Origin of the sequence: Colwellia sp. BRX8-9, assembly GCF_014077245.1 — a bacterium.
Taxonomy (GTDB): Bacteria; Pseudomonadota; Gammaproteobacteria; order Enterobacterales; family Alteromonadaceae; genus Colwellia_A.
In genome coordinates, this window is sequence record NZ_JACGVN010000015.1 from 57672 (window position 1) to 115342 (window position 57671).

At 37.6% G+C, this 57671-nt stretch carries 47 protein-coding genes (1 of these 47 only partly in view); 20 read left to right on the forward strand and 27 right to left on the reverse strand.

Going from position 1 to position 57671, the window contains the following annotated elements; genetic code table 11:
• The 3 genes from H4J70_RS13455 to H4J70_RS13465 form a co-directional block, all read right to left on the reverse strand.
• Positions 1-32, reverse strand: the 5' end (the start) of a protein-coding gene (locus H4J70_RS13455) for an efflux RND transporter permease subunit (protein ID WP_182222142.1). Its footprint begins 3028 nt before the window's first position; the window shows 32 of its 3060 coding nt (coding positions 1-32); it begins with the start codon at positions 30-32; its stop codon lies off the left edge, out of view.
• Positions 33-68: 36 nt separating this feature from the next.
• Entirely contained in the window at positions 69-1172 is a 1104-nt protein-coding gene (locus H4J70_RS13460; RefSeq protein WP_157471051.1) for an efflux RND transporter periplasmic adaptor subunit, read from the reverse strand.
• 65 nt (positions 1173-1237) lie between these two features.
• Positions 1238-1819 (reverse strand): TetR/AcrR family transcriptional regulator, encoded by a 582-nt coding sequence (locus H4J70_RS13465; protein WP_070376693.1) that lies wholly within the window; start codon positions 1817-1819, stop codon positions 1238-1240.
• Between the two features lie 144 nt (positions 1820-1963).
• Here H4J70_RS13465 and H4J70_RS13470 point away from each other — a divergent pair, with 144 nt between their 5' ends.
• Positions 1964-3022 carry an alkene reductase gene (locus H4J70_RS13470; RefSeq protein ID WP_182251278.1) on the forward strand — a complete coding sequence of 353 codons (1059 nt, stop codon included), beginning with the start codon at positions 1964-1966 and terminating at the stop codon, positions 3020-3022.
• 56 nt (positions 3023-3078) lie between these two features.
• On the opposite strand, the gene H4J70_RS13475 is transcribed toward H4J70_RS13470, so the two are convergent.
• A complete protein-coding gene (locus H4J70_RS13475) occupies positions 3079-3372 on the reverse strand; it encodes a hypothetical protein (RefSeq protein WP_182222144.1) in 294 nt (97 codons plus the stop codon).
• Positions 3373-3481: 109 nt separating this feature from the next.
• Here H4J70_RS13475 and H4J70_RS13480 point away from each other — a divergent pair, with 109 nt between their 5' ends.
• Positions 3482-4237 carry an ElyC/SanA/YdcF family protein gene (locus H4J70_RS13480; protein ID WP_182222145.1) on the forward strand — a complete coding sequence of 252 codons (756 nt, stop codon included), beginning with the start codon at positions 3482-3484 and terminating at the stop codon, positions 4235-4237.
• Positions 4238-4870: 633 nt separating this feature from the next.
• Here H4J70_RS13480 and H4J70_RS13485 read toward each other — a convergent pair.
• Both H4J70_RS13485 and H4J70_RS13490 read right to left on the reverse strand, forming a co-directional pair.
• A complete protein-coding gene (locus tag H4J70_RS13485; protein ID WP_220470388.1) occupies positions 4871-5632 on the reverse strand; it encodes a Nif3-like dinuclear metal center hexameric protein in 762 nt (253 codons plus the stop codon).
• A gap of 31 nt (positions 5633-5663) precedes the next feature.
• On the reverse strand, positions 5664-6410 hold the full coding sequence (locus H4J70_RS13490; protein ID WP_182222146.1) for a class I SAM-dependent methyltransferase: 747 nt from the start codon (positions 6408-6410) through the stop codon (positions 5664-5666).
• A gap of 71 nt (positions 6411-6481) precedes the next feature.
• On the opposite strand from H4J70_RS13490, the gene gloB reads away from it, so the two are divergent.
• The 4 genes from gloB to H4J70_RS13510 all read left to right on the forward strand — a co-directional run bounded on the left by gloB (position 6482) and on the right by H4J70_RS13510 (position 11968).
• Entirely contained in the window at positions 6482-7312 is an 831-nt protein-coding gene (gloB, locus tag H4J70_RS13495) for a hydroxyacylglutathione hydrolase (protein ID WP_310733526.1), read from the forward strand.
• A gap of 92 nt (positions 7313-7404) precedes the next feature.
• Positions 7405-9123, forward strand: a complete 1719-nt coding sequence (locus H4J70_RS13500) for a LysM peptidoglycan-binding domain-containing protein (protein ID WP_182251279.1) — start codon at positions 7405-7407, stop codon at positions 9121-9123.
• A gap of 212 nt (positions 9124-9335) precedes the next feature.
• Positions 9336-11000, forward strand: a complete 1665-nt coding sequence (gene asnB / locus H4J70_RS13505) for an asparagine synthase B (RefSeq protein ID WP_182241826.1) — start codon at positions 9336-9338, stop codon at positions 10998-11000.
• A gap of 167 nt (positions 11001-11167) precedes the next feature.
• Positions 11168-11968 carry a hypothetical protein gene (locus tag H4J70_RS13510; protein ID WP_182251280.1) on the forward strand — a complete coding sequence of 267 codons (801 nt, stop codon included), beginning with the start codon at positions 11168-11170 and terminating at the stop codon, positions 11966-11968.
• Positions 11969-12036: 68 nt separating this feature from the next.
• On the opposite strand, the gene H4J70_RS20910 is transcribed toward H4J70_RS13510, so the two are convergent.
• From H4J70_RS20910 to H4J70_RS13530, 4 genes are all read right to left on the reverse strand, one after another.
• Positions 12037-15819, reverse strand: a complete 3783-nt coding sequence (locus H4J70_RS20910) for an AAA family ATPase (protein WP_182251281.1) — start codon at positions 15817-15819, stop codon at positions 12037-12039.
• Positions 15816-17126 carry an exonuclease subunit SbcD gene (sbcD, locus tag H4J70_RS13520; RefSeq protein ID WP_182251282.1) on the reverse strand — a complete coding sequence of 437 codons (1311 nt, stop codon included), beginning with the start codon at positions 17124-17126 and terminating at the stop codon, positions 15816-15818. Before sbcD ends, H4J70_RS20910 begins: the two co-directional genes overlap by 4 nt.
• A gap of 34 nt (positions 17127-17160) precedes the next feature.
• On the reverse strand, positions 17161-17682 hold the full coding sequence (locus tag H4J70_RS13525; RefSeq protein ID WP_182214319.1) for a shikimate kinase: 522 nt from the start codon (positions 17680-17682) through the stop codon (positions 17161-17163).
• Positions 17683-17956: 274 nt separating this feature from the next.
• A complete protein-coding gene (locus H4J70_RS13530) occupies positions 17957-21118 on the reverse strand; it encodes a TonB-dependent receptor domain-containing protein (protein WP_182214317.1) in 3162 nt (1053 codons plus the stop codon).
• Positions 21119-21583: 465 nt separating this feature from the next.
• Here H4J70_RS13530 and H4J70_RS13535 point away from each other — a divergent pair, with 465 nt between their 5' ends.
• Both H4J70_RS13535 and H4J70_RS13540 read left to right on the forward strand, forming a co-directional pair.
• A complete protein-coding gene (locus H4J70_RS13535) occupies positions 21584-23074 on the forward strand; it encodes a M28 family peptidase (RefSeq protein WP_182251283.1) in 1491 nt (496 codons plus the stop codon).
• 312 nt (positions 23075-23386) lie between these two features.
• A complete protein-coding gene (locus H4J70_RS13540; RefSeq protein ID WP_182214313.1) occupies positions 23387-23572 on the forward strand; it encodes a hypothetical protein in 186 nt (61 codons plus the stop codon).
• Between the two features lie 68 nt (positions 23573-23640).
• On the opposite strand, the gene H4J70_RS13545 is transcribed toward H4J70_RS13540, so the two are convergent.
• From H4J70_RS13545 to H4J70_RS13560, 4 genes are read right to left on the reverse strand one after another with little or no spacing between them, the layout of a single operon-like run.
• Positions 23641-24114: a glycine zipper 2TM domain-containing protein gene (locus H4J70_RS13545; RefSeq protein WP_182214311.1), complete on the reverse strand. Its 474-nt coding sequence runs from the start codon at positions 24112-24114 to the stop codon at positions 23641-23643.
• A 30-nt stretch (positions 24115-24144) separates the two neighbouring features.
• Complete coding sequence (gene lpoB / locus H4J70_RS13550) at positions 24145-24747, reverse strand: penicillin-binding protein activator LpoB (protein ID WP_070376678.1); 603 nt, start codon at positions 24745-24747, stop codon at positions 24145-24147.
• A gap of 39 nt (positions 24748-24786) precedes the next feature.
• Positions 24787-25224, reverse strand: a complete 438-nt coding sequence (locus H4J70_RS13555) for a YcfL family protein (RefSeq protein ID WP_182203657.1) — start codon at positions 25222-25224, stop codon at positions 24787-24789.
• A 10-nt stretch (positions 25225-25234) separates the two neighbouring features.
• Positions 25235-26626, reverse strand: a complete 1392-nt coding sequence (locus tag H4J70_RS13560; RefSeq protein ID WP_220470389.1) for a COG3014 family protein — start codon at positions 26624-26626, stop codon at positions 25235-25237.
• 319 nt (positions 26627-26945) lie between these two features.
• Between H4J70_RS13560 and H4J70_RS13565 the strand changes: the two genes are divergently transcribed.
• From H4J70_RS13565 to H4J70_RS13580, 4 genes are all read left to right on the forward strand, one after another.
• A complete protein-coding gene (locus tag H4J70_RS13565; protein WP_182251284.1) occupies positions 26946-29153 on the forward strand; it encodes a marine proteobacterial sortase target protein in 2208 nt (735 codons plus the stop codon).
• Complete coding sequence (locus H4J70_RS13570) at positions 29150-29707, forward strand: class GN sortase (RefSeq protein ID WP_182214307.1); 558 nt, start codon at positions 29150-29152, stop codon at positions 29705-29707. The genes H4J70_RS13565 and H4J70_RS13570 overlap by 4 nt, the downstream gene beginning before the upstream one ends.
• A 163-nt stretch (positions 29708-29870) precedes the next feature.
• Entirely contained in the window at positions 29871-30671 is an 801-nt protein-coding gene (locus tag H4J70_RS13575) for an ABC transporter substrate-binding protein (protein ID WP_182214305.1), read from the forward strand.
• A gap of 107 nt (positions 30672-30778) precedes the next feature.
• Entirely contained in the window at positions 30779-31528 is a 750-nt protein-coding gene (locus H4J70_RS13580) for an ABC transporter substrate-binding protein (protein WP_182251285.1), read from the forward strand.
• An 81-nt stretch (positions 31529-31609) separates the two neighbouring features.
• On the opposite strand, the gene H4J70_RS13585 is transcribed toward H4J70_RS13580, so the two are convergent.
• Both H4J70_RS13585 and H4J70_RS13590 read right to left on the reverse strand, forming a co-directional pair.
• The gene (locus H4J70_RS13585) at positions 31610-32212 is read right to left on the reverse strand and encodes a DUF938 domain-containing protein (protein ID WP_182214302.1); all 603 of its coding nucleotides are present in this window, start codon (positions 32210-32212) and stop codon (positions 31610-31612) included.
• Between the two features lie 8 nt (positions 32213-32220).
• Positions 32221-33363: a GNAT family N-acetyltransferase gene (locus H4J70_RS13590; protein WP_182251286.1), complete on the reverse strand. Its 1143-nt coding sequence runs from the start codon at positions 33361-33363 to the stop codon at positions 32221-32223.
• A gap of 304 nt (positions 33364-33667) precedes the next feature.
• On the opposite strand from H4J70_RS13590, the gene H4J70_RS13595 reads away from it, so the two are divergent.
• The 3 genes from H4J70_RS13595 (at position 33668) to yghU (ending at position 36134) form a co-directional block, all read left to right on the forward strand.
• Positions 33668-33838 (forward strand): hypothetical protein, encoded by a 171-nt coding sequence (locus tag H4J70_RS13595; RefSeq protein WP_182214298.1) that lies wholly within the window; start codon positions 33668-33670, stop codon positions 33836-33838.
• A gap of 474 nt (positions 33839-34312) precedes the next feature.
• The gene (locus tag H4J70_RS13600; RefSeq protein ID WP_182251287.1) at positions 34313-35107 is read left to right on the forward strand and encodes an ABC transporter substrate-binding protein; all 795 of its coding nucleotides are present in this window, start codon (positions 34313-34315) and stop codon (positions 35105-35107) included.
• 154 nt (positions 35108-35261) lie between these two features.
• Positions 35262-36134: a glutathione-dependent disulfide-bond oxidoreductase gene (gene yghU / locus H4J70_RS13605; protein WP_182170274.1), complete on the forward strand. Its 873-nt coding sequence runs from the start codon at positions 35262-35264 to the stop codon at positions 36132-36134.
• A 374-nt stretch (positions 36135-36508) separates the two neighbouring features.
• Here yghU and H4J70_RS13610 read toward each other — a convergent pair whose 3' ends face one another.
• The 5 genes from H4J70_RS13610 to purE form a co-directional block, all read right to left on the reverse strand.
• The gene (locus H4J70_RS13610; protein WP_182170271.1) at positions 36509-36979 is read right to left on the reverse strand and encodes a phosphate-starvation-inducible PsiE family protein; all 471 of its coding nucleotides are present in this window, start codon (positions 36977-36979) and stop codon (positions 36509-36511) included.
• A 107-nt stretch (positions 36980-37086) separates the two neighbouring features.
• On the reverse strand, positions 37087-37530 hold the full coding sequence (locus H4J70_RS13615; protein ID WP_182251288.1) for a SirB2 family protein: 444 nt from the start codon (positions 37528-37530) through the stop codon (positions 37087-37089).
• Positions 37531-37704: 174 nt separating this feature from the next.
• Positions 37705-39327, reverse strand: a complete 1623-nt coding sequence (locus tag H4J70_RS13620; RefSeq protein WP_220465297.1) for a SulP family inorganic anion transporter — start codon at positions 39325-39327, stop codon at positions 37705-37707.
• A 118-nt stretch (positions 39328-39445) separates the two neighbouring features.
• Positions 39446-40558, reverse strand: a complete 1113-nt coding sequence (locus H4J70_RS13625) for a 5-(carboxyamino)imidazole ribonucleotide synthase (protein ID WP_182245082.1) — start codon at positions 40556-40558, stop codon at positions 39446-39448.
• Positions 40558-41037 carry a 5-(carboxyamino)imidazole ribonucleotide mutase gene (gene purE, locus H4J70_RS13630; protein ID WP_182245083.1) on the reverse strand — a complete coding sequence of 160 codons (480 nt, stop codon included), beginning with the start codon at positions 41035-41037 and terminating at the stop codon, positions 40558-40560. Before purE ends, H4J70_RS13625 begins: the two co-directional genes overlap by 1 nt.
• 163 nt (positions 41038-41200) lie before the next feature.
• Here purE and H4J70_RS13635 point away from each other — a divergent pair, with 163 nt between their 5' ends.
• From H4J70_RS13635 to H4J70_RS13645, 3 genes are all read left to right on the forward strand, one after another.
• Positions 41201-42151 (forward strand): LysR family transcriptional regulator, encoded by a 951-nt coding sequence (locus H4J70_RS13635; protein ID WP_182214287.1) that lies wholly within the window; start codon positions 41201-41203, stop codon positions 42149-42151.
• A gap of 495 nt (positions 42152-42646) precedes the next feature.
• On the forward strand, positions 42647-43033 hold the full coding sequence (locus H4J70_RS13640) for a hypothetical protein (RefSeq protein ID WP_182251289.1): 387 nt from the start codon (positions 42647-42649) through the stop codon (positions 43031-43033).
• 178 nt (positions 43034-43211) lie between these two features.
• Positions 43212-43847: an HPP family protein gene (locus H4J70_RS13645; protein WP_182222163.1), complete on the forward strand. Its 636-nt coding sequence runs from the start codon at positions 43212-43214 to the stop codon at positions 43845-43847.
• A gap of 84 nt (positions 43848-43931) precedes the next feature.
• Here H4J70_RS13645 and H4J70_RS13650 read toward each other — a convergent pair whose 3' ends face one another.
• Complete coding sequence (locus tag H4J70_RS13650; protein ID WP_182222164.1) at positions 43932-45011, reverse strand: site-2 protease family protein; 1080 nt, start codon at positions 45009-45011, stop codon at positions 43932-43934.
• 211 nt (positions 45012-45222) lie between these two features.
• The gene (locus H4J70_RS13655; RefSeq protein WP_182214281.1) at positions 45223-45720 is read right to left on the reverse strand and encodes a fasciclin domain-containing protein; all 498 of its coding nucleotides are present in this window, start codon (positions 45718-45720) and stop codon (positions 45223-45225) included.
• Positions 45721-46087: 367 nt separating this feature from the next.
• On the opposite strand from H4J70_RS13655, the gene H4J70_RS13660 reads away from it, so the two are divergent.
• Positions 46088-46978: a dienelactone hydrolase family protein gene (locus tag H4J70_RS13660; protein ID WP_182222165.1), complete on the forward strand. Its 891-nt coding sequence runs from the start codon at positions 46088-46090 to the stop codon at positions 46976-46978.
• A gap of 87 nt (positions 46979-47065) precedes the next feature.
• On the opposite strand, the gene H4J70_RS13665 is transcribed toward H4J70_RS13660, so the two are convergent.
• Together H4J70_RS13665 and H4J70_RS13670 are read right to left on the reverse strand one after the other, a co-directional pair.
• Positions 47066-48700 (reverse strand): M28 family metallopeptidase, encoded by a 1635-nt coding sequence (locus tag H4J70_RS13665; RefSeq protein WP_182251290.1) that lies wholly within the window; start codon positions 48698-48700, stop codon positions 47066-47068.
• Positions 48701-49519: 819 nt separating this feature from the next.
• Positions 49520-50980, reverse strand: coding sequence for an alpha/beta hydrolase (locus H4J70_RS13670; RefSeq protein WP_182251291.1), 1461 nt, complete (start codon positions 50978-50980; stop codon positions 49520-49522).
• Between the two features lie 166 nt (positions 50981-51146).
• Between H4J70_RS13670 and H4J70_RS13675 the strand changes: the two genes are divergently transcribed.
• On the forward strand, positions 51147-52682 hold the full coding sequence (locus H4J70_RS13675; RefSeq protein WP_182251292.1) for a LytTR family DNA-binding domain-containing protein: 1536 nt from the start codon (positions 51147-51149) through the stop codon (positions 52680-52682).
• Positions 52683-53269: 587 nt separating this feature from the next.
• Here H4J70_RS13675 and H4J70_RS13680 read toward each other — a convergent pair.
• Both H4J70_RS13680 and H4J70_RS13685 read right to left on the reverse strand, forming a co-directional pair.
• Entirely contained in the window at positions 53270-55282 is a 2013-nt protein-coding gene (locus H4J70_RS13680; protein WP_182214272.1) for a TonB-dependent siderophore receptor, read from the reverse strand.
• Between the two features lie 728 nt (positions 55283-56010).
• The gene (locus H4J70_RS13685; RefSeq protein WP_182251293.1) at positions 56011-57477 is read right to left on the reverse strand and encodes a serine hydrolase; all 1467 of its coding nucleotides are present in this window, start codon (positions 57475-57477) and stop codon (positions 56011-56013) included.
• Positions 57478-57671: the final 194 nt, after the last annotated feature.

Consider the following 57671-nt stretch of genomic DNA (forward strand, 5'->3'; position numbering starts at 1 on the left):
CGGTAGGTAAAAGCAATTTTAGTTAAATTCATAAAAGTCTCTAAATTTCAAGTTATACGGGAACGTGATTAATTAAAACGCTTTACATGCTTATCAAGCAACCGAACCGACTGGCCATCACGTAAAAACGAGACACCGGCAATCGCAATAATTTCTCCTGACGATAAGCCAGCAGAAACCAAGACTTCATTGTTTAAAATACTTTCTGTTTGCACCATACGTTTTTGTAAAATTTGTTGTTCAACGTTATAAACAAATACATACGACTTTTGTCCTTCATCTGCTGCCAGTGCTGCAATAGGGAGACGAAAAGCTTTACCTTGATAACCCGTTCGTCCAATACCTTGAAAGGTAAAGTCAACTTCGGCTGTCATGCCTGCTCGCAAATTTTTTGTTTCAGAATTAATAAGAATAGTCACCGGAAATGCATTAGCTGTAGCGGCGCGCGAACTAATTTCTGCGATTGTGCCTTTACTGTTTAAGCCGGGAAACGCGGGATAATGAATATCAATTTCGCTTCCTTTAGATAAATCTCTGATCATCGTTTCGGGGACCATGACTTGCACCTCTAAACCATCGTCACCTTCAATTTGAAAAATGGCTTGGCCCGGAGAAATTTGCATAGAAGGTTCGCTAAGACGTTTCGTTATTTTACCATTGTAAGGGGCCGTTAATATTGAATCACTTAAATCTTTATTGGCGATATCAAGTTGAGTTTTAGCAATGTTTACGGCACTGCTTGCTGACTCAAAAGCTGCTTTGGCATTATCAAAGCCAGACTTTGACACTAAACCTTTGGCTGATAACTCGGCGTAACGTTTATATTCATTTTCAGTTTCAGATAGTGCGGCATAGCTTTTTTGTAGGTTTGCTTGTGCTGATTGACGACTCAAATTAAAGTTTCGTTGGTCTAAACGCGCTAGGGCATCGCCTCGCTTAACTTCATCACCGAGTTTTACTTTTATCCATTGTATTTTTCCACCAACCTCAAAACTTAAATTAGCTTCTTCAACCGGGTAAATAGTGCCAGACAAACGACGCACTTGGTCAAATGAGGTTTGCTGAACTTCTTGCCATGCAATAGGACGAATAACTTCTTCAAAAGGCTGCTCTTCTTTACCACACCCTGAGAGTACCGTGATAATAGAAAAAGCTAATAAAAATAAACGCATACAAAACTCCATGAAAAAAACTGCAATAATAAGGCTATTATAGCGGCTTTACAGTTAACGACCGGTTAATTATCAATACTGTTAAATAATTGCTCTGCTAACGCTTTTAATGTCTCTGGATCTGGATTTGATTGAGCAAAAGTGCGTAAACCATAAATCCCCATGATTAAAAATTGCGCTAAGTGTTCACTCTTTTTATTTAATGATAATTCTTTCGCTGCTTGTGCTTGCAAAAACTTATCAGCTAGCGCTTGTTGCCATTGTAAAACATTGTCGGCAATAACGGCTTGTACTTCTTGATCTTCTTCTGTTGACTCGTAAAGGGTTTTAATAAATAAGCAGCCTTTCGCGGGATCACCGCTGACACATTCATTGACCATATGGTCTAAATATTTTTTTAATTGTGCAAGAATGGTTTCGTCACTTAAAAAAAACTGTGAAAATTCGGCATTACGGTCAGCTTTATACTGGGCGATAGCGGCTAACAGTAAACCGCGTTTATTCTCAAATGCACAATAAATTGAACCTGGATGTAAACCTGTCACTTTTTTTAAATCAGGCATACTTGTCTTGCTATAGCCTTTTTCCATAAATAAGCTCATCGCTGCTCTTAGCACTTTTTCTCGGTCGAACTCAGCATTTCTCATGATCACCACTTTTCATTTATCTACTAGATAACGACATGATACTTAATTTTGAACAATCATTCAAAAATAATACTTGAATGATTGTTCAAATAACGTTATCTTGAACGAATATTCAAGAAAGAAATCAATTAATAGAGATAATTAATGACTGATAATTTATTCCAACCTTATGCACTAAATGACACCATCACTTTAAATAACCGTATATTAATGGCGCCATTAACCCGCTGTATGGCCGATGATAACTTAGTGCCTACGGTAGCAATGGCCGAATATTATGGCCGCAGAGCAGAAGCCGGTTTAATCATTTCTGAAGCAACGATAATCCGTCCTGATGGTCAAGGTAATCCAAATACACCGGGCTTATTTACCCAAGAACAAGTCAATGCTTGGAAATTTGTCACCAAGACAGTTCACGATAAGGGCGGTAAAATATTTGCTCAACTTTGGCACACCGGCCGAGTTGCTCATCCTCACTTCTTTGAGCACAATAATAATGGCTCTAGTGACGTTTTAGCGCCATCGGCAGTAGGTGTTGAAGGCACAGTACCGAGAATGCGTGATTTAAACTATCAAGTGCCAAGAGCTGTTACTCATCAAGAGATTGAGCAGTTAATAGCAGACTTTGCTCAAGCGGCAAAAAATGCTATCGAAGCAGGTTTTGACGGTGTCGAGATTCATGGTGCTAACGGCTATTTAATTGACCAGTTCCTTCATTACGACAGCAACCGTCGCACCGATGAATACGGCGAAACACCAGAAAACATGACACGTTTTCCGTTAGCGGTTGTTGATGCGGTTATTGCCAGCATTGGTAAAGATAGAACGGCATTAAGAATAAGCCCAGGTGCCTATTTCTTCATGTCTGGGGATGCAAGAGACCGCCAAGTATTTGATCACTTACTGACTGAACTTGAACAGCGTGATCTGGCATTTTTACACTTAGGTATTTTTGATGATTCTATGGTCTTTGATTATTTAGATGGCCAAGCATCAAGTTATATCCGCGCCAACTACACTAAAACATTAGTGGGTGTAGGCAGTTATACTCCAGATACTGCCAGTGATGCCATTGCCGATAATAAGTTTGACTTAGTCGCAATCGGACGACCTTTTATTGCTAATGCTGATTACGTCGCTAAAGTGCGAGTGGGTGAAGATTTGGTTGAATATAATGCCGAAATGTTAACAAGCTTAATTTAAAGAATAGCTAAGCGAAGCATAACTTGCTTCGCTTTTTTTAGTCGCTTACCCTAAATTTAAATCGCTAAAAAATGTCCGTAATAAAGCCGTGCTCCAACCAGTGACTCTAGCTCTGCACTGCTAGGAAAAGTAGCCCACTTTTTAGCATTTTCTTCAACCGCTGCTTCATCTAACCAAACTAATTGCCAACAAATTTCTTCATCATTATCGGTCTTACTTAATATACGATGTGATATTAAGACGGCTCTTTCCTTGTTCATTTCTTCAAACAATAACTGACTTAATTCAATCACTCTTTGTTGATTTTCTTTACTAACAGAAAATACGGCAACCTCATAACAATATGACATGTAAACTCTCACTAGGTGATCAATCAATGACTTCACTTGGTATATCCATCAATGATGATTATAATCTCGAATAATTTTTCAAATATACAACGAGCTAAGATTAATTACTATGGATCTATTTTTACTTAAAAAAATTATTAGCGCGCTGATCATGCCGTTAAGTATCGTCATACTATTATTGGTATTAGCTATTATTTTTTATCAATATAAAAAGAGATTCAGTTATAGCTGCTTAATCTTGGCGACCTTATTATTAACGCTAGGTTCATTAGGTCCGGTTGCTAATCTAGTTATGGCGCCGCTAGAAAGCCAATACTCCGCGTTCACACGTTCAAGTAAACCTGTTGATTATATTATCATTTTAGGCTGCAAGCACACCACAGATGCTCAATTACCAGCGACTAGCGAATTAGGTGTTTGTTCGTTGCAACGACTCGTTGAAGCGATGCGTATCCTGCGTATTCACCCTGAAGCGCACTTAATTACCTCAGGTTATGCCGGCAATGACGAAACAAGTAATGCCGAGAAGGTTAAGCAAGCCGCGATGCTGTTGGGTGTTGCTGAGAGAAAAATAATTGTTGAGGGATTTGCGCAAGATACCGAAGAAGAAGCACAATTAATGGCGCCAAGGGTCAGTGGAAAAAACGTTGTCTTAGTAACTAATTCTGACCACATGCCGCGTGCAATTAAGTACTTCCAACTAGAAGGTATTAACCCCATCGCCGCCCCCGCAGGTAAATGGACCAAAGGAATGAATGACGAAAAATATTGGCAAGATTATATCCCTAAGCCAAAAAATTTAGAACAAACAACTCATGCCTGGTATGAGAGCATAGGCCGCGTGGTTCAGTGGTTAAAGAGCTAGTAGCGGCTTATATTGCTGTTATGCTGATACTGAAATACATTCAGCATGACGGTTTCTGTATCTGGTCTTTATGTTATGAACGACGAGATCCTGAAATAAATTCAGGATGACGGAAGGGGCTCATATGACCAATGGGGTGCATTCAGTATCTGGTCTTTGTGCCATGAAATACGAGATCCTGAAATAAATTCAGGATGACGGATGGGGGCTCATATGACGAATGGGGTGCATTCTGTATCTGGTCTTTGTGTTCTCCGCTGTCATACTGATACTGAAATAAATTCAGCATGACGGATGGGGGTTCATATGTCGAATGGGGTGCATTCAGTATCTGGTCTTTGTTCTATGAAATACGAGATCCTGAAATAAATTCAGGATGACGGATGGGGGCTCATATGACGCTTGAGGTGCATTCAGTATCTGGGCTTTATGTTCTTCGCCCGTCATGCTGAACTCGTTTCAGTATCTGGTCTTTGTATTCTCCGCCGCCATACTGATACTGAAATAAATTCAGGATGACGGAAGGGGGGTCATATGACGGATGGAGAGTCATATGACGTTCGGGGGTTCATATGTCGAATGGGGTGCATTCTGGATGACGTAGGGTTTAATCATTACGGCTGGGTATATTCTCTACGCAGGGTTATCAATATCAATAAAAACTGTCGGTATTGATAATTCTTTTTCAAGATGTTTTGCCAACGCTTTAGCGCCATAACGCTCGGTTGCATGATGGCCAGCAGCAAAAAAATGAATATCCATTTCTGTTGCAACATGGGTCGTTTGCTCTGAAATTTCGCCACTAATAAATGCGTCAATGCCCTGCTCTGCAGCAAGCTCGATATAATTTTGTCCGCCACCACTGCACCAAGCAACTGTTTTTATTTTTTTATTAGACGGTGGTGTAATATGCAAGCAATTTCTCGATAGTTGCTGGGAGATACGTGTACTCAGTTCATCACCTGAAATATGATGTGAGAACTCACCACGTACAGCGACACTTAAAGGATTGCCAACTTCTAGAGGTTGGACATTATTTATTTCAAATAATTGAGCAAGCTGAGTGTTATTTCCTAATACCGGATGAATATCAAGCGGCAAATGGTAGGCAAATAAACTTATATTGTGATCAAGCAGCGCCTTAATTCGTTGATATTTCATGCCACGAATAACATAAGATTCATTTTTCCAAAAAAAACCATGGTGTACCACTAAAGCATCTGCTTTTTCATCAATAGCTCTGGCAATTAACGCTTGTGTTGCGGTTACGCCCGTGACAATTTTATGGATTTGATCACTACCCTGAACTTGTAAACCATTAGGACAAAAGTCTTTAATTTGTTCAGGCTTTAGCAAGGCATTTAGGTGCTGCTCTAAATCATTACGATGGATCATTACTGTATTCTCTTTGTTAGGAACTTAAAAGTTAGTTAATTTTATGTGATGAATTCATACTAGGCACTTCTACCTGTTTAAACTTCGGCCTTATCGCCCATTTAGGCTTAATAGGTGTTAACGGGTGGACACGTTTTTTGGCCACTAAGACATAGATAGACCCTAAGTTAGGTAAGAAGTCACTGGCAATTTTTTGCCAAAGTTGAACAATTTTACCTTGGCTTAAACGTCCCGATAAAGAAGAATAAATAACTTTTTCATCAACTAATATTTCATAGCCCATTAAATGCAGCCAATCTTTCACTCGCATTGCCGAAAAAAAACGTTCGTTCCACGGAGTGTTATGTTTACGATAAGGAATAAATTTATTAAGTCCCGCTAAACTAAAAGGGTTAAAACCAGTAATAACTAAGTAACCATTAGGGATCAATACTCGGTTTGCTTCTCGCACTACATGGTGAGGGTCAAGTGAAAATTCTAAGGCGTGACTAAGTAAACAAACATCAATGCTATGTTCTAAAAAGGGTAAATCATCTACATCAGCAATAATATCGCCGGTTTGTTTTCGCTCGACTAAATTTATTTGATGTTTAATTGTACAGCCTGAGCTGTCAATATGACCACTGAGTGCACCAATTTTTAATAGATGATAACCAAAAAATTTTGGCCACCACGGCGCTAACACTTGTTCAATTTCTTTAACAATGACCTCGCCGTTTGGTAAAGCTTGCCAAGATTTTGGGTAATGGGGTTGTCGATAGCCCAAAGCAGGTTTCATCAGTTAGATACGCCTTTTTAGTTCGTTTACGGGTATACTACTTACTTTACCTTCATTGAGGACGATTTAACGTGCAAAGTCAAACACTAAAGCCAATTTTGATTACGGCAATCCCCGCTTTTACCGACAATTATTTTTGGGCAATAACCTCTCATGAAGTAAACGTGACCGATAATAAAACGCTAAAACCCGTTGCTCTGGTCGATCCCGGAGATGCTAAACCTTGCATTACTTATTTAGAGGAAAATAATTTACAGCTATGCGCTATTTTAATCACCCATCATCATGCTGATCATACCGGTGGTGTTGCTGAGTTAAAGAGCTACTGTAAAAATAAGAACTGGCCACTTACTGTTTACGCGCCTGAAAATGAAAAGATAACCAATGTTGATGTACGGGTAGTCGCTAAGCAAATAATCGAAATTCCTGCGCTTGAAACTTCTTTTGAAGTCATTGATCTCGCTGGGCACACCTTAGATCATATCGGTTATTACACTGGTGATGCTGTTTTTTGTGGTGATACTTTATTCTCAGGCGGCTGTGGGCGGATATTTGAAGGGTCACCAAAACAGATGTTGAGCGCTTTAACCCGTTTAACCGACTTACCCGATCGAACACATGTTTACTGCGCGCACGAATACACCTTAGCCAATTTAAAGTTTGCTTTAGCGGTTGAGCCAAATAACGCTGAACTCGTTCACTATTACAATCAAGTAGTAGAACGACGAGCAAAAAATATTCCCACCATCCCTAGTTCTATTTTACTTGAGAAAAAAATCAATCCTTTTTTACGTTGCCAACAACAAGAAATCATCGAAAGCGCTGTTGATTATAGTGGTAAAAACTCAATAAATACCTTAGCAACTTTCACCGTTATTAGGCAGTGGAAGAATGAATTCTAAGCCGAGAACACTTTGACTAATGTATTAGCCACGCTTGAATAAGCAGGCTAAATAAGTGAAACTAACCTTAAGTAAAATAATATAGTGCCTACATGAAATTTATCTTAAAAACATCAAACAAATCACCTGCTAAAAAATATACTTTTGCAAAAGCTCTACCGCTATCATTTTCTGTTGCTTTCTCGGTCATGCTAATGGGTTGTCAAGCGACGTCAGTGCAAAATAGTGATGGCGCTCAAGCAACAGATATTGGCCAACGGATGATCGCTAGCACTGCTGAAATTAATCAGGCGATATTAGCCGATGAAAACATTGACATTATTCATCCGGTTGCGGATGTAGAATTTACCTTAACTGACCCAGAAATTGTTGATGATATTTATGTATCCGATGATATCTGGCAACGTATTCGCACTAAATTTACCTTTGAAATTCCAGAAGATAAACGCCTTACGCAGCAACGCAATTGGTTTGTAAAACATCCTGAATATCTTGACCGCGTAGCAAAACGTGCTGAGCCCTTTATTTTTTATATTGTGCAAGAACTTGAAAAAAATGATATGCCGCTAGAAATAGCGCTTTTACCTATAGTTGAAAGTGCTTTTGATCCCTTTGCATACTCTCATGGTCGTGCTTCAGGTATGTGGCAATTTGTTCCAGGAACCGGCAAGCGATTCAATATGAAGCAAAACTGGTGGTATGACGGACGCCGTGATGTCATTGCATCAACACAAGGTGCGATTCAATATTTAAAATATTTAAACAAATTTTTTGATGGCGACTGGTTATTAGCACTCGCTGCGTATAATTCTGGTGAAGGTCGCGTAAAACGCGCAATGAAGAAAAATGCTCGTAAGAATTTACCAACAGATTTTTGGTCTTTAGATTTACCCAGAGAAACTAGAGCTTACGTACCAAAATTACTTGCGTTGGCCGATGTAATAAAACGTCCTGAAGATTTCAATATTAAACTTTACGAAATTGAAAACAAGAGTCAGATCACCAATATTGATATAGGATCGCAGTTAGATTTAGCAAAAGCGGCTAAGTTAGCTGATTTATCTTTGGCTGAACTACAGCGCTTAAACCCTGGATTTAATCGTTGGGCAACTGACCCTGATGGCCCTCACAGTTTATTGATACCAAACCATAAAGTCGCTAATTTTGTGAAGAAGCTTGCTGAACTTCCCCAAGAAGATCGTTTAGCATGGCAACGTTATAAAATTAAAGAAGGTGATAACTTAGGTGAAATTGCCCATAAATTTAATACTGATATCAAGTTAATTAAACAGGTTAATAATATTAGAGGCACACAAATTCGTGCGGGCAAACATTTATTAATTCCTGTAGCGACGCAGTCGCTCGACAGTTATGTTTTTTCTCAAAAGCAACGGACGGCGACAACTAAAAACCGTCAACGAAGTGGAGAGAAAACAACACACCTTGTCGTAGCAGGCGATACTTTATGGGATATAGGACAAACCTATAAGGTCAGTAGCCGAAGTATTGCAAAATGGAACGGTATGGCGCCACGCGATGTTTTAAAACTTGGCCAGAAACTGGTTATTTGGCAGAAAAGCGCTGTGGTTGAAGACAATTTAGCCAGCACAACGTCTTACCAGCCGCCAGAGCAGGCAATCATGCGAAATATCACCTACAAGGTAAGACGTGGTGATTCTTTCGCACGTATTGCCAATAAATTTAGGGTCTCAATTAGTGATATTGAACGCTGGAACAGTTTAAATCGCAAAAAATATTTACAACCTGGTCAAATGATAAAATTGTCGGTTGATGTGACTAACAATATTTAATCAATAACATTTGATGGTTAATAAAACGCTATTGACTGCAGTCTTTAGCGTTTTTTTTACATTAAAAACGGCTCTTTATAACCATATATAAGTTATTCAGCAAAATAGCACTTGATAATATTTTTATAGCTGTCACAGTGGCCCTATCGTATAAACGATTAATTTTATACGTACCTCACAATTTGTTAATAATTTAAAGGAGTAGCGCTTCAATGTGTTCGATCTTTGGTATATTAGATATAAAAACAGGTGCAGATGCACTTCGTCCGAAAGCCCTAGAATATTCTCGTTTATTACGTCACCGTGGTCCTGATTGGTCCGGTATTTACAGCAGCGAACATGCTATTTTAGTGCATGAACGTTTATCAATTGTTGATACTGAGCATGGTGCTCAACCATTATATAACGAAGACAAAACAAACATTCTCGCTGTAAATGGTGAAATTTATAACCATAAAGCCCTAGCAGCAAACTTAACGGTAGATTACCAATTTCAAACTGGCTCAGATTGTGAAATTATTCTGCCACTATATAAAGAATTTGGCGTCGAATTTATTGATAAACTTCAAGGCATGTTTGCTTTTTGTTTATACAACGAAACTGATAACTCTTACCTTATAGCACGCGATCATATCGGTATTATCCCACTTTACACTGGCTATGATGAAGACGGTAACTTTTATGTTGCCTCTGAAATGAAAGCATTGATGCCTATTTGTAAAACAGTGAGTGAGTTTCCTCCTGGCCATATTCTTGACAGTCGTGTTGGCAAGTTACAAAAGTATTATAAACGTAACTGGCAACAATATTCTGCGATTAAAGATAATACCACCAGTAAAACAAAAATTCGTGAAGCGCTAGAAGAGTCGGTTAAAAGTCATTTAATGACTGATGTACCTTATGGTGTTTTATTATCGGGTGGTTTAGATTCATCGCTAATATCGGCTATAACGCAAAAATTTGCCGCTCGCCGTATTGAAGATAATGACTTAGCTGAAGCTTGGTGGCCAAAGGTTCACTCCTTTGCTTGTGGTCTTGAAGGCTCACCAGATTTAATTGCCGCGAAAACAGTAGCAGACAGCATAGGCACTATTCATCACAGCGTGGTGTTTACTGAGCAAGAAGGTATAGATGCCTTACAAGAAGTTATCTATCACTTAGAGACTTATGACGTCACCACTATTCGAGCTTCTACCCCTATGTACTTAATGGCGCGTAAAATTAAAGCCATGGGTATAAAAATGGTACTTTCAGGTGAAGGCGCTGATGAAATTTTTGGTGGTTACTTATATTTCCATAAGGCGCCTAACGCACAAGAGTTTCATGAAGAACTTAACCGTAAGTTAGACAGATTACATAAGTTTGATTGCTTACGTGCCAATAAATCTATGTCAGCTTGGGGTATTGAAGCCCGAGTGCCATTTTTAGATAAAAACTTTATGGATGTTGCCATGCGCATCAACCCAGAAGATAAAATGTGTGGCAATGGAAAAATGGAAAAAGCGATTTTACGTGAGTCGTTTGAAGGTTATTTGCCTAAAGAGATCTTGTGGCGTCAAAAAGAGCAGTTTTCTGATGGCGTTGGTTATTCTTGGATTGACGGCTTAAAAGCGCATGTTGAGTCTCAAGTGACCGATCAGCAACTTGCAACGGCTAACTTTAAATTTCCAGTGAATACACCAGACAGTAAAGAAGCCTACTTTTATCGTACTGTTTTTGAAGATAAGTTTCCACTTTCCTCAGCAGCCGACTGTGTTATTGGTGGTAAATCTGTTGCCTGTAGTACTGAAGAAGCATTAGCATGGGATGAAAGTTTTCAAAATAATGCTGACCCTTCAGGTCGAGCGGTAATGAGTGTTCATAACGATAGTTACTAGCATTTATCCTTAAAATATTATAAAACCGATAAGTCTGACTTGTTGGTTTTTTTTTCAATTTTTTATCTCATTAAAATAATGATATTAATTTGAATACATAGAATTATAATTGTGTAGAATAACCAATAAGATAAAAATGATATAAATAGTACTAACAGGAAAATATTTTGACCAAGCAAATCGACCATAACATGCCGAGTATCACGCCTGATAAAGATCAGGTCGAGGCATTCAAAAATACTCGAACTTATTCTCCCGCTTCAGCTAATTCGGTTGATAATACATCACCTCAGCCTAAAATAGTAAAGCCACAAAAAACACCTAATTCGCCACCAATAAAAATAGCTAAAGCGGCTATTATTTTTATCTATTTATTTATTGCGGGTGCTGGCTATTGGCTTTATCAAGAAAATATTAAAACAAATGCCATTATAGCTTCAGCAGAGCAACGTATTGCCGACTTAGAGCACCAACTTTCCGCTACAGGCGAAGAAATGGGTGAATCTGCAGTAGAGATGAAAGTACGCATAGAAACACTCGGCAAGACCAGTGATAAACTGTGGGAAGAAATGGACAAGCTCTGGGCTTCTGCTTGGCGAAGAAACCAATCTGAAATTAAGACTTTACAAAAAGACAATAAATTATTGACTGATTTATCGGTAACTCAAGGTAAAACACTTGTGGCAACAAACGCCACAGTAAACGAGGTCAATAATAAGCAAGTAGCTACTGAGTTCTCAATAGACGCGCTAAAAGAAAAGTTGACTGAAAATATTAAAAATTTATCGCTGGAGTTATCCGCTATAGAGTCAAACTCTCAACGTCGTGATAAACAGCAAATAGCCCTGGCGAGTCGTGTCACTCAACTCAGTGAGCAGAATAAAAAATTATTATTAAAAGTTGAAAGTTTAGAAGCACTAAGCAACATACCTGCGAGAACAGCACCTCCTTTCGTTGAAGGTTCTTAGCACCGTAATAATAAGCAAGAGTAGGTTAATGACTATTTAATAACCTACTCTTACCTACCCCTTGTCGACTAAAATCTAAACTGACTCTCTAGCTCGCTTACACCTAAGCCACTGCATTTTTTAACTTTTATTTGCACAGGAATACGTTCTTTAAGCGTATCTACATGACTTATGACACCAATCATTTTGCCACTAGCATTTAAACTGTCTAACGCATCAAGTGCCACTTCGAGTGTATCGTTATCAAGTGTGCCAAAACCTTCATCAAGAAAAAGAGAGTCGATACTGGTTTTGGCGCTGACCAAATCAGACAAAGCTAACGCCAACGCCAAACTCACTAAAAAACTCTCACCGCCAGAAAGTGTTTTGGTGTCCCGTACGCTGTCTGCTTGCCATGTATCAAGGACTTCAAGGGTTAATGCCTCCGATTGTTGGCACTTAAGTTGATAACGAGCATGTAAGCGCTCGAGCTGTTGATTCGCTAAATAAACGAGATGAGCGAGCGTTAATCCTTGAGCAAACTTTCTAAATTTCGCGCCATCTGCCGAACCAATTAAGCCGTTTAAATGGGCTAAATCATCAACATCTGTTTGTAAAGCCGTTATTTTTTCAAGTAAACCTTGTTGTTGTTGGCGTTGAATGTCGTCTTGTTTTAATGTTTGCCCTAATTGTCCTAGTTGTATCTGCGCTTGTTTCAATTGCTCTTTACATGCTGCCAATTTTTCCGTGATCGCCAAGGTGCTAAAATCAGTAACACCTGCTTGTTGAATCGCAGCTTGCTCAATAGTCAATTGTTGAAGTTGTTGCTGATATTGTTCAAGTAGTGTTTGTGAACGCTGTTTTTCAAGGGTAATACTGTCTGACACTTGCTGAAACACATCTTGTTTATCAGGGGGTAATAACGCATTGATAAAATCAACTTCTTGCGAAAAATCACTTTTAGATAAGGCGTTTTGCCACACTGAAGTCAATAATTCAACTTCTTCATTAAGCTGTTTTAATTGCTGTTCAGCGCTTTTTAAAAGACCTTGTTGGTGTTGATGCGTTTGCATGCATTGCTGAAAAGTTTGTTGTAATTTATCAAGCTCATCAGCTACCGCATTACGCTTAGTGGTGATATCCGCTCTGACTTGGCTAATGGTTTTTTCTTCAAAAAGAGTAAAGCGTTGCTGTTGAGCTTGTTTAAGTTCACTAATCACTTGCCCGTGAGTTTGACTAACTTGCGCGTGGTCGTCATTGAGGCCATTGTGGTGTATTTGTGCAACAGCCAACTGTTGCTTTAACCCTGTAATGACCTGCAAGAACTGTTCTTGTTGTTGCAACGTCTGTTGATAGTGTTTTACTTGTTCGCTTATTTCAGTAAACCAAGTAGAAAAAATTTCATTACTGGTTAGCGTTTCAGTGTTTTCGTTAAACAACGCTGCAAATGATACGCTACTTTGCTCGGTATTTACCTGCTTGGCGATGGCGGTAATATCGGCTTTAAAAGCAGTAAGCCCTTCGGCCTTAATTTTTTGCTTTTGTGTGAGAAGAACCGTTAATTGTTGCAAACTTATTTGGACATTTTCTTGATTATTTATCAGCAGTAAAGCTTGGTTTTCAAGCGTTGATTTATCTTTTTCAGCAGCGACTAATTGCTGCTGGCACTGCTGTAAATGTTGTTCAGCCTTTTGAAGCCTAACGTTTGTGTTAACAAAATTTTCTAGCTTATTTTCTCGCTCGCCAATAAAAGACTCAATAAAGGCCAAATCTGCTATTGGACAATCTAGATCGAGTGGCTGTGCTTTTGAGTGCCATTGACTGAATAAAACTTGTTGCTCTGTTAATTTTTCTTCTTGTTGTTTATCGGCAACGCCAAGTTCCGCCTTAAGCTGAGCTTGTATTTCTGCTTGAGCCTTGCCTTGCTGCTCTAATTGTTTTAATTGTTGCGTTAACTGCTCAAACCTTTGCTGGTACTCAGACGATTCCCCCTCGGCTAATGATGAATATTCGTCAATAGCCGGATGCTCATTTGAACCACATAATGGACACGCTTGCTCGGGCTGAAGATTTTTACGATGTTCATTTAACGATAAAATAGTTTTTTGTTGATCGACAATAAGCATGACATCATCACGCCTTATCTGCACTTGTCGATATTGGTTTCTTAATTCAAGTACTTGTTCAGAAACGCGTTGATATTGCTGTTTTTTTTCTGCGTTATCGGCACTAGCATTAGCGACTTCGTTTGATAAAAAGTTAAAGCGACGAGCGCTTTCAAGGGCAGTTATTTGCTCAGCAATTTGCCCCTGTCGTTGTTGTATCTTGTTTTGTAAAGCTGATCGGTCATTCATCGACACTTGCGCTAGGACGTCGGTTATTTCTTGTTGATATTGTTCAAATCGCTCAATAAGACCATCTTGCACACTTTGCTGTTTATTGATCAAATTTTGCTGGGTTTCTTGTTGAACATTTAATTGTTGACGTTGTAAATGTAAGCTTTTTTGGTCACTCAGGATTTGCTGCACTTCATCTTCAGTGAGCGATAAATATTGATACTGACTTTGCCATAATGGCAGCTTCTCGGGCAAAAGTTTCAATATCTGATTATTGCTAATAAAGCCTTCATTTTTAATAAACTGTACTTGATGTTGTTCTTGCTCGTTAGCTAACTTGTCACAATTATTTTTTGATAATTGTTGAGCACTAGCTAACTCAACTAATTTATTGGCTGATTCTTCTTTTTGTTTAACCCAATGAAAGATTTTGTTATCCAGGGGGATCACTTCTTCAATGATCAGATTTTCAATGCGTTGATCGGCTAAATATTGAATGCCCTGCTCTTTCGTTAAGGCTTCATAGGCTTGCTGAGCGATAGTTGTTTGCTGTTCGATATTTTTACAACTATTTAAAAGTTCATTGTTACTGACCACTAATGATTTTTGTAATTGTATTTTTTGCTGATGTTGCTCGAAAACAGGTCGCAATTTCTCAGCCGGCTTAGCTAAAGCCAATAAGCGTAAGTCATCTTCGGCGTCGCGCTCTTTTTGTGCTACACACTCAAGTTGGTTGTTAACCACATTAATACTGTTATGGTTTTCAAGCGACTTTTGTTGCCAAAGATGTGCTTTTTGCCACAAATCATGTTCAGTGGTCACTCGTTGTTCATCATCACCAAGCGTTGCAAGTTGTTGAGTCAACGTGGTTAATTCTTCTGCCGATAATATAACGGTACCTTGACTCTGTGCTTGTAATATTTTTAAGTCGTTACTGGCATTTTTATGGTTCAGATAGACTTGCTGTGAAACCTGCCCATAAATTTCAGTACCGGTTAACTCTTCTAAAAGTTCAGCTCGTTCGTTGCTGGGGGCATTTAAAAAAGCGGCAAACTGTCCCTGTGAAAGCATCATAGATTTGGTAAAACGAGAAAAGTCTAAACCGGTTAAACTGGCTATTTCATTGCGCACTTGCGAGACTTTTGTTGCTATTATTTGATCATTATCTGCTGTCGACATTGAAATTTCAGCAAGTTCCGCAATCGGTTTCTGTAAATTCCCTTCAACACTATTTTTAGCGCGTCGTTGACTCCAAAAGGCTCGGTAAGCTTTACCTTTCACTTCAAATTCAACTTCAGCTAAACAACTCGCCGTATGGCGGGTCATTAATTGGTTTTGCTTATCTGAAATATTTAAACGGGGTGTTTGATGGTAGAGCGCCAAACAAATAGCATCTAATATGGTGGTTTTTCCAGCGCCTGTTGGTCCTGTAATGGCGAACAAGCCACTATTGTCAAAAGGTGCTTGGCTAAAATCAATTTTCCACGCACCTTTAAGTGAGTTGATATTTTCAAATCGTAAACTTAATATTCTCACTTAGTTTCACCTGCAACTTGAGATTTTTCACTGTGTTTTTCGCCTGTGGTATTTTGCTGTTGCACTTGCTCTAGCGTTTGCGCAAACATTTTTTCAAGTCGATTTTTTTGGTTTATCTCTGTGTCTGTTTGCCAATTTTCTTGCTGTAATCGCGTTGAGAACACCTCGGCTAAAGATAATTCATTTAAGGTAATTTTCTTTTGGCTTTCTGGCATCGACTGCCTAGATGTTTTACTGCGTCGCACCAACAAGACCTCTACCGGTAGTTCTTTGACAAGCGCTTCAATGCGAGGGGTTAAATCTTGTAAATATTCAGCACTGTTAATCTCAATATCAAGCCAAATTTTTTGTTCTTTCTCTAATGAGGTCTTAGAACTATTGAGCTCGCTAACCAGCTTATTGATATCTTCACTGAGCTGTTCTAATTTACTTTTTACCATCAATAAAGGTTGAAAACAGGGAATATCTTGTTCAATAACCTGACTCAGTTTTGCTTGTTCAAATTCTGCAATTAAGACTTTTTTAGTTTGACTTGCTTCATCAAAGCTTAAGGCTATTGGCGATCCGCAATAACGAATATGCTCAGATTTAGCAACCCGTTGACTGCGATGGATATGGCCAAGCGCTATGTAATCGGCTTGCGGAAAAGCATTGGCAGGGAAAGCTTCCAAGGTGCCAATATAAATATCGCGCACCGACTCACTACTGGTCACACCAACGGTGGTTAGATGCCCGGTGGCAATAACCGATAATTTTTTTTCATCATTTACTGAAGAAATAACTTCTGCTTGGGTAAATAGTGTTTGATAGTGTTCACTAATCGCTTGCTGCAATGACTGTTGTTTATCTTTAACAGATTGCCCCGCACTGCTGCTAATAATATCGCGCGGGCGGATAAAAGGAATAGCACACAATATCGCCCCTGGTTGACCTTGTTTATTGTTAAGCGTAATTACTTGCTGATTTATCTTATCGCTAACACTGGTGATCACCTGACATGATAGATGTGACAATAACTGCTTCGACTCACCAAGCATGGCAACAGAGTCATGGTTACCGGCCAGAATGATTAATTGGCAGTTTTTTTCATGCATATTAACAATAAAATCAAAATACATTTCTCGGGCATAGCTAGGTGGCGTGCCGGTATCAAAAATATCACCCGCAACAATCACTGCATCAATGTCATGTTCACTAACTTGTGTGAGTAACCAATTTAAAAATTTTTGATGCTCTGCAGCACGACTTTTACCGTAAAAATTTTGGCCTAGATGCCAGTCAGAAGTATGGAGAATACGAAATTTCATAAAGTTATCTTAAGGTTTTAAACCTAGGTGTGAGTTATTTTTCATGGGTTTTTATGGTTTTTTTCTTACCGACAAAGCGAGTATAAAGTTGCTGGTGAGCTAGCTTTGAAAAAGTATCGGTGCGTGTATCATAAGCCTTTATCCAATCGATTAGCATGGCTAAATTATCATCCTGAGCTTGCTTTGATGGATATTTATGCGCTTCCCACGGACGATTTTCAGCATGGGTAATGCATGTATTAATCGTTATATCTAAGTAGATAATTTCGTTAGCAAACGCTTTCTTGTTAACGTTGTCATGGTCTACTGCATTATTATTAATCAGTAGCTCTAGTAAGTCACTGTAGCATCCTTCTATTACCCAATTTTCATGTTGTTGAGTAAATGTGTCAATTGCAATGGCTGAATCTGACAGGCATTTTCTTTGCGGTGGAGATGTTGCCAGCCAGGCGAGCGTATCAAGATCTAAATGTGCTAAGCCTTGTTTTGCCGCTATTTTTTTAGCTAAAGTCGACTTACCTGCTGCAGCATTGCCAAAAATAAGGATTTTTTGCAAGTAGCTCACCTTTTGTCATATTATTATCAAAGGTAGTGTACCTGAACCGATGATAAAAAATTAGCGTTTTAATGCAAAAAAACAAGTTGATAGCGTTTATCCTTACTAACAACTAGCCATGATTTAAATGCGAATAAAGCTTAAGATTATAGGCTTAGGCAATAACAAAGGTTATCTGCTTAACTTGATTCGTAGCAAACAAGTGCCTGAATAAAAAGAGCGGTACTCTCGTATCGCCCTTTATCGACTTGCTTAAATATGACTACTTAAATGACTAAAAGCGATACGAAGCATTTAAGAAAAAGCTACGTCCATATAAATCATATCCCGATGAAGTCACCATGTTGCCACGGTTCGAGCCAGCAGTTAAATCAACTAACTCTGGCGCTTTATCAAAGACATTTTTCATACCTGCTGTCACTAAAAAGTCATCACCGGTATAAGTGACTGATGTATTAACATAAACCGCACTATCGGCAGAACAAACAGGCACCGTTTGTGGCTTACCAACTAAGTCTTCATTTTTAATAAAGACATCACATTTGGCCGTATCTCTGACATCATCAGCTGATTGAGTACCCGACATATAATTTGCCATGATCATCCAGTTCCATTCATCCATTGAAAAATTCAAGGTTGACACTAAACGATGCTCTGGCGTACCAAAATCTTCTAACAAGTCCTCAGATGATTCGCCTTTGAATATAGTGACTTCTCGTTCAGTTTGTAAGGTATATTGGTTGTCCCATGTCATTCTTACATTATCAAAGTTAGTCACGAACCGTGTATTAACATCAACACCTTTCGAGGTCTCTTCACCAATATTAATAAACGAGGTATCAATTAAATTTGGAAAATTAATCACGGGTGCATTACCACTGTTTCTTGAAATACGAGGGCAAAATGAGCTTTCCATATTAGGAGAATCAAAACAACGCTTTAAAATAGTCGCCGCACTAATTGTTCGAATAGTATCTTCAACCACTAAGCTGAAGTAAGTAACCCCAAAGTTAAACTCGTAATCCCCTTCAAACACCGGTGTCCACTTAAATGTTGCCGTAATATTTTCTGATGTTTCAGGTTTTAGGTCTTTAGCATTACCGCTTGAAGAGGTTGGGATACTGGGTACGCCACTCAAACCAATTTGAGTAAAGTCAGCACCTTGAGCACTACAGTTATCTAAAATTGTTTGTGAGCGATTTTCTTTAGAGGGATCATATTGGCTATTTGTCGTTAAAGATTCAGAGACCATACAAGGATCAGCACTACCACTTACACCTCCAAATTGGTTAGCAAGAAATTGCTCTCGTAAATTTGGTGCTCGAAAAGAGGTACCATACGAGGTGCTAAATAGTAAAGTTTCAGAAGGCTTGTAGGTAACACGTGCACGATTGGTTAATTCACTGCCAAAGTTAGACTCATCGGTATAACGAAGTGCCGCTTCAACTTCAAATAAATTTGCCCAGTTTTGATCGACCGCAATCGGTAATGATATCTCCGCAAAAACATCACTCACATCACGAGAGCCAACGGTTGCTCCTTCGGTTAAAGGATTCTCTGCCGCGACTAACCCTGTTGAACCTAGCATATCACCCGCAGAATCTATGCGATCTTTTCTGTACTCAAGTCCCATGGCAACGGTTGCAGCCGCACCTTTTTCAAAGTCAAAGACGTCACCGGTAACAAAACCTGAGAGCATTGATTGCTGAACAGTTGTTGTATTAATACGCGTACCGATTAAAAAGTCTTTTTCTGCTTGTGTAGCGAATGTACCACCACCGTAGCTACCGCCATTAAAGATAGATTCTGCAAAAAAGTCGACAGGAACACATTCATTGGCAGTAATAAAACCAATACCAGCTGGGGCATTAATTCCACAAATAGGGTTACCGGCATTGTCTAGACGCAATGTCCCTAAACTTAATGCTAGGTTAGTTTCATTCATTACGGGTTGAGTTTGATCACCAACACCGCGGTCGTATGAAACAAACACCTCATAACTCCAGCCCTTATTAGATAGCCAGTCACTGGTAAAGTCACCACGTAAACCAGTAACAAAGCGGAAGTGATTTAATTCAACCTCTCGTTTTTGTGGTAAGTCTTCTAAAGTCATGATGTGAGAAACATCATAATCTGGAAATGGGTTTAGTGGGTTATCAACTAAATTCAATGAGCCATCGGGGTTAGTGACTAAATTACCATTAGCATCTTCATGGGGGATATTAGCAGCTATTGTTGGATAAATTTGTTCAGTAGAAGCTAAGCTGGTTAGGTTACGATGGAAATAATAGCCTTCGTAAAATATTTCTTCATCACCACCAAAAAAATCAGGTGAGTAGCTACCATTTACCGCCAGAGTAAAACGAGTTACTGGTTGAATTAAATCGGCTTCCATACGGTCAACAGCATCAGAATGTGCCGGTGAGTATATACGGCGGTTAAATTGATCTGAACTGGTAATATCAATGTTAGGATCATTTGGAATGGGTAAACCAAAAGCCGAACTAAAACCCGGAATGCCAACATCAGATGAGCCAGGGGTGGTAAAAAAACCAATACCTGATGGATGCGGATAGGTCATCACTGGCGCGTTTGGATCATCCGCATTGTAACCGGTAATATCTAAGATAGAATTATCCCAAAAGCGGCTTGAGCACACCGAGGTTCTTTTGCCGTTGTCGTCTTCAAATATTTTACGAATACAATCGGTACGGTCTTTTACGGCGATGCGATCGCGCTCATAATAAGATGCAGAGAGGGTGAATTTTGATTTTTTACCTTCAAAACCAGTAATAAATGAGAAATCTTTTGTAGCGCCCCCACCGTGTTGCGTATCAGAAATATTTGCTGAAACTTCAAAACCATCAAAACTTTCTTTGAGAATAATATTAATAACCCCCGCAACAGCATCGGCGCCGTAGATAGATGAAGCTCCTTCGGTGATCACTTCAATACGCTGCACCATATTAACCGGGATCAAACTTAAATCAGGTTGTGATGGAGCACCTCGCACACCTGATGAGCCCAATCGTCGACCATTAATAAGAATAAGAGTTCGCTCTGGGCCTAAACCACGTAAACCAACATTAGATGAACCGACACCACCACTTGGCGGTGCCTCTGATGCATTAGAGCCACCAGAGTTAGAGTTATATGAACCATCAAATTGTTGACCATTTGCCATTGATGTATTTTGTAATAAATCAGCGACTGTTCTAACGCCAGCTTTCATTGCATCTTCAGCCGTGATGACATGGATAGGTGAAGCATTTGAAAATTCTGCTTTTTTTAAGCGTGAACCCGTAACGGAAATTCGTTCAACTTCTTTTTCTGCGCCAACTTCTTCAGCAAAAACAGGCATTGATAACATTGAAGTAGATACACCAGCAAGCAGTGCGTATTTGATAGCTTTCGCTATTGGGGATGCTTTTGTCATAATATTATCCTTTAGTTAATTATATTTATTTTTATAATTATTCAGCTAATTCCTTAACACTGATCACTCAAGTACAACTTCGTAATATCCTTAACTAAACGTAACTTAAGTTAAACTGAACAAACTAACATTAGCCTAAACGTATAGAATTCATACCAAAAATAGTAAACAAATTTAAAAGGTTTACTTTTTCTGTAAACTTTTAGCAACACATTGATAAATAAAGTCACTCTAAAAATGAGTTGTAATTTAATTGATAGCTTCACCACTGATTTATATTAAAAATTCACGGGTAAAGTTTTAATAAATCATTAAAGAAATTCTTATATCTAACTGATCTCTATCTGGTTACTTTAAGATGTTAACTTTTTATTTTTTCTCTTAATAATATTTTATTGAAAACAAACTTGACTGATTATTCCCCAAGCGTTATGTATAGTTAAAACAATAAAAGAAAATAATATAATGAAAATTATTCCTTTGCTACTTATGCCAGCTTTTTTAATCAATTGTGCTTACGCGACCTCTATTTTTAATAGCGACATTGAAAACTTAATTGCCACATTAAAGGCGCCCACCCCAGTTATTTCAGACTTGAAGCAACTAACGGATGAAATAGGCGCTCGCTTAACAGGTACTCAGGCAAATAAAAAATCGGTTAACTGGGCGCTGAAAAAATTTCATGAAGCGGGTGTTACCGCTAAAAAAGAAAGTTTTACTATGCCAAGAGCTTGGTCTGAGAAAACGATTAGCGCTAAAGTCTTTAATAGCCAAATAAATTTTTCACCTCGTATTGTTGCTATGCCTTTTACTAAAAAAACCCATTATCGAGGCCTGAGCGCTAAAATCGTCAATCTGAATAAAGGTAGCGTGGCAGATTTTGAAAAAATGAATATTGACCATTACTTAGCAGATAAGTGGTTACTTATTGAAACCGATATTTTGGATGATGAACGCGGCATCTCAGGCCTTTTTCAAGAGTATAACAATGCGGTCATCATCGAAGAACAAGCGTTAGCGGTCAAAGCCACAGGTATTATTTATATGTCTTCTCGGCCAAAAAACCTCTTGTACCGCCACTTACCTAGCTCAGGGGTTGATAATAAATTAGCCATTGTTGTTATGGAAAGGGAAAGTGCCCTTCGCACTCAACGCCTACTGAACTCAGGTGAATCACTAAAATTAACAGCGAAAATAAATATATTAGGTGAAAAGCCTTATCAAGCTAATAATGTTGTTGCTGAAATAAAAGGTGACACCTATCCCGATGAGATTGTCTTAATTGGTGCTCATATTGATTCTTTTGATTTGGGTACTGGCGCTCTTGATAATGGCGCTAATGTTAGTCTAGTGATAGATCTTGCTCGTCAAATCACTAAGCTTGCTATAACACCTAAGCGTACTATTCGCTTTGTACTCTTTAACGGCGAAGAACAAGGTATGTACGGTTCTTGGGGGTACACTCAAACACATAGAGACGAGTTAGATAATCATGTCTTAGCCGCAACCATAGACATTGGCACCGGTGCTATTACTGGTTTTTTTATTAATGGTCGTGAAGAAATTAGAGCAACCATCGACAGTGTTTTGCATCCCGACACTGAATTGGGTTCATTTAGCCAAATAATCGATCCGGTTGTTGGCACTGACAATTATGACTTTATGATGCAAGGTATCGCAAACCTTGTGGCTAACCAAGCAGACGCTAACTATGCATCTAATTATCATGCTCAATCAGACACCTTTGAAAAAGTAGACCAACAACAATTAAAATTGAACGCCGCTATTATGGGGGCAACTATTTTAGGTATTGCTAACCTTGACCAGATCCCTTGGCAACGTCAAACCTCAGAGCAAGTGGTAAAAATGGTTGAGAAATATAACCTTGAACAAGCGATGAAAACCTTTGGTTTACAACAAAGCTGGCAAGAAAACAAACGTGGTATTCAACACTAAAAGCTCGTCAACTTGTTTTAAATACTTTTCGCCGCTCGATAGCAATATCTAGCGGTTTTTTGTTGATAGAGGAAAAAAACTCATTCTACGACAGTAGAAAGCGGCTATATCGATGATATTGTCTCTTATCAAGGAAGGGGATAAATACTCATCTATTTAGTTATTAACTTGATAAGTGGCCAAGTACTTTACTACAAGCTAAAACTTCTTTATCTACTCTAGCGTGCTTTAAGCGCCTTTTTCTAAAATAAAGGTCGTTTTTTTATTAATATTATCTATACTCCATCAAAATGTTATTAATGGAGTAATAATATGAAAAGAATGCCAACTGCTCTGGTAAAAACTTGGTTATTTCTGCTTAAAAGTAAAGACCCCAAACTCGCAAGACAAAAATTCATTGCTTATCAAAAAATCAAAAAATCATTCGGCAGTGCTGACCTAGCACAGTTATATCTTGAACAAGATAGGGATAATGACATCGAAGTCGTTATTATTTAAACAAAAAAAATGAGCATGTGCTAACACCAACTCACTTTTTATCAAGCCTGATATATTTATTTGAATATTTACATTTGTTTATCAAGCCGTACAGAGCCATTTTCCAAATAAATGAGGCGGATAGCGTCATTACGTTGAAAAATCATTCTTGAGTCTAAGTATTGTATGACCATAAACTCCTTACCCTGGTCAGTTTTTATCATTAATTCAACTAAATGAAGCGTCTTACGGTGGTATTGTGGGTTTTTATTATTGGCCATAGAACCGCCTAATAAAGCACCAAGGACAGTAGCAACATCTCGGCCACTACCACTACCAAATTGATTGCCAACCGCACCACCAATAAGCGCACCACCAAAAACTTTCCAGCCTTTGTCTTTATCTTCGATAAGTTCTACTTCAGTAATATTTCTAACCGATTGTACTTTTCCAAAGAGAACTTTTTCGACAGGTACGGCTTTGTTTCTGTCATATTGCGCATTCACTATTGGACTTAATAAAATCGTTAATAGGCACAAACAAGAAAATAGCTTTGTTTTCATGATCTCCCCCTAAATATTGAATATCAGCTCTTACCAACCCACTGATGCTTTAACTTTAGTTTTGCGAATTTCAGTTTCGTCAGCCCATTCAACTAAGCCACTTTCTAAATCCATTAAACGTAGTGTAAATTTATAATAGACATCAGACTTGTCTTTGTTAGATTTTACAATACTTGATAAGTTCCCATAAAGCATATACTCAGCGCCAACTTGCTTACCAAATTGCACAGCTTTATTGGTGTCAACCATACCACTGTCTTGTTGAAATTTTATTTGTTCACGAGCCGCTTCTACTCGCGCCATATCAACAAAGCGAAACTTGCCTGAACGTAGTAACTTTGTGGAAATTGAATCAGTAATTGATTCAGTATCAATATGTTCGCTGGTTTTATTTTTTAGGCGCTCAACGAACATGATCGGACGTTTATTTTGCGTTAACGTACCTACAACTGGCGACAATAATAGCGAGTCAGTCATTTCTCCAGCAACTTTTTGTAAGTCAGTAGAGCCAAAGTTAATATCGGTCGTCTCAACCGCTGTCGCATCACCGTAGCGAACAACTGACTTTTGTGCACAACCCGCCACAAGGGTAATAGCTAAACCAACAGTAGTAGCAATCATTAATTTTTTCATAAGTACTTCCTTAATATATAACGTAATAAATTTTAATATTTAATATCTATAAGCTTTTTCTGGGATTTCTCTCACATAAACAGTGAACGAAGCAACCTGTTCATTCGGTGCGAGTCCACTTAAGCTTGTTGACTGAAAACCATGTAATTCAAGTGGCTTCCAGGGTGTTTTTCGTGATTCAATCACAAATCCTTGCGCATCAAACCAGTTAAAGTGGTATTGCAATTTCAATGACTTTTTATAGGTACTGTTAAGCTGTAGGTTTATTTCTAGTAAACCATTGGTTTTTCTTGATTTTACATCAATAATTTTTAGCTGTTGTGCTAATTTAGGGTTATGGACCTCTAAATGCTTCGAAAACTCATCACCTTGTGTCATCGCACTGGTGCCGATACCCGAGGTTATTGGCGCAGCGCAACCCAGAAAAAATATTGAGCTGAACACGGTAATAGCTGAAATTCTTATAAAATAATGCATATTTTTATCCTTACAAATTTATAGTTTGATAACCGGTAAAGTTACCCAGAGCGGTAAAATTAATGAGCGTTGTTCTATTTTCTGCTACGTCAATGTCAACGACCTGCTGTTTACCAGCATATGAAATCATCAATTTTTTCTGACCTACCACAACATTATCCAACCTCATTATTTGCACATTATCGGGCAAACTTGACCAACTGCGAGTATCGGCTTTTTCTGAAGCAATATTATAAAGGCTGGCTAAAATATTACCGACATCGCCACCCGACTTGCTCAAATTCTGACGTATCTGCTCTTTGGCGACTAAACGTATCGCTTGTCTTGTTACCAAACCCGGCAATTTTTCTTTTAAGTCTTTGCTTGCTAAAGACTGAAGCCTGACAATTTCTTGCGAAAGGTAACTTTTTTCATCAATACTGATACTCAAAGGTATTAATGCCGGTAAGCGCCCTCGATAAACAGGTAAAGCAAAAGTGAAAAATTTAAAATCTGAGCGAGTATTAAAGATAGGTAAATTTAAACTTGCTTCTTCTTTTGCACTAACAATTCCTTGTTCAAAAATAACAACTATTTGACCTGTGTTTGTTTTATTTTGTCCTTGATAGCGGCCAAACCTTTGCTCAAAGCGGGCAAGCTCTTCATTCATATCTAGCTTATTGGCTAATCGCAAGACATCTTGTTGCAGAAACGTATTATTGGGATATATTTCTAGCGCTCGCTTATAGTCAATATAGGCATCATCAAACTTTTTAGCTGTTTCATACAATAAACCCGAAAGATAAAAAGTATAAGCATTTTGAAAACTGTTTTTTAGATCGCCAATCAGGTTATCCATTGATGGGAAGTTCTCATATAATTTATTACTGTTGATGCCTTTTTCGGCCATTTCTTCTTCAGCTTTGTAGAGTTCAGCTTGATTAGTTTTTAATGCACGTTCTTGCACTAAATTAGCTCTGCGCACTTCAACCAAAGCGCCCTCTAAACTCCCTTGATATAAATAATTTAGCGCTTGATAAGAATGCAACATACCTTGCTCGTATGAAGGTATTTCATAGCCAATAGCATTGTCATTAGTCACCACCGCACTGACTTTTTTCAAGCCACTGCTTATTTGTATTTTCGCTGCTTGCTCTTCAGCCTGAACTTGTTGGTAGGCTAATTCAAAACTTTTTTGACTCGCCAGCCAATCATGAGAAAGAAACTGTAAACGGGCTTTTTCTAGTTGGCTCAAGGCATAATTATTATGCTGGCGATTAACCGAGATAACTGATGTAGTAGCAACAACGAAATCACCTCTTAACTGAGCTGAACGAGATTCTTGCATCTGTTGACTGTAACCAAAAAACAAATCACTCATGCCTATAGATGTACAGCCAACAAGCGTCGCTACTGAAAACATAAGACAAAATTTTATTAATAACTGTTTACACATAAAATTTTCAAGTAACCCTTAATGATGAAGACATTATAACACTTTACTAGCTAAGCCTGCGCTTGATTCGCTAGATGTAAAATTAATACGAAACAGCCCAATAGGCAATACAATAATTGTGAGTAAATTGTAAGAATTTTGTAATGTTCTGAGAGTGTTAACCGTTAGCAAAGCTTAATTGCCCTATTATTGACATATTTGGTCAGTACTTTGCCCTAATACCGCCCCCGCTAACGCTCAATGCTTTGCTTTAATATCATCTACTACTTACACAAAAGAGCAAGTGATGTTTACTTCTAGAAAAAACCGACAATTTATAGATTACCAAGACTCATACTATTACCGACAACAGAATAAAAAACGTCGAAATAAATGGTTAAAGTTATCACTGCTAGTGTTTCTTATCCTATTGTCTTCTTTGGCTTTAGTGCGTTATGCACAAAGTAGTGAAATGGCTTTGACTGAAAATACAGCCAATAATAATACGCTTATTTATGGTCCACAATTATTATTTGATCACCCAAATCCAGCAAAGCAAGCCAATTTACCCCTTGATATTCAGACCAATGTTGAGATTAATGGTTTAATTGCTTATGTAGAAATAAAACAAACCTTCGTTAATCCTCATGCGATTGCTTTAGAAGGAACCTATCAATTTCCCTTACCTGAAGATGCTGCAATAAAACGGTTAATGATAAAGGTTGGCGATAATGAGATAGTTGGCGAGATAATGGCAAAAAACACCGCTAAGGTTTTATATCAACAAGCGAAAAGCCAAGGAAGAAAAGCGAGCTTACTCGAGCAACAACAAGCTAATTTGTTTATCAATAAAATTGCTAATATTCCACCACAAGCAAGCGTTATTGTTACGCTAACTTTTATGATGCCAGTCTCTTTTTCACAGGGTAATTTTGATCTACGATTACCACTAGCAATGACTCAAAGGTACCAACCCAAATTATCCCATCAATTATCTGAAAATCCACAAGTAGCAAAAGCTTCTGAGCTTACAGAGCAACGAATAGCGTACTCTGCAGATAAATTACCTGCACAGCTGCAAGCATCAACCACAAAAGCGCCTAGCCACTTACCTTCAATGGCCAGCAGTCAATCATCTATTAATATTTCCTTAAATTCGGGTATTGCGATTACTGCGATTAGTAGTGCTAGTCATAAAATAGTGATGCGCGCGTTAAACTCCCATCAAAATGCTTACTTTATTACCTTAAATCAGGCCGAAATGGTCGCTCATAAAAGTTTCGTTCTAAGCTGGCGATTATTAGCCAGTGAGCAAGCTAAAATCAGCAGTTTTACTGAACAAGTAGCAGATGAATATTATACGCTGCTGACCTTTTTCCCGCCAAAGACAGACCTTGCACAAGTGATCGCACGAGATATCATTTTTATCATTGATACCTCAGGTTCTATGCAAGGTTCGGCTATGGAACAAGCAAAAGCGAGTCTCTCGTTAGCTATATTACAACTTAACGATAAAGACAGTTTTAATATTATCGCTTTCAATGACACTACCGAATTACTCTTTTCCGGCACCAAAATGGCTGCAGGTCATCATATTAAAAAAGCGCAACAATTTATTAGTCACTTAATGGCCGATGGTGGCACTGAAATGTACCGTCCCTTGAGTAACGCTTTGATGATGAAAAAAAGTGCTGTGCAAGCAGCGCAGGCTATTCGCCAAATAGTTTTTATTACCGACGGAGCTGTCGCTAACGAATTTGAACTTATGCAACTGCTTGAAAATGCCCAAGGTGATTTTCGTTTATACACCGTTGGCATAGGCGCTGCGCCCAATGGTTACTTTATGAAGAAAGCCGCTCAATTTGGTAGGGGTCGCTATGTTTTTATTCAAAGCCAAAGTGATGTTCAACAAAAGATGAGCGACTTTATGACTAAAATAAGTCAACCCGCAATCACTAATATCGACTTAATCATCGACAGCCGAGTTCATCAACACCTCGAGGTTTATCCTAAAAGCATCCCTGATTTATATTTCGACGAGCCCTTGCAAATAGCGATAAAATCTCAGTTTCCTATCACGAGTTTGCAATTAACAGGTGATACCGTCAGTGCGCCCTGGCACCAAGAATTAATTATTGATAGCGAGCAATCTTCAACCGGTATTTCATCCCTTTGGGCGCGTAGAAAAATAGAAAGCTTACTCGATAGCTTAGTCAGCGGAGCAGATAAAGCTAAGGTGAAGTTACAGGTTATTACTACCTCACTCAAGCATCAAATCATATCGCCCTATACCAGTTTTATAGCCTTAGAGAAACAGCAAAAAGACGGATTATTACTCGCTAAGAATACCGTTTTTCAAGCCCATGAAAGTTTAATGGTCGCTATGCCTAAAACAGCATTAGGGTGGAAATTACAATTTCTGCTTGGCATGGCACTCTTGTTATTGGTAACTATGAGCGAGGCTATTATATTGCGGGGTTATCAGTGTATTAAATTAAGGGGTGGTCAACCTTGAAAAAATTAATTAAAACATCCTTATTGATCATCGGTAGCTTGCTGTGTTTACAAGCCAGTTGGTTGCCTACTAAAGCTTGGTTATCTCAGCAATTAATTAATTATAGCTGGCATCAGACACTGGCTTTACAGCAAAGAATAAAACCTTGGCCATGGGCTGATACCTACCCTATTGCCGAGCTTTCATTTAAACGCTTAGCAAAGTCTCTGGTGATACTTAATGGCGGCGACCCAACCACACTCGCTTTTTCAGCCGGGGCTATTGCTCCTTTCAACCAGGTCAGCCGTGCTCAACCTTTTGTGGTTGCTGGCCATAGAGATAGCCACTTTTCATTTTTAGACGAGGTAGATATGAAGGATATTATTTCATTAACTGACCGATATGGTCAAAGCCAGCTTTATCAAGTTGAAGCGATTAACATTGTTGACGCTTCAACAGGTCAAATGCCCCTGCTAGCTGATGACTCATCATTAATATTAATCACTTGCTACCCTTTTAATAACTCGAGCAGTAATAGCAATGAAAGGTATGTGATAACCGCAAAGTTACTTTAAGGGGATAAGTGGTTACGGGTCATTAAGCCAATAACCATATTATTACGGTATTTAACCTTATAAAATCTATCAAGAAGTACCGACGGCTATTTAAAGTTTATCCCGTTAACATTAATTGCCTGAGGGGGTTGGTAAAATGATTATCTAAGCTATAGTTTAAAATATGATGAATGAAATTATAAAATTTATGAAAGGACTAAAGAAAAATTTAGCTTTTGGCTTAGTATTGTTATTGGTATTTTACTGCGGCCAAGTATCTGCAACTAAGATCAGCATTCTTACTGAACATTTGGCTCCTTTTCAAATTGTCACGACCAATGCAATAGAAGGCTTGTCAACAGAAATAGTCGAAGCGACGTTAGCACAAGCTCAGTATGAATACGCCATCAGTGCTCACCCATGGGCGTTGTCTTATAGAAGAGCACAGCATGGAAAAAACACCTGTATATATTCACTTGCTCGTATCCCAGAGCGTGAGCCTTTGTTTAAGTGGGTTGGACATATTGCTTCAAGTACCATCTCTCTTTATTCCCTTAATAATAGTCAGATAACTATCTCTGCTATAGAAGAAGCTAAAAAATATAACATTGCGGTGATACGTGATGATGTTACCCACCATTTTTTATTATCAAAAAAATTTATTGAAAACCAAAACCTTTATGTGGTTGACAATTATGATGCCTTATTAAAATTATTAGACCTATCTAGTCGCCATATTGATTTAGTTGTTCTCAATGATGATTTACTTAGAAATAGAGTAAAAGACTTGGGAGAAACAACAAAATATAAAAATGTATTTCAGTTCAAGGCGTTAACACTAAACTTTCATTTTGCTTGCAGTTTAAACACAGAGCAAGTCATTGTAGATAACCTTATTAATGCAATGATGCTACTTGAGCAACGTGGTGTATTGTTAACTATCAGGAAGAAGTGGCAAAAAAACATGGTGAGTTTAATTAATTAAATACACATTCCAGTAAAATTGGTGGTTAGCTGTGTGCTATTAACACTATTCTCGTATACGTTTAATCGCAAGTTGAACAGTTATCTTTTCATAATAAGAGAGCCGTAATGAAACAACGTAATAAAAATATGCTAGTAAAATTTATTACCTTGATGACGTTAATAGGCAATGTTTTTCCACTTTCCGGGCAAACACTCCAGATTGAAACAATCAATGTCGCTCCCTTTGGCTTTATTGGGGACAATAGTAAGCCAACTGGAATGATGTTCGAAATAAGTAATAGAATTGCCGAAGTAGCAGGGCTTAACTATACCAATAAGATAATTCCTTATGCTCGTACTATTATTCACCTGAAACAAGGCAAATCAGATTTTGTGCTACGTTTCAATAATGATCAGTTGCCCGCGATCTCCATCCCATTAGTCTCAGTGATCACTATGCCAATTATTATCCTGTCTAGGGCGGGAACTCACTATCGAAGCCTAAAGGATCTCCATGGAAAAACAGTGGGAGTGGTGCGAGGCGGTGAATTTGATGTCAATTTTGATAATGATACCGCCATTAATAAAGTTGAAGTCAATAATTACACACAAATGCTAAAACTGTTAATCAGTGGTCGAATTGACGGCTGTATTGGTACCAATGTTGGATTATATTACAACGCTAAGCAACTTGGCATAAAACCTGAGGTATTGAATTCACCATTACAACTAAGTTTCAAAGATTTTGTACTTCATTTTTCTAAAAAGAAGATAAATACCCAGACAATGAAAATATTAAAAAAATCAGTAGAAAAGCTTAAAAGTAATGGGGAGATCCAGACAATCGTCAACAAATACATCGGCGATTTCAAATAGCGGCTTTCATCAAGCCATTAATCAATTTTTGTTAATCGCTTGAAATCGAGAGCGGCGTTAAATATTGACGATATTGAATTTTTATATTTTAGAAAAAACTAATAGCCGATTATTCGCGGGCATTGGATGATCGTCAATTAACTCAAGTCCTGCTCCCGTTGCCAATAATAAGACTGCCTCAATATCTCTAATACCGCTATCCTTATCTCTTTCTTTAAGCCACACATCGAAGTCTGCGTTACTCTCACTAGAGAACTGCCCTTGATAGTTAAAAGGTCCGTATATACAAATACTTGCTGAAGATGATAAGTTTTGCGCAAGCCCCTCAAAAAACTTAACCACTAATGGCCAGCTAATGATATGCAGTGTATTAGCGGTATATACGCCATCAAGGGGGGCATTTTGATTAAGCTTAGGCCAAGTTCTATTTAGATCAACGACGACCGGCCTTTTTACATTCAACCACTTGCTTTCATCGAGCCAGGCATTAATACCCTGATGGTTTATTAGTAAATCACTGGTTTGCCAGGTTAGATGGGGTAAATTTGGACCAAAAAAGGCCGCGTGCTGCCCTGTTCCTGAGCCAATTTCAAGGACATGCTTAGCACTTGCAAACACTTTCGTTAAAACATTCAAAATAGGTGATTTATTGTTTTCACATGCTTGGGAAAAAGGTTTATTCATTATTTTTCTTAAGTTGATTCATTGGTAGCTAACGTTTTGAAAGGTAACGCCTGCTGGCATTGCTGCTGGTACGTTAGCATATGCTGTTGCTCTTGATGACAAAAATTTTTAATTGCTGCCTTAAAAGCTGGGTGTTTTATCCAGTGGTAAGAGTAGGTTAATGTTGGTTCAAAGCCCCGTTGAATTTTGTGTTCACCTTGAGTACCCGGGTTAAAAACTTGCAAGTTGTGTTCAATACAAAACTCGATACCTCGATAATAACAAAGCTCAAAATGTAAATTATTATAATGTTTAGTACAGCCCCAATATCGCCCATATAAGTGAGTATCATCATAAAAAAAGAGCGCACAGGCGATGTCTTCTTGCTGATGACTGGCGATGATCAATAAAATATTATCAGTCATACTAAGCACTATTTGCTTAAAAAAATCATAGCTCAAGTGTGGTTGATGACCCCGCTTTAAATAAGTTAATTGATAAGTTAGATAGAAAAAATCAAGTTCTTGTCGGCTAATTTCGCTATTTTTCAGTTGACGAATTTTAATATCTTGTTGAGTAATAGACAGCCTTTCTTTGCGAGTGTTTTTTCTTTTGCGCGAAGTAAACGTACCTAGAAAGTCGTCAAAGGTTTTATAATCACGATTAAACCAGTGAAATTGCACCGTATTACGTTGATAAATATCCGCTGGTAAAACTGTTTTTATTTCATCACAGTATAATATATGCCAACTATTAATGTTTTCTTGCTGGCAATGTTCAATGAGCGGTGCAAACAACTCATTTATTTGGAGTTTTTCTGAAAGTAATTTATTACTGGTTACGGGGGTAAAGGGAATAGTTGCGACTAATTTAGGGTAATAATTTATCTCATTGCGTTGATAAGCCTCGGCCCAATCCCAATCAAAAACATACTCCCCCCAAGAGTGGCTTTTCAAGTACATCGGCATCACACCTGTGACATCACCGTTTGTTGATGTCACTAAATGATGAGCTTGCCAACCTTGTTTAACACTAACTGAGTCACTTTTTTCAAGCGCGCTAAAAAACTCATAAGCAAGAAAAGGGCTAGGTGAATTATTTAACGCCTGCCAATCAATAGCACTTATTTTGTCAATATGATTAAGAAAATTAATATTTATATCAGCATTCAATCGCGTTTTACTCAACAGCCAATGGCTGTTTATCTAGCAATAGTGACTTAATTTTACTGTCAAAATAGCATTATTAAAGGATGTTGCGTCAATGATAGCGCTATTTTTTCTCGAAATGTATCACTAAGCCATATTTTTAAGTTATCAGGGGTGGCAAAATAAAAAATAGCCAACAATAAAAAGAGTCTTAATACTAAGTAACGCAGCCTGATATTTCGCTGAAATATAGAGAGTATCTAGTACTAGAATTTATTTAACAGCACTTATACAATACATCTTTATAGTAAATAAAGGTGAATTTCCGGTGTCTGAGAAAGTGATTAACTTCGAGTTTGAAAAGCACAATAAAAACAGTATTCGATATAAAGAAGTACCTGAGAATGGAATGCCCCCCGTTTTAGGGTCTATCTATGTGCAAAAATGGTTTGCCGGTGACAATAAAAACATTGAAATAACCATTAAAACAAAAGATTAAACAACTAAAGTCCGCTCCCTACTCTATCGCGCATTCTATCGCGCATATAGGCGGTGCTGTATTAAGGCAACGTGCAGTTGAGGTTTAAAATATTTAAGATGAGGAGTGCCAGCAACGGCCATGATCAATCCTGAAGTATTGACCTTATTAGCTTAAAGAAAAAAAGGTTGAGAAGACTGTTTAAGTGTACCTAGGATGCGCAGTTTTGTGCCATGGTACAGTGACATCAGATTCCGACATTATCACTGACAAGGTATTGAACAACAAAAAGAATTAGCCAGTTTTTCAGCATGAATTTGAACGGTTTAACTTTTATTGACAAAGTAAAGTCGACAACAGACTTTGTCAGTGAAAATAAATGGTATAAACAGATAATTGGTGAAAACGTTAACAACTAATCATGTTCTTTACTGGCTTTAAGTTGACTATCAATAGTTGCTAGATAAATAAAAATAAAGCTTTATACTGCCTATAATGATGAAATTTATAAAAATAATACCTTTACTTTTCCTTTACTCATTAAGTGCATTAGCACAATCGAGCGCAAAGCCAGATTTGGCGTTATTGGAAAAGGGCAAAATAATTCTAACCGTAGCTACGGAAAATATTGGTTACTACCCATTTTACTATCCAGAAAATGGTGAAATAAAAGGTTTTTCGGTTGAGGTTCTTAATTATATTGAAGCACATTCAAACTATGATTTTGAGTTTATTATTCTCCCTTGGCCAAGGGCCGTTCACTTGGTTGCAGAAGGCAGGATCGATTTAATACTGACCTTATTTAAAACACCGAAGCGCGAACAAATGTATCATTTTATTGAGCCTTCTTATGCTAATGAAATTAATCAATTATTCACTTTAAAAGATAATAATTTTGAGTTTGATGGAAAATTAAAACAACTAACATCCTACTCTGTCGGCACTATTAGAGAATATTCCTACGGCGAATATTTTGATGGTGCCAGCTACCTAAATAAATTGCCCGCATTAACAGAAGAAGTACTTTTAAAACTGTTGCTCGGCAAACAAATAGACATGTTAATCAGTAACCCATTAGTGTTTAATCAATTAATTTTAAAAGAAAAGGTTGGCGCCCATGTTAAGGCTATAGAGCCACATATATCAATGACTCCTGTCTATATGGCGCTAACCAAGAAGAGAAAAGACTCGCTAGCAATAAATACCACACTTGGGCAACTCACTGAGCAGTTAAAAGCGTCTCCTTACTATCAAGAATTACTCAAAAAATATCAGTTGAATTTTAAATAATGGAGTTAAATTAAAGACACTAAGGGGTTAGCTTACTAACACCATTATTTTTCAGCAGACTAAGCTGATATTATGGGTTTATAATTTGCTATTACTTAGTTAAAAATCCCACTATCATTCAATGATAGTCTCAATCATAATTACGGAGTCTACAATGTCTACAGATACCTATGTACCACCAAAGATATGGGAATGGAATAAAGAGTCTGGTGGTAAATTTGCCAGTATTAATCGCCCTATTGCAGGAGAAACGCATCAAGGCGACTTGCCCGTAGGTAAGCACCCTTTCCAGCTATACTCGCTGGCTACCCCTAATGGTGTCAAAATCACCATTTTGTTAGAAGAGCTATTAGCGTTAAATATAGCAGAAGCCGAATACGATGCGCACTTGATTGATATAATGGCCGGTGATCAATTTAGCTCAGGCTTTGTTGATATCAATCCCAACTCTAAAATACCGGCTTTAGTTGATAATAGTGGCGATAATAAACTGCCCATTTTTGAATCTGGCGCGATACTTCTGCATTTGGCTGAAAAGTTTGCTGCCTTCATACCCAAAGAGCCGTTACTTAAAGCACAATGCTTATCATGGCTATTTTGGCAAGTGGGTAGTGGCCCTTATTTAGGCGGTGGGTTTGGTCATTTTTTTGCTTACGCACCCGAAAAATTTGAATATCCAATAGAACGTTTCACTATGGAAGTTAAACGACAACTCGATGTACTCGACCGTCATTTAGCCAATAATAAATATATGTGTGGCGAGCAATACACTATTGCAGATATCGCTATATGGCCATGGTATGGAGCATTAGTACAAAATAAAGTCTATGAAGCTGCAGAGTTTTTACAAACGCAATCCTATAAAAACTTATTGCGATGGACCGAAGAAGTTGGCAATCGAGCAGCTGTTAAGCGTGGTTTAATGGTCAATCGTACTTGGGGAGAGTTAGAAGAACAATTACATGAACGCCATGATGCCAGTGATTTTGAACTTAAAACTCAAGACAAGCTAGTCGATTCTCAATAATCAACTCGGGTCTTTAGCCTGATAGTTGTGCTGCCAAAATTTTTTACCCGCAGGCTCATTGACTAATGAGCCATGACCACCTTTGGCGGTAACAGGGGAAGAAAGTTAAAAGACAAAAACATCATGACTCACTGCTTATTCCTTAGCAGGAGTCTTGATTTATTATCTGATTTATTTAATGTAGATTCGAATATACTAGGTGTTTAATTCGTATTTATCGAAGTATTAAGGCTAACTTATACGCTGAATTTAGCCTTAATAACTTATACTAACAAGCAGATAAACCGCATAAGAAAACGTTAAATTTAACATTAATGTTTTCATTGGGGTAAACGGACACTACAACTCAAAATTATATGTAAGAAGTCAATAAATTATGATTCTGGCTTAATTATCTCGTTAGCTTGCGTACTTTTCTTTTTTATTAACCAGTACGTTACTCCAAGAGAAATAGTCACCAAAGCAAGACCAACAATTTGATCTGCAGAAACAAGTTTAAGATCTAACACAATAACTTTACGGGCAACTGCCATCAATGCTGTGGCAACAACCAATTCTACCGGGATAACGTTTGAGCCAAGGTACAAACGAATATTGATAAAGATTTCAACCGCGATTAACACCACCATAAAAGCGCCAAAAGTTTGTAAAATATCATCAATATCTAAAAGAAAATAAGGCGGCATCGATAGTTTCAAATAGAGTACATAAACCACATCAGCGATACTCCAATAGATCACTAATACCATTAACAAGGCCAGTATTCTTATCGCAAATCGAATCGAGCGATGCAGTACCTTTAACAATGGATCTGAATGATTTTCAGGTAATTCTTCGTGTCTCATGGATCTTCCTATATGAAAAGCAGGGTAAATATATCGATATATCTATGTTCATAAAGCCATAACGTTATGATCATAGAAAATATCAATATTGAAAATACGGCTCGAAACTAGCAAATATTCGCTATCATAGCCCGCCCAAGGTCAATATAAGCGTTAACATCTTCATTCATCCCCTTGGTTTTAATATGATCAGCAAAACCAAGTCGCGCCGTCATAGCTAGCCAAAATATGGCACTAATTAAGCCAGCAATACGCCACAAATTAGTCTTAGCCCACTTAAGCGCCAACGTAATAGAGAGGACATAGATAACAAAACCTGCAAGTTTAGATGATGCCCAACCATTAACGAAAGGATACAAATTAAGCGGGTTAACGATCACCAAATAAATAAAAGTAACAGCAAATAACGTATATAAAATATGTGGTCCAATTTTTAACAGTTTGTTGTTAGCTTTATCAGACCCTTTCATCATTAACACAAAGTTAATGAGAAAAAGAACAAAAGTAAGTGTAATTATGGTTATGTGTAGATGCTTAATTATCATGTACATGTGGTTGTTCCCTAGAAATTCATTATTTATTTTATACTTAGGCTGTCAGTATATCGTTTATTTACCTAAGCAACTGCTATCTTTTATATTATTTTAATAAGTTCAGCCAGGATAAGCTGAGCATATTCATTGCACAAGTTTCTCTGTTGATAAGTTTTTGTGTCATGCAAGCATTTAGTCAAGCTTACTGTGCTTTTTTTCTAGATAAGTTAGCGAGGCTTCTAAAGCTTCATAGCGCAATGAATAGATATTATCATTGGCGACTAAATCCAATACATTACACTTTTCGAGCTGTTGATGTGTTTGCTTATTTGGGCACAATAAAAAAACTTCACATTGACCATCTTGAGCATCTTTTACTGCGTTTTCTAGCGCGAGACCTACCGTTTCATCAATCATAGGGACATCCGTTAAATCAAGGATCATCACCTCAAAATCTGCAACACTGGTATGCTGACGAGAAATAGCTTTTGATACACTAAAAATCATCGGCCCTGATAAGTAAAAAAATAACACTTTACCATTCGCTTTATCGAGTAAGCCGCGTTCAAGCACAGTTAATGGCACATCATTGCCATCAGCATCACTAATTGCTTTAACCTTTCTGGCCTGCTCTCGACTTAAACGCTCAATAACAATGATATTAGAAATGAAGACACCAAGACCTACAGCGACAATTAAATCAACAAAAATAGTTAATAACATAACACCATACATAATGGCCATGCCCTGAACACTGACTTTATGAGCACGTTGAATAAAGCTCCAGTCAAGGATATTAAAACCTACATAAACGGCAATCCCCGCTAACACAGCCATGGGGATAGGCTCAGTTAGACCTGCAGCCACTAACACCACTAATGCAAGTACCAAGGCGCGAATGATACCTGACACAGGTGAGCGTGCACCCACTTGAATATTAGTCACGGTACCCATAGTTGCGCCAGCGCCTGGTAAAGCACCGAACAAGCCAGAGATCATATTAGCGATACCTTGTCCGCGTAACTCCCGGTCGGGATCATGTTCTTTTCGTGTTAATGAATCACCAATCACAGCAGTCAATAAGGTATCAATGCAGCCAAGTGTGCCCAGGACCAAAGCATCTATCACCATAGTAGTAAAGATGTCGACGTTGAAATGAGGAATAACTAAAGAAGGTAAACCTGCCGGTATCTCACCAATTCTGCGGATGTCATCGCTGTTGAAAAAAATTAAAGAAAGTACAGTAACAACAACTAATGCGACCAGTTGAGCCGGAACATATTTGCGGTAATGTTTAGGTAAGTAAAATAAAATACCTAAAGTAAGTGCCCCTAAAAATAATTCACTGAACTTAATATTTGCGAGTATATTAGGCAGTGCTGATAAGCTTCCCGTAACGCCACCAGAAGGTGTCTGATGTCCTAACAACGGAGCTAACTGCAAGATAATTAAAATAACACCTATGCCTGACATAAAGCCAGAAATCACACTATAAGGCATTAACGTAATATATTTTCCGAGCTTTAGTGTGCCAAGTAACATCTGAAATGCACCGGCCATCATCACAATAGTAAATGAAATTGCCATGCCTGTTTCTGGATATTTTGCCATCATGCTGGTTAATATGGCTGTCATAATAACGGTCATTGGACCGGTAGGCTCTGATATCAAACTAGATGAACCACCAAACAATGCGGCAAAAAATCCAACCATTATCGCGCCCCAAAGCCCAGCTTCAGCGCCAGCTCCTGACGCAACACCAAAAGCAAGTGCTAAAGGCAAAGAAATAATTGCGGTAGTTACACCACCAAACATATCTCCTTTGAGATTGAACTCTTTAAAACGATTTCCAAACACCGCGCAAATCCTTACTAAAAAAGATGATCAGGCCAGATAACATTTTATCTGACCCGTAAACAGAAAAACATAGAACCTAACGAATATGATTCAACTTAAGATCGCACTCAAAATTATCCATTTGTTGAACAAGATTTACTCGGTCTTTGTCGAAAAAATTAACATGACCCAATTTTCGTTGCGGTTTTACTGATTTATTGTACCAATGCAATGTTGATAAAGCTGAAAGCGAAGTCATTGGCGGTTTTTCATTACCGATTAAATTAATCATACCCGCTGTGCCAAGTAACTCTGTGCTACCTAGCACTAAGCCAGCAACCGCTCTTATATGATTTTCAAATTGGCAGGTTATACTCCCTGCTTGTGTCCAATGTCCACTATTGTGAACACGAGGTGCTAATTCATTGATCATTAATTCACCATCAACGACAAAGCACTCCATCGCCAGAACACCAACATAGTCGAGGGCATTTAATACGCTTTCCATATAAGCTTGAGTTTTAAGCGCTAGCGTATTATTTTGATCTATAGCGGGTGCAATAGATTGCAGCAAAATACCGTTTTTATGGGTATTCTCTGTTAAAGCATAATGTTCAATATTGCCATTTTTTGAGCGAACCGAGACGAGAGATATTTCTCGTTCAAACTTTATCCAAGCTTCAATAATATAATCTTCGATGTTTAAACGGTCAAAGTCTTCAATATCTGCCAAGGTTTTTAGAACCCATTGGTTTTTACCATCGTAGCCATCACTACAAGATTTAACCACCATAGGTAGCTGTAAGACTTTCAATGCTTCACTAGCTGGCAACGAATAAGCAAAGGGTGAAGTTGGTATTGATAATTTTTCTAATAATTGCTTTTCTCGATAACGATGCTGACAGGCAGAAATTGCTTCAATGTTTGGCAAAACATCACAATATGCTTGCAGAGCTTTAAGCAATTCTATATCTACTTGTTCTTTTTCTACGGTAATTACATCAGGCTTTCCAAGGAGGTTATAAAGCTTATGAATATTTTGCTCTTCCTGCCAATTTTTAGTCAGTGTAACCACTCGACCTAAACCGTCAACACAATCAGTTACTTGCTGGAGATTATCATTAATAAAGCTGAATTTTATCCCTAGTGGCAGTCCTGCAAGTGCCAACATACGAGAAAGTTGTCCACAACCTACAATGGCTATGCGCATTATTCTACCTCCCATGAGACACTTTCACTTTGCTGTGAACGCCATATTTGTAGCTTGCCTTGCAGTACCGTATCATTAATAGCAAGGATTTGTGAGGCCATTAACCCCGCATTAAATGCGCCTGCTTCGCCAATACCTTGGGTGGCAACTGCAACGCCTTTAGGCATTTGTACGATAGATAATAGACTGTCAATTCCTTTGAGTGCTTTGCTCATTACCGGCACACCAATAACAGGTAACCAAGTTAATGCGGCAGCCATACCGGGTAAATGTGCGGCGCCACCAGCACCCGCTATAATCACGCTGTACTCTTTATCGGCATTCTCAGCAAAGTCATATAAACGTTTAGGGGTACGATGGGCTGAAACAACCATAGCTTTATACTCAATGCCCAGTGCTTCAAGAACTGTAACCGCATTTTTCATCACTGGCCAATCTGACTGTGATCCCATGATAATCGCGACTTTAATCTTTTTCATTGTAAATGGCCTTATTTTTAATGGTTAAGCGCTGGCTTGAGTTAAACATCAATCCGCTAATTAAATATTCTGATAGTGATATTATGACAAAAAAGATAAATAGATAAAAATTGATATTACCTATAGTATAAATAGATAAAAATCTATTTGGCGGGATGTAATTATGAAATCAAGGCTTCATGCTCATGTTGGCACAATCAGACAGCTGGAAATATTATTGTCAGTTCATGATAAAGGTAGTATTAAAGAAGCGTCAAAAGCACTTTTTCTAACGCAACCAACGGTATCAATACAAATGAAAAAGCTTGCAGAGGCAATGGGAGCTCCTCTATATAACTATACCAATAGACAAATATTATTTACGGATATAGGCCTAGAGTTAGTAAAAACCGCGGTAGAGGTACTTGATAGTTTTTCACGACTTGATATGGCGATAGGCAATATTAAAGGTTTTAAGTCTGGCACCTTAAGGTTGGCTGTTGTCACCACTTCTAAATATTTTATTCCCCATTTGTTGGGACCTTTTTTAGAAAAATATCCAGATATAGATATACAGTTAAATATTGGTAATCGACAACAAACCATTGATCGCCTAAAGCAAGGTATTGACGACTTCTATGTGTTTAGTCATCCGCCATCTGATATTGAAACTGAGTCGATTGAATTTTTAACCAATCCGCTGGTAGCCATAGCACATCAAGACCACCCCATTGCTAAAAAGAAAAACCTCACTTTAAAAGATTTAAGCAAGGAACCTTTCATTATGCGTGAAAAAGGTTCAGGTACAAGGTATGCCATTGAGGAATTTTTAAAGCATCATAACACTAAGCTAAATGTAAAAATGACCATTGAAAGTAATGAAGCAATTAAACATCTGGTGATGTCAAAGCTTGGCATCTCAATATTATCAGCGCATACCTTAATGTATGGTGGACAAAGTGGACTAGTGCGTTTACCAATAAGTGAACTGCCAATAAATGCTCATTGGTTTTTTGTTTGGTCTAAATCAAAACGTCAAACCTTATTAGCGGCTGAATTTCTTGCTCATATTGAAACTAATGGCCGTTCATTATTACAAAAAGAAATGATATCAAACGATATTTTATCTCGCTAAATCACTGTTAAGTTAACCTGCTTAATAAAGTAGGTTAAATGATGGGCTAATTAAATTAATTTTTTCATAAGGTTGATACTGGCTGAACAGCCAAGTATTTAACCTTTTGATAAAATAGCGCATGCATCGCATTATTAGCGAATAGAGGTCATTAACACTAAGTACATGTAGTATTTAGCAATAATAATCGCTCCTTTCACTATACCTTAGCTTACTGTCGTATAAAAGCACCACTGAACAGCATGGTTAAACTGAGCCTAAACATCCCTTTATTCCCTATCGCCTTATCAGTAATTCACACTACTAAAAAAAACAGTTATCAACTTTTAGTTGATAATAAAACAATTACAATCGACTTTAATTGCAGTAAATAGTTAGTTATAAATAACACAGCTAAGCAGTTAACAACGATGTTGTCTAAGCGATAACATCGCTGTTAACACTTTTGCGCTGAGTCATAGTAAATAATCATTTTTAAAATTAAACGAGGCACTTATGGAATTAACAATTACCGATCTGAAAATTGAACTTTCGTCAGAAAACTTGTCGCACATCCGAGATAAAGCACGTCACATGTTTAATAAATATTATGATCGTGTTCAAGTAATAAAAGTGACCATTGATGATATTAACGGCCCCAAAGGTGGTAAAGATAAGCACTGTAGAGTAGTTATTTACAGTAAAGGTATGCCTGATATTGTTGTTACTGATAATCAAAGCTCTGTAATGTCAGCGGTGAATATTGCCCTATCAAGAGCAAGAGCAAGTTTTTTAAAAAAGGTAAAGCGCCAGCAAAAAAATTATCCGACTTGGTCTCCTAAAAGTGATATTGAACTCTCTAAAAGGGTCGAACTAGAGCGTATTGAATTAATGGTTAACTAACAATGCTATCCGCTGTGTTCACCCCTTTCCAATAAAATAACGAGTAAATAACGCAACTTATTTACTCGTTTATTTAATAACTGGGTTAGTGAACACCATAACGCTAGAAACTTAAATGATAATAATTATATTGGCGCATGGGGCATTCAATAAACACATTATGTAAAAGGAGATAATCATGTTCGCAATATACACGCCAAATGGACGAAGCTTTTCAGGCCCACTGGAAGAGCTCTATCATGTTCAAAAAACACAATTGACGGAGCAATCACGAAGTTTTCAGGAACTCGATGAGCTTTCACCTTTGCTAAAAAAAGGTTATTCGCCGCCCCCAAAAGCCATTGATGCTTATAAAGATGCTATCAGTAAAACTGAGACAAAAGAGTTGATATGTCACGCTTATCAAATTATGACTTACCCCGTTGCCGTAATATCAGCCAGTGATACTTTAACGACGGTTATTAAGATATTTACCGAGCGGGCATATCAAGAATTTCCAATTGTAAATAGCCAGCAACAACTTATGGGGAGCTTATCTAGACAACAACTTTACGAATATCTTTTAAAGCATGGCACTGATGTTGATAAAAGTGCAAAATCAAAAAGCGTCGCTGATTTATTTCTCAATGAGCATTCTAAAATTTATACCGCAGAACCAGTTACAGACATCCGACGTATTGCGGTCCTGCAAGTAAAAAATCGTTTGCACATAATTCCTATTTTAGAAAACAATGGCAAAGTAGTGGGCATTATTTCACGTACCGATATTATAAAAGCAGTAGCTATCGACCCTCCGTTATCATTGTGGTGTTAACGAAGAGAGGATAAAAGAATGCTTTAAAAAGATGGCCGTTTGCCGTTAACGTAATAATAGCCGGGTAATTGTCGAGCTGTTAAATTAACTTCCCAGTATTTTCAGCGGTAATGACAACGCACTGTTGCCTGTTTGACCAACAAACCAAATAATGCCACTTAGCCCGCCTAATGTAATGACGTACCATAATACTGAGACAACTTGAGCATAACGGTTTAAGGGTAATAGGTCACTCAAATGTCGACGTTTATATTCAAAGAAAATTTCTATACTACCAATAGCAAGTAAAAAGCCTAATAGCGCTAAACCAAAGTGATAACTAATATAAACACCTAATGCAGCACCTAATACACAAGCAACTAAACCAACACGGGTATTAATTGAAAAGGCAATACTCTTGAGTATGTGTCCACCATCTAAGGGTAATACCGGCAACAAATTAAATAGATTAAGTAAGGCATTAAAAACCGCTAAACCGGCCAGTATTTCTAAATCGGTTAGCCAGTAACCTACCAAGCAAGCAATAGAGAGTATTAGGCCAAAGAAAGGGCCCATTATCGAAATAACAACATCTTGCCAGCGGGTATTAATTTTATCGTCGCTCAATGCTAAGCCTCCGACAAAAGGAATAAGGTAAATACCTTTGGTTTTCAAACCAAAGTATTTCATCGCCTTAATATGTCCATATTCATGAAAGACGAGACAAAGAATAAGTGCTATGGCAAATTCAATAGAAAATAACCAGCTATATGCGGCTAAACTACCCGCAGCAAATAGCACTTTGATGACTTTGGCACTTTTTAACAATTTCAAGCCAAGTCCAGCCATGCCAATGAAACTAAATTTCATCGGCTGCTTGCTAGCTTGGCTAACTTGGCGTTGTTCTATATCTTTTTCAATGAGGGTATCTTCTTGTTGAAGTTTATTATCAACAAAAAGCTGGTATTTAAGCGCAAAAGGCTGCCAATGCAGTGTGCCCTTAAGTTCTATATGTAAATCACCTTGTTCACTTTGTAGAGAGAATTGATGGGTAAAGGTATCGTTGCCATCGACTGCGTCAATTTGTGAGACACACTGGTCGTCCCAAAAAAGTTGTTGCCATCCCGCCATTGAACCTTCTAATCGTAGTGTTTTATTCAAACACGTTACTGCTAATAGTTGCACTTTATAAACTCAGTAAATAGAACCTTGCCCGATTATCACTATATTTGGAGGGGCAGCAAGGTTTATTGCCACTATTATTGATTTATCGGCAAACAGATAAGCGGGTAAAAAGTTTTTTATTCGCATCGCGATAGAAAAAGCCAGCTAAAGCTGGCTTAATAGTAAACAATTGATTAAGTATCAGTAGTTAAAGCAATACTTTACAATAACTTTACTTAGGCATTAACACTGTATCAATGACATGTATGACACCGTTACTTGCTTTAACGTCAGCCATTATCACTTTCGCATTGTTTATCATTACATTACCGCCATCTACTTTCACCATCAACATTTGGCCTTGCACTGTAGTAGCACTGTCTACTTTAACAACATCTGTAGACATCACTTTTCCAGCAACGACGTGATAAGTTAAAATCGATACTAATTTATCTTTGTTTTCTGGTTTTAATAGCATTTCAACCGTGCCTGCAGGTAACTTTGCAAAAGCTTCATCCGTTGGTGCAAATACAGTAAAAGGCCCTTTGCCTTTGAGTGTATCGACAAGTCCACCGGCTTTAACTGCAGCAACAAGAGTATTGAAAGAACCATTTGCAGCAGCTACATCAACAATGTCTTTTTTCATACCATGGTGTTCTGCATGAGAAGTCGGCATAAAAGCTAAGCTGGCAACTACGAGTAAACCTGTTGTAATAAATTTATTGAACATGTTAATTCCTATTTAATGGATAATATTTAGTTTCAGCCAATATTTACGTACTGTTAAACAATTAAGATCAGTTTACTTAACATCTTTATAATAAAAACGGATGAAATATAACCACACCTACCCTATCTACTAAAAAATCCATCCCTAAGGCTACAAGTATATCGTCACCTTATTCTTGAGTAATAGCCTCGTCTCAGCAATGAACTATGGCAAAAACTATAAAATTTTATTATCGAAGTTCAAGGATAACGTCTAAGTAATCAAGACTAAATTACCTTAATAAATTTGCGAAAATACTTAAATAAATATATTTTATAAGGTGTTTATGAAGGGTTAGATTATTTAAATTAATAAGTGAGATAAATAAATGTCAAAAAAATCAGCTAGTGATATCCCTCAAGAAGCATTTGACTGGTACGACGAATACGCTCATGGCGGTATGGATCGCAGAAGCTTTATGGCAAAATTAGCGACTTTAGTTGCAGTGGGATACTCAATGACAGTGCTCACATCAGCATTGCTTCCAAATTATGCCCTAGCCGAACAAGTTTCTTTTAATGATGATGAAATAAAAGCTACCTATGAAACTTTCGATTCACCCGAAGGTTACGGTAAAGGTGCCGGCTACTTAGTAACACCAACCAACAAAACAGGAACCTTGCCTGTTGTTTTAGTTATTCATGAAAACAGGGGCCTAAACCCCTACGTAAAAGATGTTGCTCGACGTTTAGCTAAAGCCGGGTATCTTGCCTTTGCTCCAGATGCTTTGTTCCCCTTAGGTGGATATCCTGGTAATGATGATGAAGGCAGATCTATGCAAAAGTCGATGGATGCTGAAAAAATACAGCATGACTTTGTTGCAGCAGCAAAATTCATCAAAAAACATCACAGAAGTAATGGAAAGCTTGGTGCTGTTGGCTTTTGTTTTGGTGGTTACATAGTCAATTACTTAGCCGCAGTGGAGTCTGATTTGATTATTGCAGGCGTACCTTTTTATGGCACACCAGCCAAAAAAGAATTACGTAAAAATATTAAGGCTTCGTTACTGATTCAATTGGCTGAACTCGATGAAAGGGTTAATAACTCTTGGCCTGACTATGAAAGTGACTTGAAAATTGTTCAAGCCCCCTATCAAATGCAGATCTATAAAAATGCCAAACATGGCTTTCATAATGACTCAACCAGCCGTTATGATAAAGAAAATGCCGAGCTTGCCTGGCATCGCACCCTAGCCTTTTTTACTGAGAAGCTGGTATAAAAATCATCTAAAAACACTTTATTAACGAGTTAAGCGAGCAAAGTCATCAATAAAGTAGACTTGTACTCGCTTAGCTATATTTAGCGTTTAGCGTTTAAACTCTGATGTTTTACTCCATTGTGGCCACACATTTTCTTTGGAAAGCTGATAACCAATGTCAAAAAATGCTTGCATATCTTCTTCGGCGCCAGAAAGATCCCATGTATCATTATATTCATCACAAAGGTTGTGATAACACTTACCAAGACTTTCCTTTAATTGAGTTCGCAACACTTTAGTCGCTTCATCAACGGCAGTTTCTCCCGTTTTAGCATATAACGCCGGAATGCCGATATTTGCAAAGGCAAAGTGATCAGAGCGGTAATAGATACCCGCAGCAGGACGAGGATCCCCGGCTATAGTGCGGTTTTGCTTCTTCGCTGCATCACTAAGAAAGTTATCAAGTTCTGACTGCCCTAATCCATAGACAGAGACATCACTACTTCGACCATTCACCCCTAAAGCATCCATATTAATATTTGCAACTGTCTTAGCCGCTGGAATAATAGGATTAGCCGCATAAAACTTAGAACCTAACAACCCTTGTTCTTCTGCAGTTACTGCCATGATGGTAATGGAACGCGCTGGTGCAACAGGCAATTTAGCAAAGGCTTCAGCGACTTCAATAAGTGCCCCAGTACCCGATGCATTATCGACAGCGCCATTATAAATTTGGTCGCCAATTAAGCTGGTATCTTTGCCTAAATGATCCCAATGTGCGGTATATAAAATATGCTCATCAGGCTTAACGCTTCCAGGTAAAGTGGCGATAAAGTTATAAGACACTGATTCTTTCACGGTGTTATTTACGGTAACAGAGGCTGTTAAGTCACCCATATCAAGATGATAACTTCCCTTGGCAGCCTCAACTTTAGCCTGTTCGAAGTTGACACCGGCTTGAGTAAATAATTCTTTGGCAACATCGCTATTTATCCAACCTTCAACCGCAACACGGTCTTTATTTTTGTCTTCACGCACAAAGCCAAATTGAGGACCAGACCACGAGTGTTCTACTACCGACCAATCGTATGATGCCGGAGCGGTTTCATGAATGATGATCGCACCTTCAGCACCTTGTCGGCTAGCTTCTTCATATTTATAGGTCCAGCGCCCGTAATAGGTCATCGCATTACCGTTGAAAAGTTCAGCGTCTTGAGTTGCAAAACCCGGATCATTAACTAAAATAACAACGGTTTTACCTTTAACATCTAAATCTTGGTAATCATTCCAGTTGTACTCTGGCGCGTTAATACCGTAACCAACAAAGACTAATTCTGAGTCTTTAAGTTGTTCAAGGTTACTTATGCGAGCAGAGCCCATTACCATATCCGTTCCGTATTGATAGTCTTTATCACCAATTGACAATGTCATGTCTGGTGATGCCTCAATTGATACCATAGGTACAGCCTGCAGGAAACTATTACCATTGCCTGGCTTAAAACCGATTGCCGTTAATTGTTTAGTTAAGTAATCAAGCGTAAGCGCTTCACCTTTACTTGACGGTGCGCGCCCTTCAAACTCATCTGAAGCAAGTACTTTGATATGCTCAATAAGTTGTTCTTTGTTAATGCTTTGATAACTCGCCGCAACATCTACTTCGGTATTTTTTGAAACATTACTTTCTTTGCCACAGCCACTTACCAGCGCTAAAGTAAATAAGGTTAAAGCTATTTTATTTTTCATTTTTTATACTTTTATTAAGAATGACACTTGGATTATAAACGAGTATTGGCGGCGTTTGATAGACTTAGTTGAAAAGTTATAGTCAGCAAAGAGTTAACTAGTTAATAAAGTATTAAGTCAGTAAATAAACGCATAGTATAAGCAAGGTCATCATATGAATAATCTTAAAATGATGACCTTGTGTACAAGCGCATAATGTTTGAGATTACCAATCACTAAATGAGACTGGCTTCTAATGATCATTTTTGCCACTTTGAGACATTAGCACTAATGCGATAAAACTGAATTAGGATTAGTATTAATAACACTCCATTAATAGCCAATTGCTATTTGTCATGCTTGAATGTCTTTTTATTTTTTTATCAGAAAATAATAATGAGAAGTCGCCGTAATAGCCCAAACTTAAAATCAATTTAACTATTATTTAAACAAAACCTAACGCATAAATTAACCGGTAGTTGTGTTTCACTGAAGAGTATCCGTAACATGATAGAAATAATGCATTAAAAAGTATATGAAGGCTAATGTCAGGAAGGTACAAAGCCGAACTAATATTGAAACTAAAAAGCAGTCTATAGAAGACTGCTTATAGCCCAAACTCTCAGCTTACAATTTTTATGCAACGCTATGTAAATTCAAAGGTAGTTTGACACTAAACTTATTACAGATTTAAATCTACAGAGCACTTTTTCGTTGATATTTCCAAATTACGCAAGTTCAAAATAGTTTTCACACAGCCTGAGCCAAAAGCTGACATTAACTTTTGAGTTACTAACGGCTGTTCAGAGCCTATTGCAGCCGTTAGCTAAATGCGATTTATTACCTCACAAATGGCGGTAATGTAAACTCGATTTCTTTGTCTTCTACTGGCTTGTCACTCAAGAATATTTTAATCGTTTCAGTTACTTTGGGTGATACCATAAACAAGTTATGACCTGCATTATTTACCGTTACTTTTGTTAAGTTACTCAAACCTGCTGTAGCTTCATATTGCGACTGTACATATGTTCTTCCGTCTAGTGTGCCTGTTAATAATAACGTCGGTACGTCACTTTTTGGCTTAGTGCGGAAATCATCACCTAAGTCTAAATTTGGAATAACTTTGTTTAAATGCGGCATTGGGAAATTCAGCATTTTACCTACTAATGAAGCTGGAGCTTGTTGCTCAATTAAGTTTAATCGTTCGTCTGAGACGCCTGATGCGACATCCATTCCAAACGACATGATGTCGAAGCTGATTTTAGAGTCCATAAAACCAGCACGTTCGATAACGCTAGGTAACATTGCAGTTATTCCACTATCAATACCTGAGTATATTTGCAACAGCATAGACACATAGCGGTGCGGATCTGAAATCATTGCAGACGCTATTCCTTGCATGTGACTTTTTTGAAATAAGAACTCAATTGGCTCACCGTCTTTTTGCGGCATTGTTACTGTAATAGGGTTAGCTTCTAATTTTCTGTTTACACGTTTTACTAAGCCAATAACATCAGGATATTCTGCTTTGGCTTTAGGCTGTTGATTAATAGCTTGCTGCAAACGCTTAAAATACCCTTCGGTTCTGGCTGGTAGTTTTACTGTTTGGTTTAGTCCTTCCGCACTGGCAAGTACCATTTTGTCTATGTGATTTTCCATCACCTTTAGACTGGCAAGTGCTAGATGAGTACCATAAGAAATGCCCCATAAAGTAAGTTTGTCAGCCTGTAGGTGTTTCCTTAAATCATTTAAGTCGTGGGCACTTTGCACTGTAGTATAACCAAGTACATCAGCGCCTTTTTTGTTCCAAAACTCAACACACTCTGTTGCCGCAGCACGATAAATCTTGGTCACTTGTGATTCAGATAAACGTTCATTCAATGGTAAAGATTTTTTCGATTCACACTTAGGGACAATGTGCGACTTGCCTGTTCCACGCTGATCTAAAGCGATTACATCGCCAAACTCTCTTAACGCCATAAATAGTGGGAATCGAAAATTTGGGTACTGCGCAGTAGAAATACCTGAGCCTCCAGGTCCTCCCGACAAATAAACTATAGGTGACCCTTTTTTATTGCCAGTGGCAGGAAAACGTACATAGGTCAGTGGAATGGTACGGCTATTTTTATCGTTACGGTTTTCCAATACCTGAATAGAACCTTCGTAAGCCATCACTGACTGCTCACCACTTTTGAATTGAATTTCTTTCTCATTGCTAAACGTCTTGGCCGCAAAACTGTAAAATGACATTAATGTGACTGTTAATAACAACAAACCAACGGTTAAATTTTTAATATTCATAATTTCTTCCTTAGAGTTTTAATGTCGTCACTATTGCTTAAGTAACAAATAGATGCATTCATAACTCGTTGAAAGGCATGTTTTTTTCCGTTTATTCCGTTAAGTGGTATAAACTAATCGGTAAATGGTCGAGCAAAACGACTGAATTTTTAATATAATATTTAACATGACAATACGTATTTTTCTACTTCAACTCTGTACCATCCTGTGCTTGTATTCTGGGTTTGGTTTTTCACAATCATTAGTGACTATTAATCTAGACTCAGTCATTATCTGCCCGATTACCTCTTCCTCTAATGTGATACCCAGTTTTAGTGAACGAGAATGTAAAACAACAAACGCTTGGAAAATAGATCCTCAAAACACAGCTTTATGGGTAAAAACAACCGTCAATGTTCCTGAATATATGCTGAAAGATAAAAATCCTCACAGTGTTTATATTTCAGGTAAGGCGGCGAGTAAGGTCTATTTTAATGGTCAATATTTAGGAAGTAACGGCTCACCTAATGTTATTCCTAACCTAGAACAGGTAGGTAAAATAGATGCAATGTTTTATGTACCCGCTAATTTAATAAAACCTAAAATCAACGAAATTATTATAAAAATGTCATCACATCACGGATTTTTAACCTTAAGCAACCCGCTGAATTTTATCGGTTTTGGCATCTACTCCGACCCTACTTACTTTATTCACCGGAATTTAGGTGTATCAATAGTGCCGTTAGGTGCACTCCTGTTAGGCGCTATTTACTTTTTGGTGGCTAGTTTCAGCCCCAGAAATCGCGCAAACAATTTGTTGTTTTTATTGATGACCTCGTTTGCGTCATTACAGCTATTTGCCGAAATATCCCGTTCATTATTTTCTTATCCGTATCCATTTCAGGATGTCAGACTGTTGCTCATTGTTTCGCTCTCGCTTCTATTTGGCTTGTGTTTTTTGACTTTTATTATTTTAAAATTAGAAAAGAACAAGCCGTATTTGTGGGTTTTTGCAGGTGGCAGTTTTAGTTTATTAACTGTGTTGTTAACCCCTGGTTTTGACCCTAAAACCGCTTTGGCGATATTTGTCCCAAGTGCGATTAGTGCCACACTTTTAACGACTCAAGCTGTAAAGACCAAATCAAAAGAGTGGGCAATTTATGCTGCTGTGTTTGTTTTGTTTTCAGTCACAATTGTATTAACGTTAACTACCTTTCACGATGTGCTGTTTTATTACATCATTACAGGGGTGCTAATATTACTATTTGTTCTTCAAGCGCAAAAGCTCAACCAAGAACAAAAAGACAAGGAAGCAGAACAAGCCTTAGTCGCGAAACTGCAATTCAAACTAGAACAAAACCAACAACAAACTGAACCAAGTACAATCAAAATTAACAGCGCGGGGAAAATAGAGATCATCGCCAGCAACCAAGTGGTGTTTTGCAAAGCTGCGGGTGATTACGTAGAAATAAATCTAAAAGACCACCAACAGCGCTTGTTTACAGGCAGTTTAAAAGAGTTAGAGTCTAGCCTTCCTAAAACATTTTTAAGGGTGCATCGTTCATATTTAGTGAATGTGGAATTTATTAACAGTTTGAATACCAAAAGCTCACAACAGTCTGAAACATCGGGTGCAGGCTTCCTGCGACTGCACGACGCAGTGGAAGTCCCCGTAAGTCGAAGAATTATGCCTACGGTGCGAAACTACATAAAACAAAGTTGAGTTTAGAATACTTGCAACCTATATGCCTCTCACTTGATAGACAGGGGCAGGTAAACTTTAAGCCATGATTACATTTATTGTAGATCGAATGTCGAAAATCTAATCTTAGACTAAACACATTTTGGGACAGAAATAAGTATCAGCGAATGACCGCTATGTCGGAACACTTGTCGCTAGATGAGCCAAAGCTAACGTATATATTCGTATCTTTGTTAACATTAAGCTAGTGATCATTAGAGACTTCTTCAACTAGCCATAAGCCGACATTAGCTTTTGTGCATCCTAGATCATATTTAGCAATAATATTAGCCAAGATTTCCTGCTCACTTGTGGGGATGGTTTAAGCCCAAAACTGCTGTTGGACTTTCATTTCTAAACACTAACTTTTACCTTATTTCTTACATCCCACAAATTATTTCGGTATTTCAAAATCACTTTGGAAACAAAGCAGAAAGACACAGTGTTCGAATTTAGGCTCCCACTGTTAATCTATATACGGGCATAAAATAAGGGCGAGCCATTACTTTATTGAGTTCACAATGAAATTTAATTGACTTAAAATCGTCCAGTTTCAGTTGACCATGATACTAAAAATTATAACTAAGTTTTAGTATCGTCTGGCGTCCTCGTGCAGGAAATGCTTGTACGTTTTCATCTACTCCTAAAGATGTATGTGATGATGTGGCATAGCTCTCATCAAGTAAATTTGAAATAGTTAACGATAGACTTACTTCTTTTGATAGTTGATTTTTTATATGGCTATTTAACAGCCACAACGAACCTTCGTCTAATACTTTTACCTTAGAGCGCCAATTACCATTGAGATTGAACGACCAAGATTGGTATTGGTAATAAGCACTGAAATTCAACAAACTATCTGGAGAAAGATCTTCCGACTTGGGTAGTCCTGATGATTGTTCCAAGTGTGTTTTGTTTTTTGATAAATGAGTAGCAGAAGACACTAATCTAAAGCTATCTATTGGTTGCCAAATCAATTCTAATTCAATACCTTCAACATCATTTTTAGCAATATTATCTAACGCATGGACCCCATTTTCATTGGCTTTATAACCTATAATATTCGTTTGTCTGTTAGAAAATAACGTTGCCGTAAACTGTGATTGTGTATATGAATGTAGATAAACAATTTCGGTGGTGCTAATTTCACTGGCTTCTAAATCTTGGCTACCTTGAGTGAGACCACTCTCTTCATCGTACATATCGCCAAGCGATGGGGCTCTATAAGCTTGACCATGAAGAAACTTAATCGTTTGTTTTTCATTTAAATGATGCACCAAGGCAAACCTAGGCATAAGTGCACTGTTAATATCGTTGTAACCATCATATCTAAGGCCCGCTGTCATTTGCAGAGCCGACGTTACTTGCCACTGCGTTTGCAAATAGGCACTGGAAATTTCTCGTTTTTTATCTAAAACTGTTCTTTGTTCGTCTTGATCAAACGTAATCACTTCAGGTAGTTGAGAAGAATCGCCATATATATCGAAATTACTTCTTAAATAAGCGTCAGGAACCTGACTTTGAGAGTAAGACAAGCCAGTATTTATTTTAAAATCTTCGTTTAATTGATATTTACCATTTAAAGCAAAATCTATCGCATGATATTTAAAGTCGGTTCCAAAGAGAAAGTCCACCTGCTCAAAGGGCACTTCTCCCTTGGGTACCAATGCACCCAGTTCTCGTCTTTTTGCTTGCTGGTAACTAGTACTAATATCCCAACTCATTGTCTCAGAATTATATATTCGCTGATCTATACCGGCGATAAAATGTTGTAACTCAAGGATGTTTACCCCATCTCGTAAACGTCTAAAAAGATAATAATCGGATCTTTTTGTATCCAAAAGTTGAGCAAATAATTTTGTATCTTTATGAGTAAGATAAGCACGAAGTTGAGTAGATTCTCTAGGATCACGTGTAGTTGTTTGAATTTCATTACGGTCGAAAACATCATTATAGTGATAACCATCATCCTTGAACAAAGACAAACTTGCTCCTAACTGCCAATCTCCTAATGTGTGTGATGTGTTTATTAATAATTTTTGAGCACCAAAGTCTCCCAATCCCACAGAGATTTTATTTTGGGGCTTAGTTAAAATATTAATAACACCACTAAATGCATTCGAACCATATATTGAAGAACCAGGACCTCTAATGATTTCAACCCTTTCAACATCAGCTAGGTCCATAAATTGAATAAAGAAATTAATGCCACCCGTATAATCATCATTCACTCTATGGCCATTGAGTAAAATAAGTAGTGTATTGGCGTATGTTTGTGCGTGACCACGCATGACGATATGTGATTGGTTTCCTTCGACCGGATTAACCATACTATAAAAACCGGGCACTTGACTGATAAGTTCAGTCCAAGAAGTAATACCCATTTTATCAATATCATTACGGGTAAAAATAGTAACCGAAGAAGGACTGTTTTTGATTGTTTCATCATTTTTTGATGCGATTGAAACCTTCAAATTAAGTAAATCAGTTAATGACAAGTCAAATAAATCTATCGACTCTTCGCCAAAACATAAAAATGGAATAAATAAAAGGGTAAATAAGAAATATTTGATTAGATTCATACAAACTTTAGATTATTCCACAAATGTCTGAATTATAGTTTAAATATTAAGAATAGGTAATTATTTAAATGTAGTTACATAGTTAATTCAGCCACCTAATTAACTGAACCTGTGGCATATTTTTTGTAACTGTCCACTTTATATAAGGTCGGCTTGTCGGATCTCCTGTCTTTAGCATGTAAACTCTCATGACGGCTTTGGTGGCTTTATTGACTATTAAGATGACGGTAGCTCAACGTCTAATGAACACTCTAAACAGCTTAAATATCTATTGATGCTACGTGCGCTAACGTATCTTTGTTAACATTGAGCTAGTGATTATTAGAGACTTTTTCAGCTAGCCAATTGCAGACATTATTTTTTTGTTGAATCATGGTCATATTCATGACAATTCTAACAAAATTTACTGCTTATTTGTGGAGCTGGTTTGAACTACATTGCTGTCTTTGAATATTCGTATCGGAAGGGGAACCATATACCATATTACTGATATTACTGATATTATATTGTCTAATTTAGTATGTTGTATATATTCACTTCGCTCATAAAAGTCGGCACGTTCATAGTCAAAATTACTTAGCCTTTACAAACTGACATATTGCTTGGGAAGTGATTTTTTTAGTAGTGAATCGCAAGGTGAAGGAGGGAATAAATACCCCTCCGGTTTTACTTCATGGCCAGTTATAATTTTGGTTTTATTACATTAGTATTTTACTCTGTGAATATGCTTATTTGGATTCAATCTCTTTAATCACAGTAACAGCGTGTTTATTGTCAGGTTCTAACTCTAATGACTTTTTATAGCTTTTTAATGCTTGTGCTTTTTGATCGTTGACGAGATAAGCTTCACCTAGACTGTCATAAGCATTGCCTGATTCAGGATGTTCAATGGTATTAAGTTTCATAATTTCAATCGCTTCAACAACTTTATTTATTTCTAGTAGTTGATAACCCATATTGTTTAGGTGATGTTCTGCAAATTCATATTCATTAGATTTAGATTCTTTTAAATCATGATAAAGCCGAATAGCTGAGTCGATACCTTTTTCTTTTATAGTTTTGTATAAAACACTAACAATCGATTTTTTGGGCTCGTCAAAAGCTTCACCATACAGAATTCTAATGATGGCATCAGTCATCTCATTAAGGGCAGCTCCGCCAGTATTATTAAGTTGTACAATCATATGTTTATCCTGAGGTAATCGAGTGATCAGTGTTTGAAATCCATTGATACCACCACTATGGGCTATTGATTTAATTTTATGGTTTGGTTCAGTTAATTCAATATCTTTTACTCCCCAACCGTACGAATAGTTTTTTAAATATGGAGTGAACATTATTACTTTGTTTTTATTATTCAGAAGTTTTTCGGTATAAAGAGCTTGATCCCATAAATATAAATCTTCAACAGTCGAGTAAACTGAACCTGCGGCGTAAGGTAATGACATGTCTAAATAATTAGCATTTGTGTATCCGTCTAATGAATTAGTATATCCACTTGCTCTATTCTTAATTAGTGGTTTTGCGTTATCGAAACCAGAATTTTTCATACCTAACGGAGTAAATATTTTTTCTTGTAAAACATCCTGATAAGTTTTTCCAGTGACTTTTTCAATAATATTACCCAGTAAGAAATAACCTGAATTGTTGTATCTAAAAGTAGAGCCTGGTTCAAATTCTAACTCCCCGCTACAATATTTTTTAGTAAAATCATCAACACTGTATGGGTCTCGACTAATATCACTGAAGAAGTCTGGTAAACTGGTGTAACTGGGAATGCCTGAAGTATGTGTTAATAAATGATGAACTGTAACTTTATCACCCGTATCTTTTCGGTAATCGGGAATATATGCTGTTATTTTTGCGTCTAGTTTTATCTTATTGTCTTGCACAAGTTGCATAATCAACATGGAAGTGAATTGTTTGGTTAATGAAGCTATTCTGAACTTAGTATCAGGTGAATTAGGAATATTCCATTCCATGTTGGCCAAGCCATAGCTCTTTTTAAAGATAATTTTTCCACTCTGTGACACTAACACCGAGCCAGTAAATTTTCCGTAATCATTATATTTTTGTACTAAATTTTCGATTTGAGATTTTTTTTCGTTTGCAAATGCATTATTTGCAGAGACTAAAAGTGTTAGTGTTAAAAATAAAAACACCCGAAAAGTGAGTTTTGATTGTGGCTTTATCATGTTCATCCTTATTGATTAGATATAGACATTATCCTAGTTACTTTATATAAAAAATGAAAGTTGATTTAAGGAGAACAATTAAAAAATACATCTAACATTTTGATGTGTGTTAATTTATTGTGTTGAATTTCTTCTGTTTTTATTGGGTGCGTTAACTTTTGAAATAAGAAGATATTAAAAACCAAGAGCCAATT

Bases quoted from the DNA above. Each gene is read 5' to 3' on its own strand.
- H4J70_RS13460 (WP_157471051.1), bottom strand. From the start codon at position 1,172: ATGCGTTTATTTTTATTAGCTTTTTCTATTATCACGGTACTCTCAGGG.
- H4J70_RS13465 (WP_070376693.1), bottom strand. From the start codon at position 1,819: ATGAGAAATGCTGAGTTCGACCGAGAAAAAGTGCTAAGAGCAGCGATG.
- H4J70_RS13470 (WP_182251278.1), top strand. From the start codon at position 1,964: ATGACTGATAATTTATTCCAACCTTATGCACTAAATGACACCATCACT.
- H4J70_RS13475 (WP_182222144.1), bottom strand. From the start codon at position 3,372: ATGTCATATTGTTATGAGGTTGCCGTATTTTCTGTTAGTAAAGAAAAT.
- H4J70_RS13480 (WP_182222145.1), top strand. From the start codon at position 3,482: ATGGATCTATTTTTACTTAAAAAAATTATTAGCGCGCTGATCATGCCG.
- H4J70_RS13485 (WP_220470388.1), bottom strand. From the start codon at position 5,632: ATGATCCATCGTAATGATTTAGAGCAGCACCTAAATGCCTTGCTAAAG.
- H4J70_RS13490 (WP_182222146.1), bottom strand. From the start codon at position 6,410: ATGAAACCTGCTTTGGGCTATCGACAACCCCATTACCCAAAATCTTGG.
- H4J70_RS13500 (WP_182251279.1), top strand. From the start codon at position 7,405: ATGAAATTTATCTTAAAAACATCAAACAAATCACCTGCTAAAAAATAT.
- asnB (WP_182241826.1), top strand. From the start codon at position 9,336: ATGTGTTCGATCTTTGGTATATTAGATATAAAAACAGGTGCAGATGCA.
- sbcD (WP_182251282.1), bottom strand. From the start codon at position 17,126: ATGAAATTTCGTATTCTCCATACTTCTGACTGGCATCTAGGCCAAAAT.
- H4J70_RS13530 (WP_182214317.1), bottom strand. From the start codon at position 21,118: ATGACAAAAGCATCCCCAATAGCGAAAGCTATCAAATACGCACTGCTT.
- H4J70_RS13535 (WP_182251283.1), top strand. From the start codon at position 21,584: ATGAAAATTATTCCTTTGCTACTTATGCCAGCTTTTTTAATCAATTGT.
- H4J70_RS13540 (WP_182214313.1), top strand. From the start codon at position 23,387: ATGAAAAGAATGCCAACTGCTCTGGTAAAAACTTGGTTATTTCTGCTT.
- H4J70_RS13545 (WP_182214311.1), bottom strand. From the start codon at position 24,114: ATGAAAACAAAGCTATTTTCTTGTTTGTGCCTATTAACGATTTTATTA.
- lpoB (WP_070376678.1), bottom strand. From the start codon at position 24,747: ATGAAAAAATTAATGATTGCTACTACTGTTGGTTTAGCTATTACCCTT.
- H4J70_RS13555 (WP_182203657.1), bottom strand. From the start codon at position 25,224: ATGCATTATTTTATAAGAATTTCAGCTATTACCGTGTTCAGCTCAATA.
- H4J70_RS13560 (WP_220470389.1), bottom strand. From the start codon at position 26,626: ATGTTTTCAGTAGCGACGCTTGTTGGCTGTACATCTATAGGCATGAGT.
- H4J70_RS13565 (WP_182251284.1), top strand. From the start codon at position 26,946: ATGTTTACTTCTAGAAAAAACCGACAATTTATAGATTACCAAGACTCA.
- H4J70_RS13575 (WP_182214305.1), top strand. From the start codon at position 29,871: ATGATGAATGAAATTATAAAATTTATGAAAGGACTAAAGAAAAATTTA.
- H4J70_RS13580 (WP_182251285.1), top strand. From the start codon at position 30,779: ATGAAACAACGTAATAAAAATATGCTAGTAAAATTTATTACCTTGATG.
- H4J70_RS13585 (WP_182214302.1), bottom strand. From the start codon at position 32,212: ATGAATAAACCTTTTTCCCAAGCATGTGAAAACAATAAATCACCTATT.
- H4J70_RS13600 (WP_182251287.1), top strand. From the start codon at position 34,313: ATGATGAAATTTATAAAAATAATACCTTTACTTTTCCTTTACTCATTA.
- yghU (WP_182170274.1), top strand. From the start codon at position 35,262: ATGTCTACAGATACCTATGTACCACCAAAGATATGGGAATGGAATAAA.
- H4J70_RS13610 (WP_182170271.1), bottom strand. From the start codon at position 36,979: ATGAGACACGAAGAATTACCTGAAAATCATTCAGATCCATTGTTAAAG.
- H4J70_RS13615 (WP_182251288.1), bottom strand. From the start codon at position 37,530: ATGTACATGATAATTAAGCATCTACACATAACCATAATTACACTTACT.
- H4J70_RS13620 (WP_220465297.1), bottom strand. From the start codon at position 39,327: ATGTTTGGTGGTGTAACTACCGCAATTATTTCTTTGCCTTTAGCACTT.
- H4J70_RS13625 (WP_182245082.1), bottom strand. From the start codon at position 40,558: ATGCGCATAGCCATTGTAGGTTGTGGACAACTTTCTCGTATGTTGGCA.
- purE (WP_182245083.1), bottom strand. From the start codon at position 41,037: ATGAAAAAGATTAAAGTCGCGATTATCATGGGATCACAGTCAGATTGG.
- H4J70_RS13635 (WP_182214287.1), top strand. From the start codon at position 41,201: ATGAAATCAAGGCTTCATGCTCATGTTGGCACAATCAGACAGCTGGAA.
- H4J70_RS13640 (WP_182251289.1), top strand. From the start codon at position 42,647: ATGGAATTAACAATTACCGATCTGAAAATTGAACTTTCGTCAGAAAAC.
- H4J70_RS13645 (WP_182222163.1), top strand. From the start codon at position 43,212: ATGTTCGCAATATACACGCCAAATGGACGAAGCTTTTCAGGCCCACTG.
- H4J70_RS13655 (WP_182214281.1), bottom strand. From the start codon at position 45,720: ATGTTCAATAAATTTATTACAACAGGTTTACTCGTAGTTGCCAGCTTA.
- H4J70_RS13660 (WP_182222165.1), top strand. From the start codon at position 46,088: ATGTCAAAAAAATCAGCTAGTGATATCCCTCAAGAAGCATTTGACTGG.
- H4J70_RS13665 (WP_182251290.1), bottom strand. From the start codon at position 48,700: ATGAAAAATAAAATAGCTTTAACCTTATTTACTTTAGCGCTGGTAAGT.
- H4J70_RS13670 (WP_182251291.1), bottom strand. From the start codon at position 50,980: ATGAATATTAAAAATTTAACCGTTGGTTTGTTGTTATTAACAGTCACA.
- H4J70_RS13675 (WP_182251292.1), top strand. From the start codon at position 51,147: ATGACAATACGTATTTTTCTACTTCAACTCTGTACCATCCTGTGCTTG.
- H4J70_RS13680 (WP_182214272.1), bottom strand. From the start codon at position 55,282: ATGAATCTAATCAAATATTTCTTATTTACCCTTTTATTTATTCCATTT.
- H4J70_RS13685 (WP_182251293.1), bottom strand. From the start codon at position 57,477: ATGATAAAGCCACAATCAAAACTCACTTTTCGGGTGTTTTTATTTTTA.